This window comes from Kosmotoga olearia TBF 19.5.1, assembly GCF_000023325.1.
Lineage (GTDB): Bacteria > Thermotogota > Thermotogae > Petrotogales > Kosmotogaceae > Kosmotoga > Kosmotoga olearia.
Window position 1 is genome coordinate 1,845,488 of record NC_012785.1, and the last position, 57,671, is coordinate 1,903,158.

At 42.9% G+C, this 57,671-nt stretch carries 55 protein-coding genes, 3 tRNA genes and 1 other RNA gene (2 of these 59 running past the window's edge); 21 read left to right on the top strand and 38 right to left on the bottom strand.

Annotated elements, in window-relative coordinates:
- The 8 genes in view from KOLE_RS08670 to KOLE_RS08705 are tightly spaced (at most 52 nt apart) and all read right to left on the bottom strand, a layout consistent with a single transcriptional unit that may run on beyond the window.
- Nucleotides 1-128, bottom strand: the beginning of a protein-coding gene (locus KOLE_RS08670; RefSeq protein WP_015869045.1) for an NUDIX hydrolase. Its footprint begins 400 nt before the window's first position; the window shows 128 of its 528 coding nt (coding positions 1-128); it begins with the start codon at nucleotides 126-128; its stop codon lies beyond the left edge, outside the window.
- A gap of 5 nt (nucleotides 129-133) precedes the next feature.
- A complete protein-coding gene (locus KOLE_RS08675) occupies nucleotides 134-532 on the bottom strand; it encodes a cytidine deaminase (protein ID WP_015869046.1) in 399 nt (132 codons plus the stop codon).
- A complete protein-coding gene (locus tag KOLE_RS08680; protein ID WP_015869047.1) occupies nucleotides 480-1,859 on the bottom strand; it encodes a hemolysin family protein in 1,380 nt (459 codons plus the stop codon). The genes KOLE_RS08675 and KOLE_RS08680 overlap by 53 nt, the downstream gene beginning before the upstream one ends.
- Nucleotides 1,860-1,894: 35 nt before the next feature.
- On the bottom strand, nucleotides 1,895-2,362 hold the full coding sequence (locus KOLE_RS08685) for a 23S rRNA (pseudouridine(1915)-N(3))-methyltransferase RlmH (protein WP_015869048.1): 468 nt from the start codon (nucleotides 2,360-2,362) through the stop codon (nucleotides 1,895-1,897).
- Nucleotides 2,352-3,572 (bottom strand): imidazolonepropionase, encoded by a 1,221-nt coding sequence (hutI, locus tag KOLE_RS08690; RefSeq protein WP_015869049.1) that lies wholly within the window; start codon nucleotides 3,570-3,572, stop codon nucleotides 2,352-2,354. The genes KOLE_RS08685 and hutI overlap by 11 nt, the downstream gene beginning before the upstream one ends.
- Nucleotides 3,573-3,574: 2 nt before the next feature.
- Nucleotides 3,575-4,486, bottom strand: coding sequence for a glutamate formimidoyltransferase (ftcD, locus tag KOLE_RS08695; RefSeq protein ID WP_015869050.1), 912 nt, complete (start codon nucleotides 4,484-4,486; stop codon nucleotides 3,575-3,577).
- A gap of 52 nt (nucleotides 4,487-4,538) precedes the next feature.
- Nucleotides 4,539-5,600: an FtsW/RodA/SpoVE family cell cycle protein gene (locus KOLE_RS08700; protein WP_015869051.1), complete on the bottom strand. Its 1,062-nt coding sequence runs from the start codon at nucleotides 5,598-5,600 to the stop codon at nucleotides 4,539-4,541.
- Nucleotides 5,584-6,507: a TIGR00269 family protein gene (locus tag KOLE_RS08705; RefSeq protein WP_015869052.1), complete on the bottom strand. Its 924-nt coding sequence runs from the start codon at nucleotides 6,505-6,507 to the stop codon at nucleotides 5,584-5,586. Before KOLE_RS08705 ends, KOLE_RS08700 begins: the two co-directional genes overlap by 17 nt.
- A gap of 151 nt (nucleotides 6,508-6,658) precedes the next feature.
- Here KOLE_RS08705 and KOLE_RS08710 point away from each other — a divergent pair, with 151 nt between their 5' ends.
- From KOLE_RS08710 to KOLE_RS08725, 4 genes are read left to right on the top strand one after another with little or no spacing between them, the layout of a single operon-like run.
- The gene (locus KOLE_RS08710; RefSeq protein WP_015869053.1) at nucleotides 6,659-7,495 is read left to right on the top strand and encodes a Rossmann-like and DUF2520 domain-containing protein; all 837 of its coding nucleotides are present in this window, start codon (nucleotides 6,659-6,661) and stop codon (nucleotides 7,493-7,495) included.
- Nucleotides 7,473-8,276: a 3-methyl-2-oxobutanoate hydroxymethyltransferase gene (panB, locus tag KOLE_RS08715; protein ID WP_015869054.1), complete on the top strand. Its 804-nt coding sequence runs from the start codon at nucleotides 7,473-7,475 to the stop codon at nucleotides 8,274-8,276. The genes KOLE_RS08710 and panB overlap by 23 nt, the downstream gene beginning before the upstream one ends.
- Complete coding sequence (locus KOLE_RS08720) at nucleotides 8,269-9,075, top strand: mechanosensitive ion channel family protein (protein WP_015869055.1); 807 nt, start codon at nucleotides 8,269-8,271, stop codon at nucleotides 9,073-9,075. Before panB ends, KOLE_RS08720 begins: the two co-directional genes overlap by 8 nt.
- Before the next feature lie 4 nt (nucleotides 9,076-9,079).
- A complete protein-coding gene (locus KOLE_RS08725; protein WP_015869056.1) occupies nucleotides 9,080-9,805 on the top strand; it encodes a biotin--[acetyl-CoA-carboxylase] ligase in 726 nt (241 codons plus the stop codon).
- Here the strand turns inward: KOLE_RS08725 and KOLE_RS08730 are convergent.
- The 17 genes from KOLE_RS08730 to ppdK form a co-directional block, all read right to left on the bottom strand.
- Nucleotides 9,795-10,019 carry a S4 domain-containing protein gene (locus KOLE_RS08730; protein WP_015869057.1) on the bottom strand — a complete coding sequence of 75 codons (225 nt, stop codon included), beginning with the start codon at nucleotides 10,017-10,019 and terminating at the stop codon, nucleotides 9,795-9,797. The genes KOLE_RS08725 and KOLE_RS08730 overlap by 11 nt on opposite strands.
- Before the next feature lie 112 nt (nucleotides 10,020-10,131).
- Nucleotides 10,132-11,463 (bottom strand): hypothetical protein, encoded by a 1,332-nt coding sequence (locus KOLE_RS08735; RefSeq protein WP_015869058.1) that lies wholly within the window; start codon nucleotides 11,461-11,463, stop codon nucleotides 10,132-10,134.
- Between the two features lie 86 nt (nucleotides 11,464-11,549).
- Nucleotides 11,550-11,993 (bottom strand): SsrA-binding protein SmpB, encoded by a 444-nt coding sequence (gene smpB, locus KOLE_RS08740; RefSeq protein WP_015869059.1) that lies wholly within the window; start codon nucleotides 11,991-11,993, stop codon nucleotides 11,550-11,552.
- 12 nt (nucleotides 11,994-12,005) lie between these two features.
- A complete protein-coding gene (gene uvrB, locus KOLE_RS08745) occupies nucleotides 12,006-14,009 on the bottom strand; it encodes an excinuclease ABC subunit UvrB (protein WP_015869060.1) in 2,004 nt (667 codons plus the stop codon).
- A gap of 4 nt (nucleotides 14,010-14,013) precedes the next feature.
- Complete coding sequence (pth, locus tag KOLE_RS08750) at nucleotides 14,014-14,583, bottom strand: aminoacyl-tRNA hydrolase (RefSeq protein WP_369816080.1); 570 nt, start codon at nucleotides 14,581-14,583, stop codon at nucleotides 14,014-14,016.
- Nucleotides 14,584-14,586: 3 nt separating this feature from the next.
- Entirely contained in the window at nucleotides 14,587-15,234 is a 648-nt protein-coding gene (locus KOLE_RS08755) for a 50S ribosomal protein L25 (protein WP_015869062.1), read from the bottom strand.
- A 13-nt stretch (nucleotides 15,235-15,247) separates the two neighbouring features.
- Entirely contained in the window at nucleotides 15,248-16,198 is a 951-nt protein-coding gene (locus KOLE_RS08760; protein ID WP_015869063.1) for a ribose-phosphate pyrophosphokinase, read from the bottom strand.
- 2 nt (nucleotides 16,199-16,200) lie between these two features.
- Nucleotides 16,201-17,541, bottom strand: a complete 1,341-nt coding sequence (glmU, locus tag KOLE_RS08765; protein ID WP_015869064.1) for a bifunctional UDP-N-acetylglucosamine diphosphorylase/glucosamine-1-phosphate N-acetyltransferase GlmU — start codon at nucleotides 17,539-17,541, stop codon at nucleotides 16,201-16,203.
- Between the two features lie 58 nt (nucleotides 17,542-17,599).
- Nucleotides 17,600-18,187 carry a Holliday junction branch migration protein RuvA gene (ruvA, locus tag KOLE_RS08770; RefSeq protein ID WP_015869065.1) on the bottom strand — a complete coding sequence of 196 codons (588 nt, stop codon included), beginning with the start codon at nucleotides 18,185-18,187 and terminating at the stop codon, nucleotides 17,600-17,602.
- Nucleotides 18,171-19,493 carry a bifunctional folylpolyglutamate synthase/dihydrofolate synthase gene (locus tag KOLE_RS08775; RefSeq protein WP_041288728.1) on the bottom strand — a complete coding sequence of 441 codons (1,323 nt, stop codon included), beginning with the start codon at nucleotides 19,491-19,493 and terminating at the stop codon, nucleotides 18,171-18,173. The genes ruvA and KOLE_RS08775 overlap by 17 nt, the downstream gene beginning before the upstream one ends.
- A gap of 5 nt (nucleotides 19,494-19,498) precedes the next feature.
- On the bottom strand, nucleotides 19,499-22,102 hold the full coding sequence (locus KOLE_RS08780; RefSeq protein WP_015869067.1) for a valine--tRNA ligase: 2,604 nt from the start codon (nucleotides 22,100-22,102) through the stop codon (nucleotides 19,499-19,501).
- A gap of 127 nt (nucleotides 22,103-22,229) precedes the next feature.
- Nucleotides 22,230-23,081 carry a DUF1385 domain-containing protein gene (locus KOLE_RS08785; protein WP_015869068.1) on the bottom strand — a complete coding sequence of 284 codons (852 nt, stop codon included), beginning with the start codon at nucleotides 23,079-23,081 and terminating at the stop codon, nucleotides 22,230-22,232.
- 237 nt (nucleotides 23,082-23,318) lie between these two features.
- Nucleotides 23,319-23,606 (bottom strand): stage V sporulation protein S, encoded by a 288-nt coding sequence (locus KOLE_RS08790; protein WP_015869069.1) that lies wholly within the window; start codon nucleotides 23,604-23,606, stop codon nucleotides 23,319-23,321.
- Nucleotides 23,607-23,842: 236 nt separating this feature from the next.
- The gene (locus KOLE_RS08795; protein ID WP_015869070.1) at nucleotides 23,843-25,000 is read right to left on the bottom strand and encodes a 2-oxoacid:acceptor oxidoreductase subunit alpha; all 1,158 of its coding nucleotides are present in this window, start codon (nucleotides 24,998-25,000) and stop codon (nucleotides 23,843-23,845) included.
- Nucleotides 24,993-25,217, bottom strand: coding sequence for an ATP-binding protein (locus KOLE_RS08800; protein WP_015869071.1), 225 nt, complete (start codon nucleotides 25,215-25,217; stop codon nucleotides 24,993-24,995). The genes KOLE_RS08795 and KOLE_RS08800 overlap by 8 nt, the downstream gene beginning before the upstream one ends.
- Before the next feature lie 15 nt (nucleotides 25,218-25,232).
- Nucleotides 25,233-26,360 carry a sodium ion-translocating decarboxylase subunit beta gene (locus KOLE_RS08805; RefSeq protein WP_015869072.1) on the bottom strand — a complete coding sequence of 376 codons (1,128 nt, stop codon included), beginning with the start codon at nucleotides 26,358-26,360 and terminating at the stop codon, nucleotides 25,233-25,235.
- 60 nt (nucleotides 26,361-26,420) lie between these two features.
- On the bottom strand, nucleotides 26,421-29,069 hold the full coding sequence (gene ppdK, locus KOLE_RS08810) for a pyruvate, phosphate dikinase (RefSeq protein WP_015869073.1): 2,649 nt from the start codon (nucleotides 29,067-29,069) through the stop codon (nucleotides 26,421-26,423).
- Nucleotides 29,070-29,390: 321 nt separating this feature from the next.
- Here ppdK and glnA point away from each other — a divergent pair, with 321 nt between their 5' ends.
- Complete coding sequence (glnA, locus tag KOLE_RS08815; RefSeq protein WP_015869074.1) at nucleotides 29,391-30,788, top strand: type I glutamate--ammonia ligase; 1,398 nt, start codon at nucleotides 29,391-29,393, stop codon at nucleotides 30,786-30,788.
- Between the two features lie 58 nt (nucleotides 30,789-30,846).
- Here glnA and KOLE_RS08820 read toward each other — a convergent pair whose 3' ends face one another.
- The 6 genes from KOLE_RS08820 to KOLE_RS08845 form a co-directional block, all read right to left on the bottom strand.
- Complete coding sequence (locus KOLE_RS08820; RefSeq protein ID WP_015869075.1) at nucleotides 30,847-31,275, bottom strand: FKBP-type peptidyl-prolyl cis-trans isomerase; 429 nt, start codon at nucleotides 31,273-31,275, stop codon at nucleotides 30,847-30,849.
- A gap of 128 nt (nucleotides 31,276-31,403) precedes the next feature.
- The gene (locus tag KOLE_RS08825; RefSeq protein WP_015869076.1) at nucleotides 31,404-32,435 is read right to left on the bottom strand and encodes an L-Ala-D/L-Glu epimerase; all 1,032 of its coding nucleotides are present in this window, start codon (nucleotides 32,433-32,435) and stop codon (nucleotides 31,404-31,406) included.
- 31 nt (nucleotides 32,436-32,466) lie between these two features.
- Complete coding sequence (locus tag KOLE_RS08830) at nucleotides 32,467-33,819, bottom strand: transglutaminase-like domain-containing protein (protein WP_015869077.1); 1,353 nt, start codon at nucleotides 33,817-33,819, stop codon at nucleotides 32,467-32,469.
- A gap of 134 nt (nucleotides 33,820-33,953) precedes the next feature.
- Nucleotides 33,954-34,028, bottom strand: a tRNA-Gly gene (locus KOLE_RS08835).
- 37 nt (nucleotides 34,029-34,065) lie between these two features.
- A tRNA-Leu gene (locus KOLE_RS08840) sits at nucleotides 34,066-34,154 on the bottom strand.
- Nucleotides 34,155-34,230 (bottom strand) — tRNA-Lys (locus KOLE_RS08845).
- A gap of 222 nt (nucleotides 34,231-34,452) precedes the next feature.
- Here KOLE_RS08845 and KOLE_RS08850 point away from each other — a divergent pair.
- The 7 genes from KOLE_RS08850 to KOLE_RS08875 all read left to right on the top strand — a co-directional run bounded on the left by KOLE_RS08850 (nucleotide 34,453) and on the right by KOLE_RS08875 (nucleotide 40,640).
- Nucleotides 34,453-35,238: a type III pantothenate kinase gene (locus KOLE_RS08850; RefSeq protein WP_015869078.1), complete on the top strand. Its 786-nt coding sequence runs from the start codon at nucleotides 34,453-34,455 to the stop codon at nucleotides 35,236-35,238.
- Complete coding sequence (locus tag KOLE_RS08855; RefSeq protein WP_015869079.1) at nucleotides 35,216-36,568, top strand: B12-binding domain-containing radical SAM protein; 1,353 nt, start codon at nucleotides 35,216-35,218, stop codon at nucleotides 36,566-36,568. The genes KOLE_RS08850 and KOLE_RS08855 overlap by 23 nt, the downstream gene beginning before the upstream one ends.
- The gene (gene folK / locus KOLE_RS08860; protein WP_015869080.1) at nucleotides 36,561-37,085 is read left to right on the top strand and encodes a 2-amino-4-hydroxy-6-hydroxymethyldihydropteridine diphosphokinase; all 525 of its coding nucleotides are present in this window, start codon (nucleotides 36,561-36,563) and stop codon (nucleotides 37,083-37,085) included. Before KOLE_RS08855 ends, folK begins: the two co-directional genes overlap by 8 nt.
- Nucleotides 37,086-37,119: 34 nt before the next feature.
- Nucleotides 37,120-37,623 (top strand): hypothetical protein, encoded by a 504-nt coding sequence (locus tag KOLE_RS08865; RefSeq protein WP_015869081.1) that lies wholly within the window; start codon nucleotides 37,120-37,122, stop codon nucleotides 37,621-37,623.
- A complete protein-coding gene (gene mnmL / locus KOLE_RS08870; protein ID WP_015869082.1) occupies nucleotides 37,613-38,530 on the top strand; it encodes a tRNA modification radical SAM protein MnmL/YtqA in 918 nt (305 codons plus the stop codon). Before KOLE_RS08865 ends, mnmL begins: the two co-directional genes overlap by 11 nt.
- Nucleotides 38,531-38,555: 25 nt before the next feature.
- Nucleotides 38,556-38,886: RNase P RNA component class A (rnpB, locus tag KOLE_RS11285), an RNA gene on the top strand.
- 92 nt (nucleotides 38,887-38,978) lie between these two features.
- The gene (locus KOLE_RS08875) at nucleotides 38,979-40,640 is read left to right on the top strand and encodes a YgiQ family radical SAM protein (RefSeq protein WP_015869083.1); all 1,662 of its coding nucleotides are present in this window, start codon (nucleotides 38,979-38,981) and stop codon (nucleotides 40,638-40,640) included.
- Nucleotides 40,641-41,998: 1,358 nt separating this feature from the next.
- On the opposite strand, the gene KOLE_RS08885 is transcribed toward KOLE_RS08875, so the two are convergent.
- Entirely contained in the window at nucleotides 41,999-42,442 is a 444-nt protein-coding gene (locus tag KOLE_RS08885) for an OsmC family protein (RefSeq protein WP_015869085.1), read from the bottom strand.
- Nucleotides 42,443-42,585: 143 nt separating this feature from the next.
- On the bottom strand, nucleotides 42,586-43,398 hold the full coding sequence (locus KOLE_RS08890; RefSeq protein ID WP_015869086.1) for an aldo/keto reductase: 813 nt from the start codon (nucleotides 43,396-43,398) through the stop codon (nucleotides 42,586-42,588).
- Nucleotides 43,399-43,539: 141 nt separating this feature from the next.
- Here KOLE_RS08890 and KOLE_RS08895 point away from each other — a divergent pair, with 141 nt between their 5' ends.
- The 4 genes from KOLE_RS08895 (at nucleotide 43,540) to KOLE_RS08910 (ending at nucleotide 48,201) form a co-directional block, all read left to right on the top strand.
- Entirely contained in the window at nucleotides 43,540-44,037 is a 498-nt protein-coding gene (locus KOLE_RS08895) for a zinc ribbon domain-containing protein (RefSeq protein WP_015869087.1), read from the top strand.
- 148 nt (nucleotides 44,038-44,185) lie between these two features.
- Nucleotides 44,186-46,090, top strand: coding sequence for a polysaccharide biosynthesis protein (locus KOLE_RS08900; RefSeq protein ID WP_420170095.1), 1,905 nt, complete (start codon nucleotides 44,186-44,188; stop codon nucleotides 46,088-46,090).
- 42 nt (nucleotides 46,091-46,132) lie between these two features.
- Nucleotides 46,133-47,296, top strand: a complete 1,164-nt coding sequence (locus tag KOLE_RS08905; protein ID WP_015869089.1) for a DegT/DnrJ/EryC1/StrS family aminotransferase — start codon at nucleotides 46,133-46,135, stop codon at nucleotides 47,294-47,296.
- Between the two features lie 5 nt (nucleotides 47,297-47,301).
- Nucleotides 47,302-48,201 carry a glycosyltransferase family 4 protein gene (locus KOLE_RS08910; protein WP_015869090.1) on the top strand — a complete coding sequence of 300 codons (900 nt, stop codon included), beginning with the start codon at nucleotides 47,302-47,304 and terminating at the stop codon, nucleotides 48,199-48,201.
- Here the strand turns inward: KOLE_RS08910 and KOLE_RS08915 are convergent.
- Nucleotides 48,194-49,126: a magnesium transporter CorA family protein gene (locus tag KOLE_RS08915; RefSeq protein WP_015869091.1), complete on the bottom strand. Its 933-nt coding sequence runs from the start codon at nucleotides 49,124-49,126 to the stop codon at nucleotides 48,194-48,196. The genes KOLE_RS08910 and KOLE_RS08915 overlap by 8 nt on opposite strands.
- 178 nt (nucleotides 49,127-49,304) lie before the next feature.
- Entirely contained in the window at nucleotides 49,305-49,967 is a 663-nt protein-coding gene (locus KOLE_RS08920) for an HAD family hydrolase (protein ID WP_015869092.1), read from the bottom strand.
- Between the two features lie 169 nt (nucleotides 49,968-50,136).
- Here KOLE_RS08920 and KOLE_RS08925 point away from each other — a divergent pair, with 169 nt between their 5' ends.
- The 3 genes from KOLE_RS08925 to KOLE_RS08935 all read left to right on the top strand — a co-directional run bounded on the left by KOLE_RS08925 (nucleotide 50,137) and on the right by KOLE_RS08935 (nucleotide 52,898).
- Nucleotides 50,137-51,357, top strand: a complete 1,221-nt coding sequence (locus KOLE_RS08925; RefSeq protein ID WP_235599803.1) for a carboxylate--amine ligase — start codon at nucleotides 50,137-50,139, stop codon at nucleotides 51,355-51,357.
- Nucleotides 51,358-51,565: 208 nt separating this feature from the next.
- Nucleotides 51,566-52,288 (top strand): hypothetical protein, encoded by a 723-nt coding sequence (locus KOLE_RS08930; RefSeq protein WP_015869094.1) that lies wholly within the window; start codon nucleotides 51,566-51,568, stop codon nucleotides 52,286-52,288.
- Entirely contained in the window at nucleotides 52,248-52,898 is a 651-nt protein-coding gene (locus KOLE_RS08935) for a hypothetical protein (protein ID WP_015869095.1), read from the top strand. Before KOLE_RS08930 ends, KOLE_RS08935 begins: the two co-directional genes overlap by 41 nt.
- Here the strand turns inward: KOLE_RS08935 and KOLE_RS08940 are convergent, their stop codons facing one another.
- The 3 genes from KOLE_RS08940 to KOLE_RS08950 are packed head-to-tail and all read right to left on the bottom strand — an operon-like array spanning nucleotide 52,899 to nucleotide 55,948.
- Nucleotides 52,899-53,318 carry an RNase H family protein gene (locus KOLE_RS08940; protein WP_015869096.1) on the bottom strand — a complete coding sequence of 140 codons (420 nt, stop codon included), beginning with the start codon at nucleotides 53,316-53,318 and terminating at the stop codon, nucleotides 52,899-52,901.
- Nucleotides 53,319-53,341: 23 nt separating this feature from the next.
- Nucleotides 53,342-54,589, bottom strand: coding sequence for a glycerate kinase type-2 family protein (locus KOLE_RS08945; RefSeq protein ID WP_015869097.1), 1,248 nt, complete (start codon nucleotides 54,587-54,589; stop codon nucleotides 53,342-53,344).
- A 15-nt stretch (nucleotides 54,590-54,604) separates the two neighbouring features.
- Nucleotides 54,605-55,948, bottom strand: a complete 1,344-nt coding sequence (locus KOLE_RS08950) for a GntP family permease (RefSeq protein WP_015869098.1) — start codon at nucleotides 55,946-55,948, stop codon at nucleotides 54,605-54,607.
- A 151-nt stretch (nucleotides 55,949-56,099) separates the two neighbouring features.
- Between KOLE_RS08950 and KOLE_RS08955 the strand changes: the two genes are divergently transcribed.
- Nucleotides 56,100-57,338: a competence/damage-inducible protein A gene (locus KOLE_RS08955; RefSeq protein WP_015869099.1), complete on the top strand. Its 1,239-nt coding sequence runs from the start codon at nucleotides 56,100-56,102 to the stop codon at nucleotides 57,336-57,338.
- Nucleotides 57,339-57,669: 331 nt separating this feature from the next.
- Nucleotides 57,670-57,671: a 2-nt sliver of a UDP-N-acetylglucosamine 1-carboxyvinyltransferase gene (gene murA, locus KOLE_RS08960; RefSeq protein WP_015869100.1), read on the top strand. The gene runs 1,264 nt beyond the window's last position; just 2 of its 1,266 coding nucleotides fall inside the window; only part of the start codon is in view: it crosses the right edge, with 2 bases visible at nucleotides 57,670-57,671; its stop codon lies off the right edge, out of view.

A 57,671-nucleotide genomic window follows, 5' to 3' on the forward strand; every position in this document is an offset into this window, starting at 1 on the left:
GCAACGGCACCCGGGTGTCTTACCACTTCGCGGAAGCTTTTTGAACCATTCTCTAACTCTACCTCGTGTTTTTCGAGTTTTACCACTTTTCCTTCGAAATATGTTTTAAAACCCAGAGATTTTTCCATAGATATCACTCATCCTCATTCAGTTTGAATTGTAAAGGTAGCAATTCTGAAACAGATGTTCTGATGATTTTCTCTTTTCCCACAAGAATTACATCGAAATCTCCGAACTCTGCCATAACCTGTCTGCAAGCCCCGCAGGGTGGCGTGGGGTCATCCTGTGAACCTATTATCGCGATGGCTTTGAATTTCCGTTTCCCGGAAGAAACAGCCGAGAAGATCGCGGAACGTTCAGCGCAGATCGTCAGGCCGAAAGAAGAATTCTCGATGTTTGTTCCGAGAAATATCTCGCCATCTTCTGTCAGCAGTGCTGCTCCAACGGCAAAGTTGGAATAAGGAGAATAGGACCTTTCTTTAGCCTTTGTTGCCATTTCTATCAGTTTTTTCTCCAGGTCTTTCTGCAACATTTTTCTTCCCCCGATCTACTATTAGTCTGATTTTTTCGATCTTCTTTTTTCCTGCGGCAAGGATTTCAAAAATGAAATCTCCGACCACAATACGTTCGCCAATTTCCGGGAACCTTTCAAGGATCTCAAGCAGGTATCCCCCGATGGTCTCATATTCTGTTTCCGGGAACTTTACGTCGAGTTCCCTTTCAAGGTCGTTGATGGGTGTCATGGCATCAACTATATAAACATTATCACCCACCTTTTTGATGGTAATTTCTTCGGCTTCGATATCGTATTCATCCAGGATTTCACCGGTGAGTTCTTCAAGAATGTCTTCCATTGTAACCAATCCAGCGGTTCCGCCGTATTCATCAACGACAATCGCAAGGTGTATTTTCTGTTCCTTAAATTCTTTCATAAGGTCGTCAACTTTCTTTGTCTCAGGGACGAAATATGGTTGTCGCATCATCTCTTTTACCGGAGTTTTTTCAAGGGTTTCTTTCTCGTCATTGGTATCGATGATGTACCTGAAAAGGTCTTTGGCATAACAAACGCCCACGATCCTGTCAATGTTTTCCCTATAAACAGGTATCCTCGAGTAGCCCTCATCCTCGACAACTTTCATTAGATCCATAAGAGATTCATTCTCTTCCATGCATACCATTTCAACCCTTGGTGTCATGATTTCCCTTACCGAAATATCCTTAAGCTCCAGCGAACGTTTCATCATCTGTCTTTCCTGATCTTGAAGGACACCTTCTTTGTGTCCAACATCAACAGCGGATATGATCTCATCTTCAGTGATAAAAGGCGTCTCTCGCATTGATTTTCCCCCGATTATGACTATGAAGAAATTCGATAGACTCACAAGAAGCCATATCACAGGTTTGAGTACGATCGTAATAAAGGAAATGAGACCTATAACACTATTAAATACTTTTTCTGTATTCTCCCTTGCGTATATCTTCGGTGTAATTTCTCCAAAAACGAGTATCAGGAAGGTCATTATACCTGTGACGACTGCAGCAGCAACACCCTCCGACGTTTCTGGTAACAACTTAAGAGCTAACAGTGTGGCCTCAGCTGAAGCAAGGATATTCACGAGATTGTTCATAACAAGGATTGCTGTCAGCATCTTGTTTGGTTGTTCGATGTACTTGTTTATCATTTCTTTTCTTGAGTCATCTTTTTCGTCTTCTGCGTACTTCCGCAATTTCAACTTGCTGACGGACATGAGGGCAGTCTCAGAACCGGAAAACACCCCAGAAAGAAACAGCAGGAAAATCAAAAAAATGAGATTAATGATAATAGATAAAGGATCACCACTACTGGCAGGTTCTTCCACTCTTGTTCCACCTCCAAAAAAATATCGGTTGTTTTTCAATAATGATAAATCATTCCACGGTTTATAGTTTCAGCTCTGTACAGCTGTTCAAGTAAGACAAGAAGGGCCATTTCGTGGGTGAAGGTCATTCGTGACAGCGATAATTTCTTCCAGTTTTGTGAAAGCACGTTATCACTGAACCCCAGAGGCCCTCCGATTATGAATATGAGCTTCCTCGTACCACTATTTTGCCACTTTTTTATAAAAGTTGCAAATTCCATAGAGCTCAGTTCTTCACCGCGCTCGTGAAGCACAACAACGTTCTTTTCATTTTGCAACGCTTTGAGGTAGCGTTCGCCTTCTTTTTTCTTTATTTGATCCCTGTTGGCCGATGTGCTGCCGGCTAGAGGGAAAGACGTTATTTTAATTTTATGATATGGTCTAATCCATTTTAGATATTGTTCCACACCTTCTAAAATGAATTTGGTTTTCACTTTACCCGTTAGATAGATTTCAAGATTCATGGAAAACCACTCTGCCTGATTTTATTACAGAAACAACAGTAATTCGTGAAAACATGTAAGGGATTTCAGTATAGGAATTTAGTCCCAATAAAACAATGTCAGCATCGTACCCTTCTTCTATCTTTCCTTTCCTGTTAGAAAGGTTCAGAATATGAGCGGCGTTTATGGTGTAAGCAGTGACAGCTTCTTCGATTTCCAAGCCACACCGGGTAACAGCCAGGTGCATGATCAAATAAGGATCGTATATATTGCACGAACCAGGGTTAAAATCAGAAGCCAGAGCAACAGCACTTCCCAGATCTATCATCTTTCTACCTCTGGCGAAACGTTCTTTCAGAAAGAAAGATGTTCCCGGAAGGATAACAGCTGTTGTTGCACTTTTAGAGATAGCCTCGAGGGTTTCGTCATCAGCGGATATGAGATGGTCTGCGGATACCGCTCCGAGTTCAACGGCGAGCTTACCAGCCCCGGAGGGTGCCAATTCATCGGCGTGCAATCTCAAGCGGAAACCCATGGCTTTAGCTCTTTCAAGGAATTCCCTCGATTCCTCGACTTCGAAAACTCCTTTTTCACAGAAAATATCTACCGTGTCAGTATATTCTCTCACATCCTTGAGCATGTTGGAAAGGTAATTTAGATACTCCTTCTTGTCTTCGAATTCTTCTGGTAAAGCATGTGCCCCAAGAAAGGTCGGGATAACGTCAACAAGTTGAACTTTGTTTAATAATTTCAATGCTTTCAATTGCTTTATTTCAGCTGTTTTTTCTAGCCCGTAACCGCTTTTCCCCTCAACGGTGGTAACTCCCAGCTTTAGCATCTCATTCAGTGCATATGCTCCTCTTAAAACAAGTTCTTTGAGTGAGGCCTTTCTTACTGCCTTAACAGTGGATAATATGCCACCTCCCGCCTGCATGATCTCCATGTAGCTTTTTCCGTGAAGCCGCATTATGAACTCATGAGCCCGGTTACCGGTAAATGGAATGTGGGTGTGGGGATCCACAAGTCCCGGAAGGGCGATTGCGCCATTAGCGTTTATTGTTCGCAGAGCCGGGGGGATTTCAGAACCAATATAAACGATTTTTCCATCTTTTATAGCTATATTCTTATTCTTTCGAATTGAGAGCTGCGACATATTTTTGCCGCAGACAGGTGGTTTGCCTTTTGGAGAAACTATTTCTGAAAGGTTTGTTATTGTGAGGTCAACCCTCACACTCATTCCTCCTCTACTATCTTCTGAAGAATCTTGTTTTCCAGTACGGTACTGGAATCAAATTTTTCCAGTCTGAGATAGAAATCAGCAACGGAACTCAGAGCATTCAGCGGGATGAGTCCCACAATTTCTGAACCAACGATGGGAACACCGTATCTTTCAGCTTCCAGTTTTATAACTTCAAAAACGCGGTGAATTGGTGTCTTTTTGAAGTTCGTAAGGTTCATGGACACTTGAACGATCTTTCTTTCCTCGAGTTTGAATCCCAGGGCTTTGACGTATCTGAACCCACCGCTTATATGTCTGACGGCCTTTGCTATTTTCTTCGCGACCTCGATATTGTCTGTTCCAAGATTTACGTTAAAAGCTATCAAGAACTCTCTACAACCGACAGCAACAACACCCGCGGAAGGGTGAACTTTGTCAGGACCAAAATCTGGTTTCCACTCTTTCATTTTTATTTTTTCAGAAAAGCCCTCGAATTCGCCCTTTCTTATGTTAGAAAGGTTTTCACGGGTGGGTGAGGTTGCGGATTGTTCGTATAGATAAACAGGTATATTGAGTTCATTGCCGATTCTCTCGCCGAGGATCCTGGATAAGCTAATACATTCATCTTTCGTGACATTCATTATGGGAACAAGCGGTATGACATCAGTTGCTCCCATTCTTGGGTGTTCGCCTGTGTGCTTTCTCAGGTCAATGAGCTCAGCTGCCTTTTTTGTCATCTTGAAAAGTGCTTCGAGCAATGGTTCAGGTTCTCCCACCAGTGTCACCACTGAACGATTGTGGTCAGGGTCGCTTGAATAATCGAGTATCCATACCCTTCTGATCTTACGGGCTTCGTTCACTATCCCTTCAATAACCTCTTTTCTTCTTCCTTCGCTGAAGTTAGGAACAGATTCTACGAGTTTCATTTCGCTACCTCCCCTCTTTATTCTTTTCAATTATAGCGCAAGTGGAGGAAAACTATGTCTTTGCAGTTTTTTCAGAAGCTCCGTATATCATGCCGAGCTGTGCTGAGAAGAAAAGGGCAGAACTGCCACCGTAGCTGATGAAGGGCAGGGGGATACCGGTGACCGGGAAAAGCCCGAGATTCATTCCGATGTTTTCGATAATGTGGAAGAGAATAATGGTTAAAAAGCCTGTAGATACGAGAGCCATGAATTCAGAATGGGTGTTTTTTGCTGTCTTCCATATTCTCCATATCAGAACGGTATAGAGTGCTATAAGCAAAACGGAACCCAAAAAACCAAATTGTTCCCCGACGGCTGAGAAAATGAAGTCTGTATGATTTTCAGGAACGAACCCGTACCTGCTCATATCACCCTGTAAGAACCCTTTTCCGGAGAATCCGCCGGAACCTATTGCCCTCATTGCCTGGATTGTATTGTAAGCGGCCTCCCTTGAATAAGCTGCTGGATTGAGAAAACTCAGTATTCGCTTCAACTGGTATTCTTTCAAGCCAAAGAATAGCACGAAGGGAGAAACCGCTATTATGATGATGAAAGAAGCGATCAGGAGCCTGTCAAATTTAGCACTAACAAAAGTAATAACGAACCACAACGCGAAAAGCATGAGGGCTGTACCAAAGTCCGGTTCGATAAAAACAAGAAAGGAAGCCGCAATGGTTGTAAAAAATCCGATTATTCCGATTTTCAGAGTCTGGTCCTTTGTATAAAGCCAGGCGAGAAACATAACGATAGATAATTTTGCGAGTTCTGAAGGTTGAAAGCTCGCGATTCCAAGATCCAGCCAGCGGTTTGCACCTGCGACGGGTGGTGTCAATAAAACAACGACGAGTAACCCAAAAGAAAGCAACAAAAGATAAACGGCGTTGTCTTCCCAGAATTTTCTTTTTATTCTGCTGAATAGGAAGAACACGCCGACGGATAGTATATCCCAGGAAAGTTGTCTGTAAAAGAGATAGGAGAATCTCCTCCCCCATGTTACGCTGTATAGAATGGTCAGCCCGAAAACTAAAATAATTATGTAGGACAGAAAGAGAATCACATCATGTTCTTTTTTCATTTAGCTTTTGCTCCAGGCGTTCAGTGAGTTTACAGAATGAACACACTTCTTGTGTTGTTGGATAACCGCACCTTGAACATTCGTTTAGTTTGACAGAATCTTCTTCGGCATTATCGAATATCCCTTTGTTTTTATAATAATCCATGAGGAACCGTTGTTTTGCGCCAGGTTGCGATAACTCGAGATCGTTCAGCAGTCTCTTGTATACGATAGAAGAAGCTCCCCTTGCGGAAGGACACTCCTCGAAGATGTATTCTATTCCTTTCATAATGGCAAAGGTGGCAACCTCCTTCTCCGTGACAAGAATCAATGGCTTTACCTTTGGAGTGAGTTTTTCATGAGTTTTTGGAAGTACAGGATATTGCTTTCCCAAATAACCGGTTTGCCAGTGAAGCAGGTTTCCGAGCAGTGTGGCTGCCTCGTCATCCAGATTATGCCCTGTGGCGATTACTTTATAATCGCCTTCGTGGGAGAATTTATTCATGATATAGCGTTTAACAAGACCGCAGACAGAGCAGGTTTTGCGACGCATCTTCCATGCCGCTTCAGGTGTGGAAAGTCCATGGAGGTATTTCCTGACATCTTCAATATGCAAGGTGAGGTTCCTTGATTTCGCGAAGCTTTTTGCTTTTTCTTTGGACGTTTCGGAATAACTTCCGATACCGAGATCTATATAGAGTCCCTCGGTTTGATATTCAAGTCTGTAAAGAACGTCCCAGAGAACAAGGCTGTCCTTGCCACCGGATACGGCGACAAGAATTTTAGAGGATTTATCGAACATCTTGAACATGTGTATAGCCTTTTTCACTCTTGAGAGAAAGAACTCTTCATAATGTTTCGCACATAGAGCTATATTATGTTGTTTGAGATGTATAATTGCCTGAGCTCCGCATTTCTTACATTTCATACCGTTCACAACCTTTCTGGAAGATGTTCCAGGGTTCTAAAGGGTAGTTTACCTTCTTCCCACGTTGTATAATTCTATCATCAGAAGGGTTATTATATTTTTTTCTCCGGTAAAGTCTTTTGTGAAAGGTCTGAATGTGAGGCGAGGTTTTGTGAGCGAAGAGATATCCTTTGTTGGTGCAGGTCGTTCCGGGTCAATGTTTGCTATTTTTTTCAAAGGACTTGGTTATCCCGTAAAATTCATTATCGATTGCATTCCTGAAAAAGCGGTTGAACTATCAAAAAGAGTACCGGGAGCCATTGCAGGTGGAATGGAATTATTGAAAGAGCTTTCCGGTGCAGTATTCATCTCTGTAAATGATGACGCTATTCGGGACGTTTTCCTCAGAATATGGGAGCAAAATACATCACCCGAATATTTCTTTCATTTCAGCGGTGCACACAGTAGCGCTCTTTTTGAGGAAGCCGCAAAGGCTGGAAAGGGTGTTGGGAGCCTGCATCCTAATATATCGATTTCTGATCCTGAAAAAGCCTTGAGACGTATTAGAAATGTGGACTGTATCATAGAAGGAAATGAAAAAGGCTTGAGATTTTTAACAAATTTTTTGCACAAAGCGAGTCTTTCAGTGTCAATTATTGGGAAGAAAGACAAGGTTCTTTACCATACGGCCGCGGTCTTTTCAGCCAATTTCACGCAGGTGCTGTTTGAAATCTCGAGGCGACTGTATGTTGAAGCGGGACTGCCTGATGAAACAGCGCGTAGAATAGTATCAAACTATGCGTCCGTAATTCTTGAAAGGATCAAAAGCGAGGATCTGATAGGTACTCTAACTGGCCCTGCGATCAGGAATGATGTAGAAACTATAAAAAAAGAAACTGAGGAATTGAAAAAACTATCACAGGATCTTTCGGAACTTTACGAACTTTTGAGCAAAACGATAATCAGTTTCAAGGGGAGGGGAAACCTTGAACATAAGGCAGATAATTAATTCAAAGGGCAAGCGAAAGCTTTCCATGGTGACAGCTTACAGTTACTTTCAGGCTAAGATGGCAGAAGAAGCCGGTATAGATATGATTCTTGTTGGAGATTCTTATGGTAATACTATACTCGGTTATGAAAATACCTTACCGGTGACAATGGAGGAGATGCTTATCGCCGTTTCGGCCGTGAGAAGGGGTGCGCCGAACACCTTTGTTATAGCGGATATGCCCTTTTTGTCTTACCAGGTTTCTGAAGAAAAGGCGATAGAAAACGCCGGGCGTTTTATTAAGGTTGGTGCAAACGCTGTGAAGCTTGAAGGCGGCGCCGAGGTTGCGGGGCTTGTGAAGAAACTGGTGGATTTTGGCATACCAGTGATGGGGCACCTTGGGTTGACACCCCAGCATGTTAACGTAATAGGCGGATATCGTGTGCAGGGAAAGACCGATAAAAGTGTTAAACGATTATTGGAAGGCGTCAAGCTATTGGAAGAAGCGGGAGTGTTTGCCATTGTTCTCGAGCTGGTTGTTGAGGGAATAGCAAAAAAGCTTACGGAAGAGACCAGCGTTCCTACGATAGGTATTGGTGCTGGTAGGTATTGTGACGGGCAGGTGCTTGTATGGCATGATCTGCTGGGAATCAATACGGAATTCTCGCCGAGATTCGTCAAGAGATACGCCAATCTGAGAAAGGACATCGTTGATGCCCTGAAGAAGTACAATGAAGAGGTGAAGAACGGGGAATTCCCGGGACCGGAAAATGTTTTTGAGAGTGGTGGTTTTGATGAATAACTGGGTGAACGTTGTTATAAAGATTGGATTGAGTCTGGCTGTTTTAGGCATATCCTTTTATATCTCAAAAACGATTTTTAAGATTGTCTCCGCAGTTTCGGAAAAGAGAGGGACTCCATTAAAGGCACCCAATACTGTTCGATTGATACTCAATATAGTTTTCTTTCTCATAGCCGCGATGATAATCCTTTCTCTCATCTTTGAAGATCTCGTACCAATAATTACGGGAATAGGTGTTAGCGGGATCATTGTTGGGTTTGCCCTTCAGCAACCGCTGGAAAACCTTGCTTCGGGGCTCTTCCTTCTGGTTGGCCGTACGATAAAGGAAGGCGACGTTGTAAAAGTCGGGGATGATGTTGGCATAGTTGAGCAGGTCAATATAAACCACACCCACATCAGAACATTCGATGGAAAGAAGGTTCTGATACCAAATAAGATCGTCTGGACCAATCCAATCGTTCATTACTGGCCCGGAAATATTCGGCGTATGGAGATGACTGTGGCTCTTCCTTACGAGACGGATATAGGTCTTGCGTTGAAACTCCTGCAGGAGGTCCTCGATGAGGAGGAAATGATAGTGCAAACGGGTGTTTCTAACTTTGTCGTTTTCGATGGATTCAAGTCTTCCAGTATTGATTTCAGGCTTTATTTCTGGTTTGAAAGGAAAAACTACTTTGATGTTCAAAATGCTGTTGCAGAAAGAATTTATAGCAAGTTGAAAGAAAAAGGAATATCCATCCCCTTCCCCCAACTCGATGTGCATGTGAAGGAATTTCCGGAAATGACCCCAAGGGGTTGATGAAATGAAAGTAGGAGAGAAACTGATATCTTTTTCAGTACTTGAATCCACCAACAAATATGCCATTTCGAACATAGATAAGCTGCCGTCCGGAAGTGTTGTTTGGGCTCTGGAACAAACGGGTGGATACGGGAGATTCAAGAGACGATGGATTTCCCCAAAAGGGGGACTGTGGTTCTCGGTAGTGTTCAAACCACGCTTGTTAAGGGATCCAAATCTCTACACCAAAGTCATCTCAGTTGCCGTTGTCGAGACCCTTCAGAGAATCGGCTGCCCGGCAAAAATAAAGTGGCCAAATGATATTGTTGTTTCCGACAGAAAGCTGGCAGGAAGTTTAACAGAAGTGATTTTCAAAGGCACCAGAATTGCCGGTATCGTTGCGGGGATCGGTCTAAACGTGAACAATGATCTGCCCGAAGAATTGAAAGAAACGGGTATTTCCTTGAAAGATGTTATAGGAAAGGAAATGGATGTATCTTTGTTGCTGGCTATTTTGTTGAAAAAAATTGATGCTTTGAGGAGCCGATATGTAATGAAAAAAAAGAGCGGCTATCTAACGAGAAGATGGAAGAAATATCTGGCATATCGCGAAGGTGACGTAGTTGCTGTTAGTCTCAATTCCGGAATGAAGATAAAGGGAACGATATTGAAAATAGCCTCAGACTATATGACAATTATGGACGAGCGTGGAGACGTTCATAAAATAAGGTCAGGAGAATTCATCTCCTGACCTCTTCGATGATTTCTGCACTGAAATCCTCGGTAACTTTCAACGATATAACTCTATTTGAAAAAATAACTTTTAGCTCGTCTCCGGGCTTCAGGGCTACTCCGGGTTTGGTTGTGTGGCCGTTTTTAAGAACGTAGCCTTTTTCAACCGCTTGCTTGGCAAGGGTTCTTCTTTTTATGATTCTGTTCTTTTTAAGAAAAAGATCTACCCTCATAGAGACCACCTCAGTATACGCTTGACTATCTTCGGAGAAGATGGTATAATTTTTTACGAGATGTTCCTTGCCCCCATCCGCTCTCCGCTCAGCCTGTTGGGGGCTTTTTTTACTACTTAATAACCATTAGTCCTTCAATCCGGGTGTTTACATCTGAATACCATGCCGCTGACATTATTCCACTTTGTATTTCCGTACCGAAGAGTGCTGAAAGTATATAGCCTGTATCCATAAAGAAGGTTAAAAACCTATCTTTTGCCATAAGTTTCAAAAAACTTTGATACAGAGAACTTTGTGTGTAAGGCGTTGAATTGTCAAGAGCAGAATAGGCTTCAGACTTATCGAGATTTGAGGTATAAAGCCATCTGTTGTTTTTCCATATGAACACATTTTTATCGGTCTTCAGCACGTCCTCATTGATAGTGACATCCACTTCTTTGGCAGATAGCGCGTTTTTAACTTCTTCGAGAGTTCCCATATATCCGATGCGGCTTATGGTTTTAACGGGGAGAGTAGGGGCGGTGTTAGCGTTTCCATTTGATTGTTGGGCAGCGAAGAGGTTGTTAAATAGTTCTTCCATGGGGAGATCTATATCAACGAGGATTGTGCCGGTTAAATTCCTGGAAATGCTTTTCAGGATATCCTGTGAGATGCCCAATTTTTCGGACATGAGAGAGAAATTCAATTGTGTGGATAAAAGTTCTTCAGCTTCCGGAAGGTCATTTGCACGGAACATGAATCCAGCAAGAGGTAGATGTGGTAGCTCTTCCAGATCGTTTATTGACATTCCTGAGAAGAGCGTCTTGACTTGTTCTTTCGCTTTATCGGATAGAGGTATTGTGTAGCCCTGGCCTAATAGGAGGTTGTCACTGTATCTGAAGGACATTCTTGAAAGGATGTCGGTGTTGCGCATATATAAATAAGAAATGCCGGGTTCGAGATCACCAGTCAATGCATCAACGGAAATGCCTTTTTTCAAATTGGCATATTCGGTAACATTACCAATAAACAGATAGTTCGAGTCGACCAGTATTTCAAATTCAAAGGGTAAAAAGAAATCGAGCACCTTTTTTAGAGCGGAAGCAACACTTTTGGGATTATTTATAGGGCCAAGAATTATTATCATTTTGTATTCATTTTCGGAGGTAGCCCATGAAGCAATTGCCAGGTCACCGGACAACGCTGCATACACCGATGAAGGATCAACACCATTGTTGTAAGCAACCAGTTCTATCTGCTGACTTATTGTCTGTTCCAGAGCCAGCTGGTTGAGCAAGCTGTCGCCAAGAGTCAGCTTTTTGAATTGCGCGTACGAACCTGGTAGGTTTTCTACCACTATTATCATCTGAGAATCTGATGGTAGCATTGGTGCGAGTTCCAAAATGCCAGCAAAAGAAGCAACGATTACAAGCAGGAACGAAACCAGGAAAATAGTTTTCCTCACAAAAACACCCCCAGTCTATTGATCATAACCACTGTTCTCATATTTTCGACAGGTTGATACCTAAAATCGTTCGATGGGTGTTGTTTTCAATAGTCAACACGCCTTTTAAGACGCCTTTCCAGATCACGCTTCGCTATATCTTCACGTTTGTCGTAAAGCCGTTTTCCTTTTGCCAGGGCAATCTCCACTTTCGCGATACCTTTGTCGTTGAAGTATATTTTTGTAGGTATCAGTGTCAATCCACGTTCTTTGACTTTTTGAGCGATTCGAAGCAACTCCCTTTTATGCATAAGAAGTTTCCTTTTCCTTAAAGGATCGTGGTTCCAGTGTGTTCCATGACTATACTGGCTAATGTTTGCGTTTATTAGAAAGAGCTCTCCGTCCTCAAACTTGCAGAAAGCTTCCGATATGGAAGCTGAACCATTTCTTAAGGATTTAACCTCGGTTCCCAGTAGCTGTATACCTGCTTCATAGGTCTCGAGAATATGGTACTGAAAGCGTGCTTTTTTGTTTGTAGCGACGATTTTCATATGATCAGCCCCTTAAATGTTGTCTTTCTTTGTTTCTCGCTTGATTCTGAGCATCTCGTCACGTAACATCGCTGCATCCTCATAACGTAGTTCACTTGAGGCCCTCCACATCTCTTCTTCCAGTAGTGCAAGGTATTCTTCAGCTTCAAGATCCTCTTTCAACGCAAGAATGCCATCAAGGTAGGTGTTTTTGGCGATTTCTATCTTTTCTTCGTTGTCAGCAAACTCTTCAAAAATATTTTCGTACAGGGGTTTAACGATACTCTCAGGTTTTATGTCATGTTCTATATTATACATGAGTTGTTTCATTCTTCTCCGATTAGTCTCTTCGATGGCACGTTTCATGGAATTTGTTATCCTGTCAGCATACAGCAGGACCTTCCCGTTGATATTTCTTGCTGCCCTTCCTATGGTTTGAATTAAGGTCGTTTCTGAGCGCAGAAAACCTTCTTTATCCGCATCCATTATAGCAACAAGGGAGACCTCAGGTAGGTCGAGCCCTTCCCTGAGCAGGTTTACGCCGACAACCACATCAACGCTGCCTTCCCTTAGTTTTTTCAGTACCTCAACCCTTTCAACCGTATCGAGTTCTGAATGCAGGTATTCAGCTCTTATACCGAGTTCGTTGAGGTAAGCACTGAACATCTCGGCAGCCTTTTTTGTCAGTACCGTAACAAGTGCCCGTTCACCTCTTTCTATTACCTTTTGTACTTCTTCTATGAAATCATCTACCTGATTTTGAGTAGGTTTGACAACCACCTCCGGGTCGATCAAACCGGTTGGTCTTATGAGCTGCTCAACAATCTGAGTGGAAACACTCAGTTCGTAATCTCCCGGAGTGGCTGACACAAAAATTATCTGTCCAACACTTTCTAAGAACTCCTCAAATGTGAGAGGTCTGTTATCAAAAGCTGACGGAAGGCGGAATCCGTATTCCACAAGGTTCTTCTTTCGAGAATGGTCACCATGATACATAGCTCTGATTTGTGGAACGGTTATATGTGATTCATCCAGGAATACGATCATTTCGCTCTTATCAAAATAGTCTAAAATTGTGTAGGGTGGTTCACCGGGTTTTCTTCCATCGAAATACCGCGAATAGTTTTCGATGCCAGAGCAGTAACCGAGGGTTGTTAGCATTTCAAGATCGTACAGGGTTCTTTGTTTTAAACGCTGTGCTTCAAGATATTTGCCGTTCTTCTCCAGTTCTTTCGCACGTAATTCCAGATCTCTTTCGATCTCCTTGACCGCATGCTTTATCTTTTCTTCGGTGGTGACGAATTCTTTGGCAGGGTATATGATAATCCTATCAAACTCCTCGAGAGTTTTCCTGTTCATTGGATCGAAGGAAATAATTCGCTCGATTTCATCATCGAAGAAATATATTCTTATACCATAGTCTTCATAAGGAGGGAAGATCTCAACAACATCACCCCGGAGGTGAAAAACACCTCCACTTGAGATGTCTTCAGATCGTGAGTACTGTATACTTGCTAGTTTTAAGGCAAGTTCATTTCTGGGAATCCTCTGACCTATTTCCAGTGATATGTTCAGCTCCTGGAAATCCCTGGGGTCTCCACTGGCGTAAATAGCGGAGACACTGGCAACAACAACGACATCTTTGCGTGTCAGCACGGATTTCAGTGCGGAGATTCTCATTCTTGCCAACAAATCATTTATATCTGCATCTTTTTCGATATAAAGGTCTTTGGTAGGAATATAGGCTTCTGGCTGATAGTAGTCATAGTAACTGATAAAGAGTTCAACCCTGTTCTCAGGGAAAAAGCTCCTGAACTCCCTGTAAAGCTGAGCTACCAGTGCCTTATTGGGGGAGATAACCAAAGCCGGTTGCTGAACCCGTTCTATAATACTGGCCATGGTAAAGGTTTTACCTGAACCCGTGACTCCAAGGAGAGTTTGAAACCTGTCTCCTCGCCTTAAACCTTCCACCAACCTGGTTATCGCCTCGGGTTGATCCCCCCTTGGTTCAAAGGGAGCTTTCAGGTTGAACCTCATAAGTCTACTCCACCCCTATAGAGTTGTAGCGGGACATGACTTTCTTAAAATCCGCAGCGAACATCTCTTGAGCGGCTGATATCGCGAGATCAAGAACTTTCCACAATACCTTTAATTCGGAATCTGTAAATTCCCCGAGAACATAGGAAACCATGTCAATGTCATCAGGCTTGGGACCGATTCCAATCCTGATTCTGGAAAATTCCTGGGTTCCAAGAGAAGATATGATTGATTTTACCCCGTTGTGTCCCCCGTCACTTCCGCGTTCCCTGATCCTCAGGCGGCCGAGTGGTATCCAGACATCATCATAAATTACGATAAGCCTGTCGTTCTGAGACAATCCAAAATCGCGGATTAGATCCCTTACGGCGATCCCGCTGTTGTTCATATAGGTGAGAGGCTTGACAGCGATTGCAGGTGATTGTGACTTTAATTTGAAAGCTTCATAGGTTTCTGCTCTGTAACTACTTCCAATTTGAAATTTCTTCAGTAACTCGTCCACGAAGAGAAAGCCCACGTTATGCCGTGTGAGAACATAACGTGGGCCAGGATTACCCAGTCCAATAAAGACCAGCATTTATTCCTCTTCTTCCTCTTTCTTTCCCTTTTCAATGACTTCAGGTTCCGCTTCCTCTTCCTTCTCGGCAGCGGTTCCCTCTGCCAGCATAGAGCGTGGTACTTCGATAACAACGACAGGCTCTTCAGGATCAGCGAGTACCTTCATACCCTCTGGGAGTGGAATGTCTTTGACCCTTAAAACGTCTCCAAGATCAAGGTGCTCTATATTAACCTCAAGAGCTTCTACTATAGTACTTGGGAGTGTTTCAACGGGCAAATGGGTGATTATGTGCTCAAGAATACCACCCTTTTCGACACCCTTTGCTTTACCGATGAAATGGATAGGTATGTGGATTTCCATTTTGTGCCCTTTTGCGGGGATATAGAAATCCATGTGGATGATTGCATCGCTTACTCTGTCACGCTGCACAGCTTTCAGGAATCCGTGGTATTCTTTTTTTTCACCGTTTTCCTCGATCTCGAAAACGATGGGGGTCGTTTCAACGATGTGGTTGATATGTCTCATAACCTCAACTTTGTCCACAGAAATCGGGAAAGACTCTACATCAGGTCCGTAGACAACAGCAGGAATCTTACCGTTCTTCAAAAGGTCCTTTGCTTTGACAGAAGTATCACGCTTTTCTGCAGGTAACCTTACTTCGTGCATCTGAATCCCTCCTCTATCTGAACAAAATACTTACTGAAAGATTCTTTCTTACTCTCATTAACGCTTCACCAAGCAAACCAGCGATAGAAACCACTTCAAACTTTTCAGGGAGTTCGGGATGGTGAATGGTATCGCTTATAAAAACCTTTTCAATGGGTGAATCTGAGATTAACTGCTTTGCTTTTCCTGATAAAACGGCGTGTGTAGCACACGCATAAACCTTGTTTGCGCCTTTATTTTTTATCATTTTCGCCGCTTCCACCAACGAGCGACCGGTGTCTATTATATCATCAAAGATTACAGCTGTCCTGTTTTCCACCTCACCAATTACGTGAACGATTTCTGCGATGTTGTCCTTTGGTCTTCTTTTGTCCAATATTGCAAGAGGAACACCAAGCCTTTCAGCGAATTTGCTTGCGCGTTTTACTCCACCGATATCAGGAGAAACCACGACTAAGTTATTTTTGGAGATATCCGTTTTTTCTTCGAGGTGTCTTTTGAAGATCGGGAACCCCCATAGATTATCCACGGGAATGTCGAAAAAACCCTGTATTTGCTCGGCGTGCAGATCGATGGTCATTATTCTTGAAGCCCCGGAAATGGTGAGAAGGTTTGCTACAAGCTTCGCTGTTATAGGATCCCGTCCCCTTGCTTTTCTATCCTGGCGCGCATAACCATAATAAGGGATCACAGCTGTAATGCTTTTTGCGGAAGCCCTTCTCAACGCATCCATCATTACGAGGAGTTCCATCAGATTTTCGTTTACCGGAGGGCAGGTTGGCTGGATAATAAAAATGTCGTGACCTCTAACCGTTTCATCTACCCTTATGTTAATTTCCCCGTCAGCAAATCTCTCAACTTCACATTTTCCGAGGTCTATTCCTATATATTTCGCAATTTTCTCCGCAAGCTGCCGGTTTGAGGAACCGGAAAAAACCTTCATTTCATTTGGCTGAAAAGGCATAATTATTCCCCTTTCTCCTTGTTTTTATATCTACCTTCTTTGATTACCTGCCTTCCTCTTCCAAGGGCTAGAGAATATGGTGGAACATCATCGGTAATAACCGAACCAGCACCAACAACTGAACCCTCGCCGATTTTTACCGGGGCGACAAGAGAACAGTTACTTCCTATGAAAGAGTTATTTTCAATGATGGTCTGATGTTTGCGAACACCATCATAGTTGCAGGTTATCGTTCCAGCACCAATATTTACATCTTCTCCGATTGTAGCGTCTCCAAGATATGTGAGGTGCTGTGCTTTACTATTGCGACCTATGGTAGATTTCTTGACTTCAACAAAATTTCCTATCTTCGTGTTTTCCAGAAGCGTTGTTCCGGGTCTCAATCTTGAAAAAGGTCCTACCCGTGCTCCTGATTTTATGATAGCCTGTTCCACCTCAGACCTTATGATTGAGACGCTGTCATCGATGCTTGAATCGATGATCCTGGTCATTGGTCCAATGAGGCAATTATTACCTATTTTTGTTTTCCCGAGTATGAAGGTCATGGGTTCAATAACCGTATCCTGTCCAATCTCAACATCAGGTGAAATATATGTTGTGTCGGGATCCACAATTGTTATGCCGTTTAGCATCAACCTCTCATTTATCTTTTTTTGCGCTATCTTTTGGATCTCAGCGAGTTGTACCCGGTTGTTAACACCAAGGACCTCCGTTGGGTCTTCGATCACATGTGCCGTGGCTTTTTCAGCCAGGGCAACTGTATCAGTTAGATAGTATTCTTTTTGGTTGTTGTTATTGTTAATTTTCTTCAACGCGTCTTTTAAAAAGTCACTTTTGAAAACGTAAATACCGCTGTTTATTTCTTTGATTCTCTTTATTTCCTCAGAAGCGTCTTTTTCTTCTATGATTCTGAGCTTACCATTTTCCCTCACTATTCTTCCGTATCCTGTTGGGTCCTCTTGAAAGGTACTTGCGACGACAACGTCGTAATCTTTTTCGCGCCTTATTTTATATAGGTTTATGAGGGTTTCAGGGGATATTAACGGTGCGTCACCCGTGAGTACTATGACCTCATCATCCATGACAGCATCTTGGGCTACCATGACAGCGTGTCCGGTTCCAAGCTGTTTTACCTGTCTTACGGTCTTAACATCCTCAGGTAACAGTGCTTCGACGATCTCGGCTTTATATCCTGTAACTACTATAATGTTTTCTATTCCTGCTTTTTTGACCGCTCTCAGAACCCAATTTATCATTGGTAAACCGAGAATGGAGTGTACCACCTTCGGGATTTCGGATTTCATCCTTTTTCCAAGTCCTGCCGCTAAAATAATTGCGGTCATCTCACATCCCCCCTATTAACAGTATAATTCAAATGATAAATCAGCGGAAGCAGATGTTTTACCGGGTCTTATTTAGTTTTCTCAGAGCTTTCCTTACCAATTCCTGGGTATTTTCTACCGTTTGCTCTTTCAGGACCTCGTTTACAGCCAATTTGGCGCTTGTCATATCGAATCCCAGAGCGGTCAGCGCGCCGACCGCGTCTTCAGAAACGTCACTCAGTTCTTTCGGGAACTCTACCGCATAGTCTTTTACGAGATCGTAAAGTTCACTAACCAGCCTTTCGGCGGTTTTTTTACCTAATCCTGGCAATCTGGAAAGCCCGGAAATGTCTTTTGACGCTATCATCTTCTGAAGCATTTCCGGAGAAGTTGCAGAGAGAATTTTCAAAGCCATTTTTGGGCCTATCTTATTCGCTTTTAACAGCATTAAAAAGACGTTATATTCCGCACGGTCTTTGAAGCCGTATATTTCAGGGGCCCTGTCGGCTGAGAAAGAAAGGTACGTCAAAAGATGAACCTTTGCCGACAGTGAAAGTTCCTTTATTGTATTGGTCGAACACAGAATGTTCAGATAGAACTGTCCTGCCTTCAGTGTGACCTCGTTTCCGGATATCTCTGTTATTTCTCCTTCAACGCCTTTTATCAATATCTCCAACTCCCTCAACGATTAGATTTCTAAGATAACTCACCAGATACAGAGAACCCGTGATGAGTAAAGTATTTTGTGTGCTGTTGAAAAATTTTTCAAAGGCTCTATCCGGTTCCGTTATAAACTCAACATTACCGTGGTACACTTTCCATATTTCCCGCACCCGCTCGGGATTTATGCTTCTGTGACTCGGAACCTTTGTTACGACAACTTTCCCGGAGATAGGTGCAAGAATTGAAATCACGCTTTCGTAGTCTTTGTCATCGAGACTTCCGAAAATTATATCGAGCTTTTGACCGGGGAAGTAAATCTCAAGACTGTTCCGTAGAGCATAAGCACCGTCGATATTATGAGCACCATCAAGGATTATTTTCCTGTTTTTATGGGTTAAAACCTCAAACCTTCCGGGCCAGCTTGTTTTTTTGAGGCTGTCTCGCAGTTTGGCATTATCGATCTTCTTTTTCAATCCATTAAAAGCGATCTCTAAGGTTTTCATAGCTACCGCCAGGTTTCTTGCCTGATGGGTACCGTTCAAAGAGAGGACCAGGTTGGGGTACGTTTCCTCTCCAGAATAATTGTACACGTTTTCATTGATTTTTAATTCCTTCGTCTCAACCTGAAAATCTTTCCATAGAAAGTATGAAGGAGCGTTCTTTTCACCGGCTTTTTCTTCGATTGTATATCGAATGGAAGGACGTGTTACACCTGAAACAACCGGAACACCTTCTTTGATGATCCCGGCTTTTTCAATAGCAATTTTTTCTTCGTTCTTCCCCAGTATGTTTTTGTGATCCAGAGAAACAGTTGTTATGACTGAAACAAGAGGTTTCTTAATGATATTGGTTGCATCGTATCTACCGCCTAAGCCAACTTCGATGACGGCAACATCCACCTTTTTCTTTCTGAAAAAGTGGAAGGCCATGGCGGTTACAACCTCAAAGAAACTCGGGGCATATTCTGGCCCTTTTTTATCCATCGTTTCAATTGCTGGCAGAATTTCTTTCAGGGTTTCACATACCTCTTCTTCTGTTATGTACCTGTTGTCTAATTGAATTCGCTCCCTGAAGGAAACGATATGCGGTGATATATTCATACCAACGTGTAATCCATGGGCTTCGAGAACCCCTTTGAGTATCGTTGCTACACTTCCTTTCCCGTTTGTACCTGTTATGTGTATGGTAGGATAGCTTTCTTGAGGGTTCCCCAGGCGTTCCATCAATTCTTCAATACGAAAGAGACCGTACTTGATTTTTCCGTACGGTCTCGAAGAATAAAGGTACTCCAGAGCTTCTCTGTATTCCATAACAGTCACTTCAAATCATCTATAATTTTTTTGAGCCTATCACAATTGCTTTTGGCAGCTTTCAGTTTTTCTTTTGTTTCCTCAACAACCTCTTCCGGAGCTCTTTCGACGAAATTCCTATTTGCAAGTTTTTTCTCGAGCCTTTCCAATTCTTTCTCTTCTTTTGCCAATTTTGCTTCAAGCCTTTTCAATTCAGCTTCGAGGTCAATCTCAACAAGCTCCACATAGACGTGCAAATTATCATCGCTGTATGCAGTTGCGCTTCCAGCGACCTTTTCTGCTTTATGTTCCAATTCATGGGAATTTGATAGATTGGATATGATGTTACAGGAACGTTTGGAAAGTTCCGTGCCTATGTAATAAATCTTTACCTTCGTGGACGGCGGGATATTCATTTCGGCTTTGACGTTTCTTATTCCTCTGACTATACTCATGATTCTTCCAAACTCTTCCTCGGCGGGGGAATTAATCAAAGAATCATCCACAGCCGGCCAGTCACTGATAATTATGGCTTCGCCGCCAACTGGAAGCTTCTGCCACAATTCTTCTGTGATAAAGGGCATGAATGGATGCAGGAGCCTCAGGGATTGATCCAAAACCTTTACAAGAACATTTTGTGCGACATGCTTTGTCATTCCGTTTTCACGGAGTCTCGGCTTGACAGTTTCGATGTACCAGTCGCAGAACTCATTCCAGAAGAAAGAGTATATAGCTTTAGCGGCTATGTTGAAATCGTAATTCTCCATTGCATCTGTGACCTGTTCAATGGTTCTTTGAAGCCTGGAGAGAATCCAGCGATCTTCGAGTTCAAGGGTTTCCTCTGTAAGTTCTATCGGTACGTAATTATCAAGGTTCATTATTGCGAATCTTGAGGCGTTCCAGATTTTATTGGCAAAGCGCTTATAAGTGTCAAAAAACCTTGGATCGAGTTTGATATCCCTTCCCTGGGCTGCTAACATGGACAAAGTGAATCTCATTGGATCCGCTCCATATTCCTCGATAACATCAAGTGGGTCTATACCATTTCCAAGGGATTTTGACATTTTTCTACCGTGTTTGTCCCTGACTAGTTGATGTATGTAAACGTCGGAGAAAGGCTTTTCTCCGGTGAAGTGGTAGCCTGCCATTATCATTCTGGCTACCCAGAAGAATATGATATCAAACCCCGTGACGAGAACAGATGTTGGGTAAAAGGTTTTGAGATCTTCGGTTTCTCCCGGCCATCCGAGGGTCGTGAAGGGCCATAATTGCGAACTGAACCACGTGTCGAGAACGTCTTCATCCTGTCTTAAGGATTTTGAACCACATTTAGGACAGCTTGTCGGATCATCTTCTTCGACGATTATCTCGCCGCAATCATTACAGTACCAGACAGGTATCCTGTGTCCCCACCACAACTGCCTTGAAATACACCAATCTCTGATTTCGTTCATCCAGTTCAGGTAAACCTTCTTCCAGCGTTCTGGGAAGAAAACGACTTCGCCGTCTTCAACGGCTTTTTTTGCCCTTTCAGCGAGGGGACCGATTTTGACGTACCACTGGTCAGACAGAGAAGGTTCAACAACTGTATGGCAGCGGTAACATTTGCCGACGGCATGAGTCATTGATTCGATCTTTTCAAGATACCCTTGTTCTTCAAGATCTTTTACGATAGCCTTCCTTGCTTCATATCTGTCCATTCCAGCATATTTTCCGCCATTTTCGTTTATCTTAGCGTCTTTATCAATTACCTCAACTATATCGAGTTTGTGTCTCAAACCTATTTGAAAATCGTTGGGGTCATGAGCGGGAGTAACCTTCAAACACCCGGTACCGAAAGAAGGATCCACATAATGATCGGCTATTACCGGTAATTCTCTTCCTACGAGAGGTAAAATCACGGTCTTCCCGACAAGGTCCTTATAGCGTTCATCTGAAGGATGTACCGCAACGGCGGTATCTGCAAGCATCGTTTCAGGTCTTGTGGTTGCAATGATCACGTAACTTTCTTCGTCTTTCAGGGGATATCTGATGTAATAAAATGCACCTTTCTCGTCTTCATGTTCCACTTCTTCATCCGAGAGGACTGTTTTGCAGCGTGGACACCAATTAACGATGTATTTTCCTCTGTAGATGAGCCCTTCTTTATAAAGGGTAACAAAGGCCTTACGAACAGCCTTACTCAAACCTTCGTCCAGGGTGAATCTCTCTCTTGACCAGTCGCACGATGCACCAATCGCCTTTATTTGAGTAACAATTCGTTTTCTGTACGTATTTACCCAGTCCCAGACTTCTTCGAGAAATTTCTCTCTTCCAAGTTCCTCTCTATTGATTCCTTTCGAAGCGAGGGAACGCTCAACAGCATTCTGTGTAGCTATTCCCGCATGGTCTTCACCCGGGACCCATAACGTATTAAAACCTCTCATCCTTTTATACCTGATTAAAATATCTTGCAGGGTGAGATTAAGGGCATGACCCATGTGGATGCTACCAGTTATATTTGGTGGTGGAATAACGATTGTGAATGAGTCACCTTTTCCCTTTGGTTTGAAGTAACCTTTTTCCAGCCAGTAGTTATACCATTTTTTTTCAAGGTCAGAGGGGTTATATCGTGTGCCGAGTTTCTCCATTGTTTCCCTCCTTATGTGGTTTTGCAATGATTATATCATGTGAAAAAGCCTCATACTTGACTTAAAAATAAAACATTTCAAAAAAACAACGGTGCCGTCCAGGCACCGTTGTTTTAATGGAAGAAACTTAATCGTCTTTTAGAGATTCTTTCACAGCGGTTAGAGCTACTTCCAGTTGCTTGTCATCTGGCTCTTTTGTTGTTATTCTTTGGAATAACAAACCAGGAGCTGCAAGAATTTTACCAAAGGGGGTTTTGATTATTTTTGCTGTCAACCTTTGAAATTCATAGGTTAACGAAGCCACAATGGGAATGAAAATAATCCTCGTTATAAATTTTCCGAGAAAATTCAACTCTACAAAAGCTCCAAGAATGGCGAACACAATGATGGCGAAAAAGAGTGTTAAAATCAGAAAACTCGTTCCACACCTTGGATGCAGCGTTGAATACTTGCGCGCGTTTTCGACGGTTAATTCCTCATTGTTTTCGTAGGTGTAAACCGCCTTATGTTCGGCACCATGATATTGAAAGACTCTCTGAACGTCTTTGAACAACGAAATAACCCAGACATAGGCGATGAAAAATGCTCCTCTTATGAGTCCCTCTACCAGGGCAAAAATTCCAGCGTTACTTTTGGGGACAAGCAGTTGAGCCAGCAACAAAGGCCCCAGTGCAAACATACCTATAGCCATGACAAAGGCTATGATGAATGTCACAACGAAATCCTTTTTAGTCAATTCACCTTCTCCACTTATCTCAGCGGATATTCCAAGAGCTTTGGTGCCTATGTACAGGGCTTCGTAAAGAACAATTATTCCTCTGAGAAACCAGATAGAAAAGAGGGACCGGTTCTTAACGGCCCCCTCAATACTTTTTGTAACGATATTTCCATCAGGGTCACGAACAGACACAACCGTTCTCTTACCTTTTATCATCACACCTTCAATAACGGCCTGTCCACCAACGTTAAGTTTTTTCATCTTTCCTCCTTGCTTTGTAAATAGCGAATCATTCCTTATTCGACAAAAGATGTGTTTAGTTTTAACGGCCGTATAATCCTAAACCTTGTAAACACAACGCTCCGCAATTTCCACAACAACCCGGCGGCTTATATGCCGCTAATGATTTAGTCCAAACTACACACACCTTTTTCAATGAACGGAGCTTGTTTTTCCCTCTATGTATTCGGGAACAGTGGCTATCTTTCATCAATATTATTATTCGCCTGTTTTTTCAGCCTCGTCTTTTTTTGCGACCACCCTCAAAGTAATTCCTGTTCTCATTTCGTCACCAATCTGGATTTCTACAAATCCAGGGATCATAAAGACTTCCGTACCCTTCTCACTTAGAAATCTGGAAGCGATTGCCACCGCTTTGACTGCCTGATTAACAGCACCTGCACCGATGGCCTGAAGTTCGACCTGATCGTCTTTCGAAAGAACACCAGCAATAGCACCAGCAACTTTGTTGGGATTTGATTTAGAACTGACTTTCAAAACCTCCATCCAGACTGCCTCCTTTTGCATGAAATCGGTGTAAATTACTTCTCATTGGAGTGAGAAGCTTTTAGGCTAAACGATCGAGAATCCCGATCTCAAATATGCTCAAACTCCCGTGCTTTACACGGTAAGCCTTTACGGATTTACACACAACTCCTAAACCATTTTATCACACAGCGAAACGTTTTTCAAAACTATTAAGAACTGTTTTCAACATCTTTTGTATGTTGCGATCTAACTCATCATAGGTCCAGAATGGAGGACTTAACTTTGGCGATTACATCCAGTATTTCCTGTGGGCTTATCAGCTCACCATTTACTTTGCTGAGCAATTCAATTTGCGTATTGGTTCTTCTGTTCACCCTTGACACTTCGTAGACTATTTGACCGAGATTCATCTCAGCGATTATAACCGCACTGACTTTTTTTAGCAGCTGTCTTAACCTTGTTGTGGGGAACGGCCAGATTGTAATCGGTTTGAATAAACCGACGTTTATTTTATCTTCTCTGGCAATCCGCACTGCTCTGATAGCACTTCTGGCTACGGAACCATAAGCAATAACGAGAATTTCTGCGTCATCAACCATATATTCGTCGTATTTTACGATTTCATCAGCGTGCAACCTGATTTTGTGGTCAAGTCTGCGCAAAAGCCTGTCGGCATCAAGGGGGGCCCCCACAGGGAAACCGGATTCGTCGTGTACAAGCCCGGATACATGGAACTTGGTTTTTCCCATTTCGACAAGTGGGGCAGTGAGCATTAAATCATCACCTTTGAAGGGATGGAAAAGTTCGTCATCTTCTATTTCTTTTTCGCTGACTCTCTTCAATGAGATAAGTTCGGAATCAGGTGGTAGATAGATACTTTCTCTCATATGACCGAGAATCTCGTCCATAAGGAAAATGACTGGAGTTCTGTATTTTTCTGCGTAGTTAAAAGCAGTAACTATGTATCTATAAACTTCTTCAACCGTTGACGGATACAAAGCGATTATCTGGTGATCCCCATGTGTTCCCCATCGAGCCTGCATGATATCTCCCTGAGCGGGTTTTGTTGGCATCCCTGTTGAAGGGCCACCGCGCTGAACATCCACTATGACCACAGGGGTTTCGGTCATAGAAGCGTATCCTATCACTTCCTGCATTAAGCTAAAGCCAGGCCCGCTTGTAGCTGTCATTGATTTTTGACCGGCCAGGGAAGCACCAACGATTGCCGCTGCGCTGGCTATTTCATCTTCCATTTGAATGAAGGTTCCACCAACCTTTGGGAGTTCCCTAGACATGGTTTCCGCTATTTCAGTTGCGGGTGTAATGGGATAACCGGCAAAGAACCTACACCCAGCTTTTATAGCACCCAGTGCACAGGCTTCATCCCCCTGCAGGAGTACAAATTTACCCATTCTCTTTCACCGCCTCACGTTCGACAACGTTTATCGCGAAATCCGGACAGGCATTTTCACATATCAAGCAACCAATACAAGTGTCGGGATCGGGAACGAGTGGTTTTCCCAGTTCTCCACGAGTGATAGTTTTGGTTGGACATATCCAGTAACATATTCCACACATCTTACAATAGGAATGGTTGAAAATAATGTCATATTTCTTTTTCTCCGCCATCAAGCGTACCCTCCATTAGACACCAATTATGGATAGAAAAACACCTGCTGCTATTGCAGAACCTATTACTCCAGCTACATTCGGTCCCATAGCGTGCATTAAGATATAGTTAGTTGGATCGTCCTTTTGTGCCACACGCTGTGCAACCCTTGCTGAATCAGGAACGGCAGATACCCCGGCTGCACCTATCAACGGGTTGACTTTATGTTTACTGAAAAGATTCATCACCTTCGCGAATATAATACCAGAAGCAGTAGCGATGATAAAAGCCGCTGCTCCCAGCCCAACAATCTTTAAGCTGTTCAAAGACAAAAAAACTCTTCCTTCCGCGGTCGCGCCAACTGAGAGACATAAAAGTATTATAACGGTATATTCAATATACTTGGAAGCCGCTTCTACCAGCCATTTTGCCACCCCACATTCGCGCAGGAAATTTCCCAGCATCAACATGCCAATAAGAGGTAATGCCTTTGGAACGAGTAGCGCGATTATTATCGTGCTGGCAATTGGGAAGATCATTCGTTCGAGCTTTGAAACGTGTCTTAACTGCATACCCATCTTTATCTTTCTTTCTTTTTTGGTGGTAAGAAGTTTCATTATCGGTGGTTGTATGACGGGGATAAGGGCGATGTAAGAGTATGCAGCGATGGCGATTATCGAAAGATAGGGAGAGTTGAATTGGGATGCAACGTAGATCGATGTGGGACCATCAGCACCACCGATGATACCTATTGACGCGGCGTCAGCAAAAGAGAAACCCATCAATCTTGCAACTATGAAGGTCACAAAAATTCCCACCTGGGCTGCTGCGCCGAGGAATATAGTCTTTGGATTGGCAAGCATAAAAGAAAAATCTGTGAGGGCACCGATGCCCAGAAAGATAAGAGGGGGATAGAATCCTTTGAAGAGGCCCTGTTGAATGAACCACATGAGTCCCATTCCCGGATCGAAAAGACCGGTTACCTCGTTTGGGATGTTGGCCAGAATCATTCCGAAGGCAATGGGGATAAGAAGAAGAGGTTCGGCCTCTTTTGCAACGGCGATGTACAAAAGTGCGCCGGCGATTCCAAACATAACGAGGTTTTGCCACGAAATATGTGCGAACCCCGTTGAGCTAACGAATTTAAGGATCGCTTCCAGCATCATCAACCCTCCAAAAAAATAAAGCCGCGACCCGCATTGGAGTCGCGGCAATAGTGTTCATTATTTACCATGCTTTATTGCTGCCTGAGCAGCGGCAAGTCTTGCAACGGGTACTCTGTAAGGAGAGCAGCTCACGTAGTCGAGACCGGTTATATGACAGAATTCAATTGAAGAGGGTTCGCCTCCGTGCTCGCCACAGATACCAACTTTCAGGTTTGGTCTTGTTGACCTGCCCTTTTCGGTACCCATCTTAACGAGCTGGCCGACACCAGTTCTGTCGAGTTTCTGGAATGGATCAACCTCGAGAATGCCCTTTTCTATGTATTCTTTTACGAACTTTCCGTAGTCGTCACGGCTGAATCCGAAGGTCATCTGTGTGAGGTCATTTGTTCCGAAACTGAAGAATTCAGCTTCGGTTGCTATTTCGTCTGCAGTGAGAGCAGCTCTTGGAATTTCGATCATTGTTCCCACCTTGTACTGCAGATCCACACCAGCTTCTTCTATCATCTTATCGGCGGTTTCGGTAATTATCTTTTTGAGATACTTCAGTTCGTTAATGTGACCAACAAGAGGAATCATTATTTCAGGAATGACCGTTTTTCCTTCTTCTTTGAGCACCTGAATGGCTGCACCGATAATTGCTTTGGTCTGCATGACAGCGATCTCTGGATATGTAATACTTAAACGGCAGCCTCTGTGTCCCATCATCGGGTTGAACTCGTGGAGTTCTTCAACAGTTGCCTTGAGCTCTTCGTAGGAGAGTCCCATTTCTTCCGCAAGGGCTTTGATGTCCTCGTCTTCCTTCGGTAGGAACTCGTGAAGAGGTGGGTCGAGAAGTCTGATTGTAACAGGATAACCTTCCATTGCCTTGAATAGTCCAACAAAGTCTTCCTGCTGCATTGGGAGAAGTTTTTCAAGAGCTATTTCGCGCTGTTCCTTTGTCTTGGCTACAATCATTTGTCTAACGACGGGGATTCTCTCTTCTTCGAAGAACATATGCTCTGTTCTACACAGACCGATACCTTCAGCGCCGAAGTTTCTGGCAACCGTCGCGTCTCTCGGGGTATCAGCGTTGGTCCTGACACCGAGTTTTCTGATCTCGTCGGCCCATTGCAATATCTTTGCGAGAGGTCCTTCAAGTCCCTGAGGTTTCACGGTGGCAAGCTTGCCGTCGAATACCTCACCCGTCGTTCCGTCTATACTGAGCCAGGAGAACTCCTTAATCTCTTTGCCATCTATTCTTATAACGCCAGCCTTTTCGTCCACCTCGATAGCTTCACAGCCAACAATACAGGGTTTGCCCATACCTCTGGCAACAACAGCGGCGTGAGAGGTTTTACCGCCGGTGGATGTGAGGATACCTTCAGCTGCTGCCATTCCGGCTATATCTTCCGGAGACGTTTCGGGTCTGACAAGGATTACCTGTTTGTTTTCCTCTTTGACCATTCTTTCGGCTTCTGCAGGATCAAAGACAATGATTCCCGTTGCTGCTCCCGGAGAAGCGGCTATACCCTTAGCGAGAAGGGAAGCGTTTTTCTTGGTTTCGGGTTCAAAGTAGGGGTGCAGCAGGGTTTCGATGTGATCTGGGGAGACCCTCATAATGGCTTCTTCTTTGGTTATGAGCCCTTCTTCTGCCATATCGACAGCGATCCTCACAGCGGCGAATGGGGTTCTCTTTCCTGTTCTTGTCTGGAGGAGATAGAGTTTTCCACGTTCAATGGTAAATTCTATATCCTGCATATCCCTGTAGTGCTTTTCAAGTTTCTCGAATATATCGAGGAGCTGTTTATAAACGTCCGGCATCATTTCTTCGAGTTTTGTCAGAGGATATGGGGTTCTTATACCGGCAACAACGTCTTCACCCTGGGCGTTTGGGAGATATTCTCCGTAGTACTTCTTTTCACCGGTGTTTGGATCTCTTGTAAAGGCAACGCCGGTACCACTGTCTTCGCCCATGTTACCGAAAACCATCGCAACAACGTTGACAGCCGTACCTAGGAGAGAACCTTCCTTTATGCCGTTAAGTTCTCTGTACTTAATGGCCCTTTCATTCATCCAGCTTCCAAAGACGGCATCGATAGCCTTCCAGAGCTGATCCCATGGATCCTGCGGGAATTTGTGTCCTGCTTTCTTATAAACCTCTTTGTATCTTTCTACAACCTTTTTGAGGTCATCGGCATCAAGATCGGTATCCAGCTTGACACCTTTTTCGGTCTTGACTTTATTGAGTTCCTCTTCGAAGTACTCATGCTTGATGTTCAGAACAACATCGCCAAACATCTGCATAAACCTGCGGTAGGCATCGTAGCAGAATCTTGGATTATTTGTGGACTTTATCATACCTTCAACGGTTTCGTCGTTCAAGCCAAGGTTGAGGATTGTGTCCATCATACCAGGCATAGAAACTGCGGCACCAGATCTAACGGAAACAAGGAGAGGATTTTCAGGAGAACCAAAGACCTTTCCAGTAGCTTCCTCGAGTTCTTTCATAGCTTTGAGTACCTGATCCTTTAGCTCTTCAGGATACGTTTTTCCATGGTCGTAGTAATATTTACAGACTTCAGTGGAGATTGTAAAACCAGGTGGTACGGGAACTCCAAGGCGCACCATTTCAGCGAGGTTCGCGCCTTTACCACCGAGGAGCTGCTTCATAGAAGCGTCTCCCTCAGCCCTGCCTTTTCCGAAAAAGTATACGTACTTCTTAGACACGGTTTTTCCTCCTTTCGATACGAACATATTCGTGTTGAATTATAACATGACAGGGCGCAATATGCTGTAACTCGAATTTGTACTAAAGACCCTCCAATTAAGTTTTACACTGATTTTCTAAGAAATTGTTTCTTGAATATTTCGCTTTTATACATTGAAAGATAGACGTTCAGGATAGCTGCGTATTAGCACGTGCCAAAGAGTTCTTTCGACCTTGAAAAAGCATATTTTACGCCTATAACGCATATTGGGTTTGAATAAAGGATGCAACAGGAATTAGAATTTTTGATGCAACCAATAAAACTTGACAGGAGGTACGGTATGAAAGACTCGTTGAGGAAATATGTTGGAAACATAGATTTTATTGATTTGAAAGTTATCGATATTATTGGAAGGGTGCGGCACGTAATTCTTCCCGGAGATCGGTTGACCGACGAGCTTTTTGAAGAAGGCGTTGGTTTTGATGCCTCCAACTTTGGTTATTCCTCTATAGAAAACAGCGATATGATAATGCTGCCGGATCCAGATACTGCCTTTGAAGATCCCTTCTTTGAGCGCAAAACCCTTTCTTTTTTCTGCGATGTTCTCAGAACAGAAGATCGCAAGCCCTTTGAACACTATCCCAGAAACGTTCTAAGAGCGACGCTTGAGAAACTGAAATCCATTGGAGCTGCAGATGCGATGCTAGGCCCGGAACTGGAATTTCACATCTTTGAAGGAATGAGTTACAGAGTTTCGGAAAATCAGGCTTATTTTAAGGTCGATGTTGCCGAAGGTTTCTGGAATAGCGGAGAGTTTTCAAATGCGAATGTTGTTGAGCGGAAGATGGGATATCATAGGTGCCCCCCTGCGGATGCCATGGCGAATTTCAGAAACGAAGCCGTTATGATTATGAATTCGATTGGAATTCCAGTTAAATACCATCATCATGAAGTGAGTTCTGCGCAACACGAAATAGAGTTTCGTTTTCAAAATGCCTTGAATAGTGCAGATTCAATAATCCTTGCCAGGTACATTCTTCAAAACCTGGCTTCCCGTTACAACCTAAAGGTTACCTTTATGCCCAAACCGCTTTTCGAGGAAGCCGGAAACGGTATGCACATTCACCAGTACCTTGTAGATGGAACAGGTAAAAACCTGTTCGCCGGTGATATTTATTGTGGACTTGGGGAAATGGCTTTACAGTACACCTCGGGGATTCTGAAACATTCGTTGACTGGAGCGCTTCTGGCCTTTACCAACCCATCGACTAACTCTTACAGAAGGCTCGTTCCAGGATTCGAAGCGCCTATATGTGCTGTTTTTGCTAAGGGGAACAGAAGCGCGGCTGTAAGAATTCCTGGTTACGTTAAAGATAAGCATAAAGCAAGGATAGAATTCAGGACGATAGACGCCAGCTGCAATCCATACTATGGAATAGCGGCCATGCTGCTTGCGGGTGTGGACGGAGTCAAACAGAAACTCGACCATAAAGAGCTTGGATTTGGTCCCATCGAAACCAATATCTACAACATGAACGACGAATATAGAAATAAGATCCGCTTCTTTCCTTCAAGTTTAGAAGAATCATTAAGAGGTCTTAAGGAAGACAATGAGTTTTTGAAACCCGGTTTTCCGGATGAGCTTATCAGGCAATGGATTTTAGTGAAGGAAGAAGAAGCGAGATATGTCAACAGCGTGCCAAGTCCCGCGGAATACCAGCTTTATTTTGACCTTTGACAAATAACAAAGCTCTGCCGGGGGATTCCCGGGCAGAGCTTTGCTGTTGTCGTTCATTTCAAACGATCTCTATGAGGTTGATTTCAAATACGAGATCTTTTCCCGCTAGTGGGTGGTTCGCATCGAGCGTTACCGCTGTTTCGTTGATGTCGGTGATGGTTACTATGAAGGTTCTGCCATCCGGTTGTCTCAACTGAAGTTGTTGACCTAACTGTGGCTCCATATCATCCGGAAAACGTGAACGTTCAACCGTCAAAACGAGTTCATCGTATCGAGGACCATAAGCTTTTTCCGGTGGAATTTTTACTGTCTTCGATTCCCCTGTATTCATTCCTATGATCGCTTCTTCAAATCCGGGAATTACCTCTCCTTTACCGATGGTGAATTCTAACGGCTCTTTTCCAGTGGAGGAATCAAAGATCTCTCCGTCCTCGAATCTTCCGGTATAATGTACTTTTACGGTGTCGCCCTTTTTTGCTTCTGGCATAGTTTTCTCCTTTCGATATCACAATTTAATACCTGACCGCACAGGTACCTTTTCATTATACCAGCAAACTTCATAAAAGACGTAAAATTTCCAACATAAAAAATGGCGGATAAACCACCCTTTTTTATTTAACGAACAATCATCTTCGGCCCATCCTGTTTAAACTTTCCTCTAAATTGCTCTTCTTTAAGCATCAGGTGAGAATCGAGGTCATGGAATACGAAGGCTCCTGTTCCCAGCGCAAATTGAACGCTCTGATTTATTCCAACACTGGATTCACCCATACAACCTATCATCAACTGAATCTTCGCGGTATTCGCCATTTCCACGATGGCAAGGGCGTCGGAGATTCCTGACTTCATCAGCTTTATATTCACAAAATCAACGGCTTCTTCCCGTATGAGTCTCAAAACGTCGTATCTTGTTCTTGCGCTTTCGTCGGCCGCGACTGGGAAAGGTGAATTGAACCTGACCAATTTTAGCCCTTCTATACTTTCAGCCGGTACGGGTTGTTCGAATACGTCTATATCTATGCCTTTGGAATAGAGGGCCTTTGCAAACGCAATGGCTTCCTTGGGGGTATAACCCGTGTTCGCGTCTACAATGTATTTTGCTTCCTTTGTCACTTCAGCGATAGCTTCCAGCGTCTCAATATCCTTCTTCAGATTTTCCCCGACCTTTATCTTTATCACGCGGAATCCTGAATCGTATATTTCCTTCGCGTCTTTGACCATGTTTTCTATGGTATCGATGCTGACGGTTTTATCTGTTTCTATTTCGTCTTTTGCTCCGCCTAACAGTTGATGTACAGGCAACCCGCTTTCAACGCTAATGGCATCCAGAGCAGCGAATTGCACAGCAGCTTTTAAACTGGAAGCGCAGCGCAAGCCATCCATGATGTCAAAGATGCGCTTGTAATTTCTTACATCCATTCCAATAAGTTGTTCTTTAACAAAAGGCTCCAGAGACGGGAAGGTTTCAACTCGTTCTCCGTTCACCCTGTAAGATGGGGCAGCTTCTCCATAACCAACTAGACCATTGTCAAGTACTATCTGCACTTCTACATTTGTGCTGCTGGTTGAGATGTTGTTGGCGATATGAAAGGGTTTTTCATAATCGTATTCCTTTACCAAAAACTTCACATCGACTATCTTTCCCATACTCTTTCCTCCCCGAGAAATATTTTGTTTTTCAAATCTCTTCGAAAGAAAGTACCTTCATTTCATAAGTGAAAGCATCGTTGTAGATATTTTCAAGTTCTGTTTCCAGCTCTCCAACCTGATTGTCATAAGGATCTGAGCGCCAGAAATTCTTCGCAGGCTGAAAATCGGCCATAAATTTTGAATTTGCAACCATTCTGAAAGCATCGAGGTTCCCGAAATAAAACTTTGAAATCTCTTCCGGTTTATCAGTTCTTATTCCACCGAAAGACAGGTCAGCGGGAAGCCATCCGTACGGTTCTACATAGAACATCGTCCAATCGTGCGGGGAGGCGAAAATAGGGTTGGCATACCACCCGGATTGCCATCTTGCAGGGATTCCTGCTATCCTGCACATTGTTATAAAAAGTACGGCCTGAGCGCCACAATCACCTTTTAGATTGGTTGCCACGAACATGGGGATATTCTCGTAGAGAGCGTACGGATGCATGTATGAATAACGAACATTGTGCGTGATCCATTCATATATCTTTTTTGCCCTCAAATACGGATTCAATTCGTCCCCAACTATTTCTTCTGTAAGATTCTTCAGATAAGGGGTAAAAACAATGTGAGGTGGTTCTTCCAGAAGGTATTCAGAAAATTTTGGTACGAAGGACGTTTTTACTTTCTCCGGGTCTATAGAGTTGAATTGCTCTCTTATCACATACTCGAATCTCACTCGGAACTCAAGACCATCCCTGAGTTCATCTTCCATATAAATGGTACGGTGAGGAGCTTCGTTGGGTGCTATAAAATATTCACTGTGGCTTGTTTCAAGCAGCTTTGCTTCAATGACCTGAGCCTCAACTTTTGGGAAAGGCAACCAGCATCTAACTTTCTTCCCCCTTATCTTCTCCAGTTTTGGAGATACCTTTATTTCTGCCGTAACTCTGTATGTTTTCGGCTTATCTCCGGCTAACAGAGCTTCAATGCGCTTGTGTAGAATCTCACGTGCTTTTTTTAATTTTTCATTTTGTTTTACCCTGCTTTTGTATTCTTGCAAGGCGAAAACAAGGTTCTCGAAAAATCTCTCTTCGAATCTCTTTTCACCCTCAATGATGATGTAGTCCAGTATTCCCTTATCCATCAACATCATGTATTCTTCCTCGGAAAAATCCTTAATTGAGTCAAAAAGTTTTTTCTTAGCAGCTTCTTCGGTGAAGGGATAGTTTTTGATTACCCTGTCAATTCTTTCGAGTTCAAATTCAAGGCGTTTTCTGAGTAAAGATGGGAGTGATGAAGAATCCAACCTTTCTGAAATCATGTTTTTTGCTTTCTTGAAGTTTCCCAATGTTTCTTCCCGTTTCAATTCTTCGAAGAGAGGAACGACAAGAAAATTCACCGTATCACCTCCTGAGGCATGGTTCGGATACCTTACTATGTTACCACATACGTTATTGAAACCAAAAGCTTGTTGCAGATATTCAATCTGGAAGGCAAGGTATAAAAAAACAAAAGCGCCCTATTGGGCGCTTTTGGAGCGGAAGACGGGATTCGAACCCGCGACCCCCTGCTTGGCAAGCAGGTGCTCTACCGCTGAGCTACTTCCGCTTGCATAGGTTACTCAGACAAGAGTGACGACTGACGTTGGTGCGAGAGGAGGGACTTGAACCCTCACGAGCTTCTACGCTCACTGGATTCTAAGTCCAGCGCGTCTGCCAGTTCCGCCACTCTCGCTGGTGACCCGCGTGGGATTCGAACCCACGACCCCCTGATTAAAAGTCAGGTGCTCTGCCTGCTGAGCTAGCGGGTCTCCCACAGCCAAAGTCACCAGGCTGCACTGGCGAAAACATTATAGCATTCAGATTCCATATGTTCAAGGGGTGTAAATGATTAAAATAATTTGAATCGCGTATTTTCGCTTTATAACAGCGTTAGCGAGTATCATTTTCTGCAGGTGCTCAAAAATGGATTTTCCTGGAGGTGCGGTGGTAGTAAGGGCGCCGACGTGATAACATTGAACTGGAGGGATTTTATGAAGCTAGTTGCTGATGTTGGAAACACGAATACGGTGTTTGGCATATGGAACAGAGGAAAAATACTGAAAAATTGGAGAATATCTACCGGCAGGCTGGAAACGGAAGATGAGATGTACGTTGTTTTGAAACAGCTTCTTGAAGCCGGGAATGTTGATTTGAAGAGCATCGAAGATATATGCGTTGCGTCTGTTGTTCCAAGACTCAACAGTATTTTTCACTACTTTGGCAGAAAATACCTGGAACTTGATCCGGTGCTCGTTACCGCGATAGATGGAATCGGTGTGAAATGGGATGTCGATTTCCCATCCGAAATAGGCGCGGATAGGGTGGCAAACGTTATAGGGGCCCACGAGTTTTATGGTAAGGACGCCATAGTAATCGATACCGGAACAGCTATAACCGTAGATGTCCTGAAAGATGGCGCCTTCATAGGAGGAGCTATTTTACCCGGCCCTATGATGGCCATGAGAGCTTTGTTTTCAAAGACAGCTAAATTACCTGAGGTTGATTTGTTTTATGTAGAAAACCATATAGGGAAAAATACAGAAGACAATATAAGAATCGGTGTGGTAAACGGCACGTATTACGCTTTGAAGGCTATAATCTCCAAAGTAAAGGAAGAACTTGGCGATAAAATTCCCGTGATCGCAACCGGAGGTAATTCGCCAATGTTCAATATCGGAAATGGTTTTTTTGACATACTTGATTCCGATCTAACGCTAAAGGGAATCGCAGTTTTTTGCGAACGGGTGAGAAAACTTGAAAAAAATTCTGCTGGTTAACCCGTGGATAGAAGATGTTTCAGCTTATGATTACTGGCTAAAACCTGTGGGTTTACTTTATATCTCTTCTATGCTTAGATCTGCGGGGATAGAGCCTGTATTAATTGATTGTTTGTACAGACACGATCCGGATCTGGTGCGTTATTTAGGTGGAAAGATAAAGGATAGATATTACGGTACTGGTAACTTTTATCATGAAGTCATACAACCGCCGGAGTCAATGAAAAATATTCCAAGGTTGTTCAAAAGATACGGGTTACCCGAAGATCTGTTTCGAAAGAAACTGAGAGAATTAAAAGATGTTGATGCTGTTTTTGTGACCTCGATGATGACCTACTGGCATTATGGTGTCAGCGATACTATACGGGTTATAAAAGAAGAGCTTCCAGAAATTCCGGTTGTACTTGGTGGGGTTTACGCTTCTATACTGCCAGAACATGCCAAAAACCATTCCGGTGCGGATTTTGTTTCCCCGGGTACAGGGATCGTCCCCGTGAAAAGAGCCCTGCATTTTATCGGAATCGATGTGGATCTTAACGATAATTGGTTAGACGATTTAAGCCCCGATTATTCTAACTATCCAGAGTTAAACTACGTTGTTCTTATAACGAGTACAGGATGCCCTTTCAGGTGTAGTTACTGCACCAGCTGGAAATTATGGGAACGTTTTAATCAAAAATCACCCGAAAAAACCCTGGAAGAAATCGAGCATTTGAACGCGATGTACGGGCTTTCCGATGTGGTGTTCTTTGACGATGCGATCCTGATAGGGCAAAACTTCAAGACACTACTCAAGATGATAAAGGAACGCGGTTTTAACCTTAGATTTCACCTCCCAAACGGCATACACGCTCGACTCGTTGATGAAGAACTTGCGGTACTGATGAAGGAGACCAACTTCAAAACCATAAAACTCGGTTATGAAACCGCCAATGATGAGCTTCAGTTGAAAACCGGCGGAAAGGTAAGCAATGAAGAATTTATAAAAGCCGTCAATATACTGAAAGCTGCAGGGTTTACAGCAAAGGAACTCAGCGCATACATAATAGCGAATCTACCCGGTCAAACCTTTGAGGATGTGGAAAGAGCGATTAACCATTGCGAAGAACTCGGGGTTATTCCCAATATTAATGAATACACCCCTATTCCCGGTACTCCTGAATGGCGGGAACTGGTGGATTCAAGGAGACTGCCTGCTGAAATAGATCCATTGTTGCTTGATAATTCTTTGCTTCCCTACTGGTGGGAAGAGAGTTTGAGTATCGCACAACTCAAACTGCTGAAAGAAAAAAGCTGGAGAGTAAAGGAGAGACTGTTAAGTCATGTCTGATGTTTATCTTGCATTTGGTAGTAACATTGGAGATAGATTGAGTTACATAGTGAAGAGTATCTGTTTATTGGCAGAGAGAGAAATTGAACTACTTTCCCTGTCGTCTATATATGAAACGGAGCCTTATGGTTATACTGAACAGGAGCCATTTTTGAACTGTGTTGGACTGTTTGATTTTTCCGGGACCCCGGAGGAGCTTTTGAAAAGGACTATGTCTGTCGAGAAACTGCTGGGAAGAAAGCGAGAAATGAGATGGGGACCGAGAACAATAGATATAGACATACTCCTTTTCGATAAAATAGTGTACGAAGACGAGAATTTAAAAATCCCCCACTACGATATGGAGAACCGTATTTTCGTCATCAAGCCATTGTTGGAGATTGATCCATATCTTACGAATCCTGAAACAGGGCAGCCTTATGCGGAACTCCTGGAGAAACTGGAAAAAACAGCGGATGCAAACAGAATCATGAGTGGGAATGACCTTTTCCACAAGGTAAAAGCCTTTTGCGGGTAGGTTGATCTGAGGATTCTCCATCGGAGGTGTTCTGATGAAAATTCGCGATTTAAAAAAAATCTTGTTTCTTACGTTCCTGGTGGTTTTTGTGGGATCTTGTGGAGTTACCTTTCGAGAACTCACACCTTCGAATTATGTTGGTTTCTCTATGGAAGGCTACATGGAACTTACAACAGAGGTCGTTCTTGACGGAACCCTTGATGGTTTTTCTTTGACCGATTCTGTTTTTTTGCATAAGCGGCTTGCAAAAGGGACAAATGTTGTTGAGATATACGTCATACATTTTGAGAAAGTCTCTGATGCTACTAGCTTCTGGTATAGTTGGGGAAGAGAAAATTTCAGCACCTTAAGAACGGCGTTGAGTGCCATTCCCTTAGTCTATGGAGAGCTCAAAGGTGAGGTTTTTAACGAATATATTTACGCGTGGTTTAACGGCAAATGGGTCTATATATTCAGAGGTACCGAAAATTCAGTGAAAGAAACCGCCAGAAAGTTCAAATCCTTTATGAAGGAGTTGAAACGTTCAATTGAATCATAAACCTTACAGGCACCTGAAAGGTTATCTCATAGAACGTTATGGTGAAGTGGTTTATAGAATACCGATAGATGCCGGTTTTACCTGTCCCAACAAAAACGGAACCAAGGGACGGGGCGGTTGTATTTATTGCGATCCAACCGGCAGCGGTTTCAGCGTTGACGGTCAGAAGAGTATAAGGGAGCAGATGTTAGAAAGAATAGAAAAGCTGCGTGCAAAAGGTATAAAAAAATACATGGCATATTTCCAGGCGAACTCCAACACCTACGCACCCGTCAAAAAATTGAAAGAATTATACGATTCAGCCATCTCTGACGACATAGTAATCCTTGACGTATCGACACGTCCCGATCTCGCAAGCGAAGAGACTTTAGAATTACTTGAGAGCTATAAAGAAAAACTCGACGTTATAATAGAATTTGGTTTACAAACAGCGAATTTCTGGACTCTGAAAAAACTGAATCGTGGTCATACCCTCGCAGAATTTATAGATGCCGTAATCAGAGCTAAAAAACATGGTCTTGAAGTGGTAGCCCATGTTATCGTAAACTTGCCATGGGATACCATGACAGACGTAATAGAAACCGCTAAGATTCTGTCGGCGTTGAGCGTTGACGGAGTAAAGATACATTCTCTCTACGTGGTTGAAGGCACTGCACTCGGAAAAATGTACAAAAAAGGGCTCATTCAGATATGCGATTTACATGAATACATAGAAAGGGTTATCACCTTTTTGGAGTTTCTGGATCCGGAGATTGTGATTCACAGGCTTGTTGCGGATCCGCCAAAAGAAGGAACACTCTTTGCAAATTGGGGTCTTCCCAAGATAGAGATAATAAATAGAATCGAGAAGAAGATGAAAGAGGAAAACAGACTTCAGGGAGGAAGATTTAACTACCTTAACAGATAATGGTTATGATTAAAGTGTTGACTGGAGAGTGAGGCGGGTGGTCGCGGCGTTAGCCGAGGAAAGTCCGGACTCCTTGGGCGAGGATGCTGGGTAACACCCAGGGGGAGTGATCCCCGGTAAGGGCCATAGAGAAGAAGACCGCCGTTAAGGCAAGGGTGGAACGGTGGGGTAAGAGCCCACCAGGTCCGGGGTGACCCGGATGCTTGGCAACCCCCATCCGGAGCAAGTCCAAGCAGAGAGGGTTTGAGGTCGCCCACCGAATCCCTCTCGGGTAGGACGCTTGAGGGGTACGGTAACGTACCTCCCAGATAGATGACCACCTAAAACAGAATCCGGCTTACGGCCTCACTCTCCAGTTTTATTTTAGAAACAGCCGAGGTTGCTTCCTGAAATAAGCACTCACCTTTTGCGCTGAGTTCGACGATTGCAGAAGGAGGTAAATCCCGTAATGCAGCATATACCTATGACACGGGAAGAAATGAAGGCACGAGGCTGGGATCAGCTCGATGTCATACTGATAACCGGTGATGCATATGTAGATCATCCTTCCTTTGGTGTAGCAATTATAGCAAGAGTACTTGAAGCTAAAGGGTTTAAAGCCGGAGTCATCTCACAACCCGATTGGAAAAACCCTGAAGAGATAACCAAATTAGGAAAACCGAAGCTTTTCTTTGGCATCACAGCAGGCAATGTGGATTCGCTGGTGGCGAATTACACAGCATCAAGAAAGAAGAGAAAAAGAGATGATTATACACCCGGTGGTTTCGGTGGTAAAAGGCCGGACAGAGCCACAATCGTCTATTCCAACCTTGTCCGCAGCGTGTTCAAAGATGTTCCTATCATTCTTGGTGGAATAGAAGCGAGCTTGAGAAGGTTTGCCCATTACGATTGGTGGTCTAATCGCGTTAGAAAGCCCGTGCTCGTCGATTCCAAAGCTGATCTAATCGCTTATGGAATGGCTGAAAAAAGCATAATAAAAATAGCTGAAAAACTCAGAGATACCGGAGAAATACCTAAAGATATTCCGGGAACCGTTTACTGGAGTTCAAAAAAACCAGAATCGGGAATCGAACTTCCTTCATATGATGAGGTATCCTCTGATCGATACGCCTATCTTCAGGCCTTTAAGATCCTGTATCGCGAAACCGATCCTGTGAATGGAAGAGTGATATATCAAAGGCAGGATACCCGGTACGTTATCCAAAACCCTCCGGTACTTTCCACCACTGAAGAACTTGACTGGGTCTATTCGCTTCCATACACACGCAAGGTTCATCCCCACTGTCTCAAGAAAGGCCACGTGAAAGCGCTGGAAACCGTTAAGTTTTCAATCACCAGCCATCGAGGATGTTACGGAGAATGCAATTTCTGTGCCCTCACGCTGCACCAGGGCAAATACATCGTAAGCAGAAGCGAAAAATCGATAATCAAAGAGACCAGGCGGCTCACAAAAGACCCGGATTTCAAAGGAGTTATAACTGATGTGGGTGGCCCAACCGCAAACATGTATGGTTATGACTGTGAAAAAAAGCATAAACATGGCGCGTGTAAAGACAAACGTTGCCTACTTCCTCATGTGTGTCCTGCATTGAAGGTTGACCATTCCCGGTACTTGAACCTACTCAGAAAACTCAGGAATCTGAAGGGTGTAAAACACGTGTTCGTGTCTTCTGGAATAAGATACGACCTGATCCTTGCGGACAAAAAACACGGCAGAGAATTTTTGAGAGAATTGGTTCTGTATCACGTTTCTGGACAGCTGAAGATTGCTCCGGAACATATCTCCGCGAGGGTTCTCCGACTTATGGGAAAACCGGGAAAAGATGTTTTAGACCGCTTCATAAAAGAGTTTGAAAGAGTGAAGGGAAACAAGAAAATCTATCTAATCGGGTACTTCATCGCGGCGCACCCCGGTTCAACCGTTGAGGATATGAAAAAGCTAAAAAGGTACGCAATAAGGAAAATGGGATATAAACCTCAACAGGTTCAAATCTTCACGCCGACTCCTGCTACCCTATCCACAGCAATGTATTACACGGAACTCGACCCTGAAACCGGTGAAAACATATTCGTTGAAAAAACGAAAAAAGAAGGAAATTGCAGAAGATGATGGTAGTGGGAGTAAAAGATCGATAACCGAGAGTCGAGAACCGGTAGCCGCTGCGCGGCCCTCCGAATCCCTTCGGGATTGTTACGGTGTGCCCGGCATGACATACAACTATAGGGTGAAAGTCCCGAATGCGGGGAGCGGAATAAGCATTAGCTGAGGGCAAGGGTGTCACTGGTAACGGTGAATCTGAAGGAAGCCTAAGGCAAAATCCGGAACTGAACGAAAGTGAACCAGTGTTGGCCGGTAGAGTGGGTAACCTTGCCGAGAATGGGTAAGCCCGAGCTCCAACTCTACAGGTTTGGATGGCAGGATTCGGAAGAAAGCTGTATGTCTTACCCGGGGAAGTCCTCACTCGTCCCAAAATGGGTAAGCCGGAACAAGGGGAGACCCAAGGACTGGTGAAGCGGAGGAGGATGGCAGACGAACCCGTAGTAGTGTTGAACCTCTCTGAAAGGAGAAGGGACTATCGCCTTGAGCGATGGGGGTAACAGGAACCGAAAGGGCCTGTTACTTGCGAAGGGGGGAAGGATTGAGGAAATGGCACAAAGGGAAGCGAGTATAACAGGAGCTCGTAACGGAGGCTGAAATGCCGACGGTGGTCTGAAATGGCTGGGGCAGGCAAGTAATCCATTATAGGGTTGGGCATATTCCTCGAAAGGGGTAGAAAACCGATGCCTGTGTGGAAGAAGAAACCGATTCTGTTATATGCGACTTATTCTGAAGGCCATGCGGAGGTAATATGATGGTACTTAACCACCGTCGGAGAATCCGATACTCAATCCATGAGCCGTGTACGTTGGCCCGTACGCACGGTTCTGTGAGAGGACGGGGGGATTCCCCCCTCCTACTCGATAACCACTGCGTGGTTGAAAAAAGCTGTCATTCTGGAAATGTTTAATCGCAGAATCTGCTGCACAGACTGTCATTTTGGAAATGTCTTATCCAGAATCTTGTTTTCTCTTAAGAACGTTATCCTGAATCGAGTTCAGGATAACGGGTGGGGGTATTCAGAATGACGGGTGGGGGATTCATGATAACGGGTTAGGGTGTTTGGTGAATAATAAAGTAGGGGCACAGCATGCTGTATAAAATCCGTGAGTCCGAGACCCGAGAATCCGAGAAATCAAGAACAGTAGATCCTGAATCGAGTTCAGGATGACATTCATACGGTCAATTTGCCAGCTCTATCAACTGCGTAGCAGTTCGCAACAACCACGAAGTGGTTCGAGACAACTCCGCAGGAGTTCGTAACAACCGCTTGCGGTTCGTGTCGCTCCATCAACTGACAGCGTAGCAAGCCTCGGCTGCGTAGCAGCTACCGGATCTCGGATCTCGATTCTCGTGTTTATCAAGAGCGCTTACCTGCTGGCTTCAACCGTAATATTCACCGGTGTTGGATTCTGGAGGTTGTCTGAGACGGGACAGCGTTGTTCGATGGTTTCAAGCCATTTCTTCAAAGTGTCTTCGTCTGCATCTGTATCAACTTTCATGACAACATCGATCTTTTTGTAGCCGGCTCTTTCTTCGGTTGGTTTTCCCATGAATTTAGCTGGATCAAGAACTCCGGAAATTTCTATGGAAAGATTCCGGATTTCTATTCCCATTTCTTTTGCTACAAGATGTCCTACAACATTCAAACATCCGGCAAGAGCAGCAAGGACGTATTCAACGGGGTTAGCTCCCTGATCTGTCCCTCCGAGCTGAGGTGGTTCATCGACTATCATTGTGAAATTTCTTGCATTAACAGTTACTCGCGCGGGGTTATCCGACACTGCTGAAATCTTGAATTTCATATCAGGCATATTAACACCTCCATGTTTGTGATTTGTTTCACTTAAATTTTAACAAAGACTAATTCCGATTATATTACTCGGAGTTTACATTCCCAATAAAAGAATCCTTTTTCTCGGTCAGGGCTTTTCAACGCATAACCAATTTAGGAAAATTAATCCAGTAATTGGAGATCATCAGGTTCAAGGATAATGTCAGCGGCTTCGAGATTTTCTTTTAGATGTTGAATATTTGTGGAGCGGGGGATTGCAATGACGTTGTCTTTTGAAATTAGCCATGAAAGCATAATCTGGTAGATTGTAGCGTTATGTTTTTTAGCGATTTTTTTAAGCACTTTTTCTGTATGTTTTGAAAGGCTTCCTTTTTTAAGTGGTGTATATGCTGTAAGGGTAATACCGTTTTCCTGACAGAAGGGTAAAAGCTCGTTTTCTGGTTCTCGGTCTTCAAGGTTATAAAGAACCTGGTTACAGACAATCGGGACAGGAGAAATGAGCAGCGATTTCTTTAATAGTGCCACGTCAAAATTTGAAACTCCTATGTATCTTATATATCCGGCTTTTGACAGTTCTGCCATTGTGGTCAGGGTTTCTTTTAGGTCCATATCAGGAACTGGCCAGTGGATCAGATATAAATCGATGTAATCTGTCCCCAATCTTTTTAGAGATCCTTTAAGGGCTTTCGGAAGCTCTTCTTTTGAGAGGTGAGTTGGCCAGACTTTTGATGTTATGAAAAGTTTACTCCTGTCAAAGGTTTTTATTGCTTCTCCTATGAGTTCTTCGGTGTGCCCACCACCATAATACTCTGCCGTGTCGATGTGTGTATATCCCATCTCAATCGCAGCCTGAAGAATTTTAATGTTTTCTTTGTCCCGCGAATAATCTGGGGTTTCCCTGCCGCCTATTTCCCATGTTCCCAATCCTATAGCGGGAATCTCTTCACCCGTACTTCCCAATTGTTTGAAACCCATGAAAGCACCACCTTTCATGGGTTATTTTATCAAATTGCCATTGCAGTAAAAACGCATTAGACAACACTGTGGTTGTGATATGATAAGTGCGGAACATGATGCCAGGCGTAAAGCAGGATATGTTCCTGTGGGGGTGCTGTTATGAGTAGCATTAGTTCACCGGACGACTTTCAGGTTGGAAAGATGATAAAGATAATTGTAAAGATAATTGGGGGAATCTTTACCCTGGTTGGGACTTTGATGCTTGTTATCGCTATGATGAGTTTTTTCGTTCCAACGATGTATTACGCTTTTCCAAATTTCTTTTTGTTGTTTTTTTCAGGCTTTATTCTTGTGAAAATCGGAAGAAGTATTTCCAGATTATTTCCTAAGAAGGAGGTACCCCAAGAAAAAAAGGAAAGTTCTGAGAAGGTTGAAAAAAAGCGTGATAGAGAGCGTTATGAACATCGCCGTTATACCGCGCTGAGGAAATATGTTCGATGCCACGAATGCGACGCTGAGAATCCACCGGATGCCTTCAGATGTGTCAAATGTGGGGCTTCTTTTGAGAATAAAAAGGTTTGCTCTTTGTGCTACAAATTGGTTGATAAAGACGTGCGATTTTGCAAAAACTGCGGTCATGATTTTAATCTTGATTAATCTTTAAAGATTGTTATTGAGAAACTTCGTTTTTTTCGTCTTTCTGGGAAAAGGCTGTAATAAATTTCTTCATTTGAAGAAAGATGTCCCCATGAAAAATACATGAATACATGATAGTTGGAGATGTTAAAATATAACCAGAAAAGGAGTGGAGATTTTGGAGAGGGAAAAAATCAGAAATTTCACAAGGTTTATCATTCTTACCGGCGTTGATTTTTTGCTTATCTACGCCTCTTATGCCCTTGGTATGTATTTTAGATACGGTTTGTTTTCTTTGAACGAACCTCATTTCTTTCAAAATGGTCTTTTTTTCAGCTTCTTTATCTTGCTCTCGATGATATTCAACGGTGTTTATTCCATCGCGTGGAGTTATTCCTCCTTTCGTGATTACTGGGTGATTCTACGGGGAGCTTTTATTGGTTATGCTGCGGGGTTTGCTTTTGGAAGATTAATGCTTCTTGCTGGCATGGATGTGTTCACCGTTCCTTTCACGGTAGCGACGATGACGTTTATTGGGGCAACTTTTTTGATAATCTGGTCCAGAATATTCTGGTTGACGTATCTGTTCCTGAAGATAGAGCGTTCCGGGAAGTCTCTGGATAGAATTCTCATTGTGGGTGCCGGAGATGCTGGAACAACGCTGGTTGATGAAATAACACGGCATCCCGAATACGGGAGAGTCGTAGGATTTGTGGATGATTCACCGAGAAAGCAAAAGAAAAGAATACGTGGAATTCCTGTTCTTGGTACAACGGAAGAGATAATGCAAATAGTCGATAAATACCAGATAAACAGGGTTATAATTGCTATTCCTTCGGCTACATCCGATCAAATGAGAAGGATAATGTACAGAATCGATAGGAATAAAGTTCGGGTTCAAACGCTTCCCGGGCTAACCGAGATCATAGATAGGAAAGCGCGATTGGGGTATCTCAGGGACATAAATATAGAGGATTTACTTGGACGTGAACCTGTTGAAATAGATAAGAAATCTTTGAGAGGCTATATAACCGGAAAACGTGTTCTTGTAACTGGTGCAGGGGGAAGTATAGGCAGCGAGCTTTGCCGCCAAATAGCGTATTTGGAACCGAAAGCTCTCATCATTCTCGGAAAAGGTGAAAACAGCATTCACAATATAGAGGAAGAATTAAAGGAAAAATATCCAGATCTAAAGGTTCATAGAGTAATAGGAGACGTTCAGGATAAAGACAGGATGGAATTTATAATAGCCACCTTTAAGCCCGAGATTATTTTTCATGCCGCTGCTCATAAACATGTACCGATAATGGAGGAAAATCCGACAGAAGCCTTCAGGGTAAATACACTTGGAACTTATATCCTGGCATCCATAGCTGAAAAATATGGATGTGAAAGGTTCGTGATGATTTCCACCGATAAGGCTGTCAGGCCATCTTCAATAATGGGTGTTTCGAAAAGACTTGCCGAGCAGATTTTGAAGTCAATAGCGCGTTATTCGAAGATGCGCATCGGCATTGTACGATTTGGAAATGTCCTTGGAAGCAGGGGGAGCGTTGTTCCGAAGTTCAAAAAGCAAATAGAAAATGGTGGTCCTGTTACGGTAACAGATCCAAGAATGACGCGATATTTCATGACCATCCCCGAAGCAGTCTCTCTCGTTATGCAGGCCGGGGCATACGCAAAAAACGGTGATGTCTTTGTCCTGGATATGGGAAAACCTGTGAAGATATCTGATTTAGCAAGAGATATGATAACCCTTGCTGGTTATGTTCCGGATCAGGAGATAAAAATAGAATATATAGGTGCAAGACCGGGAGAGAAGCTTTTTGAGGAATTATCACTGGATTCTGAAAAATTTGATAAAACACCCCATCCAAAGATCTTCAGGCTCAAAGATGACAGGGAATTCATGGAAGGAGAGGAATTGAAGGCTTTTATAGATAAAATGAGTATAACAATAAAAGAGCACGATATATCTGAAATCAACAAAATAATTCAGCAATATGTACCAGACGCGATAGCCAGGGTGAAAGTTGAAATACCGGAACTCGGTTTGAGAAAAGAGAAAAAGTAGTGAGTAGGTTCTGTAAAAAGTTTTTTGAAAGGAGCAGATTATATGTTTGTTCCCCTTGCCAGACCCGATATAACCCAGAAAGAAATTGATGCTGTAACAGAGGTAATGAAATCTGGGATTTTATCAATAGGAAAAAAGGTAGTTGAGTTTGAAAAACTCGTCGCGAATTACAGCGAAAGGACCTATGGGATAGCTGTAAACAGCGGAACAAGTGCACTCCATCTAGCTTTGAAAGCTCTTGGTGTCAAACCTGGAGATTTCGTTATAACCAGTCCTTTCACTTTTATTTCGTCCGCAAATGTAGCGCTTTTTGAAGGAGCAATCCCTGTTTTTGCCGATATCGACGAAAAAACTTTCAATGTAACGCCAAAAACCTTTAAAGAAGCCATTGAAAGGTACCACAGGAAGGGGTTCAAAACTTCCAAAGTCAAATACTCACCTTTCAAACCAAGGTTTTTCGTTGCTGTTGATATTTTTGGTCATCCTCTCGACTGGGATGGAATAAATGAGGTTGCTGCTAAATGGGGTATACAGATAGTTGAGGATTCATGTGAAGCCCTTGGAAGTGAATACAAAGGGAAAAGGATAGGTAGCTTCGGGGCAGCCGGGACTTTTGCTTTCTATCCCAACAAACAGATAACCACCGGTGAAGGCGGGATAGTTGTAACGGACGATCCCGAAATAGCAAAACTCGTGAAAAGCATGAGAAATCAGGGCAGGGGAGAGAACGAAAACTGGCTTGAACACGTTAGAATTGGTTATAATTACCGGCTTGACGAAGTTTCCGCTGCGATAGGTGTGGAGCAAATGAAGCGTATAGAGGAAATTCTGGAAAAAAGAGAATTGGTAGCAAAAAGGTACAATGAGCTACTGAAGAATGTTGACGGAATCGAAACTCCCTTTGTGGATAGTTACGTCAGCAGGAAGAGCTGGTTTGTTTACGTTGTTAAACTTGCTCCCGAAATCGATAGAAATAAGGTAAGGGAATACCTTCAGAAAAACGGCGTGCAATGTCGTGAATATTTCAAGCCCGTACATTTGCAACCCTTCTATAGAGAGCAGTTTGGATATGAACCCGGTACCTTTGAAATTACTGAAAAAGTATCCAAAAGAACTCTTGCGATTCCTTTTTTCAACGCTTTAACCCTTGAAGAACAAGAATACGTTGTCGAAACGCTAAAAAAAGCAATAGAATTTGCAGGGTGAAGGCCATGGAATTTTTATTAGCTTGTTCACTGTCCATCTTCATGACTTTTGTCTTCAGGCATATTGGAATAAAATTTGGATTTTTAGATAAACCTGCCGGGAAACTCAAACCTCATGAAACAGCTATTCCCTATACCGGGGGTACAGCCATACTTTTGAGCCTTATCCCTTGGCTGATCCATGAACCGGGTTATATGGTTGTTGTTGTTTCACTCTGGGCGATAGGGTTTATAGATGATGTTAAAGGATTGAATCCGTCTTTAAGGTTAATGATTGAACTTTTAGCAGGTTTTTTATTTTCTCTCTATTATCTAAACAACTCTTTTTTTGAATCTCTGTTTCTTGCTTTCCTGTTTGCGGCTGTGGTAAATGCCTTCAACATGATAGATGGGATGGATGGTGTTTGCAGCGGAGTGGTTGTTGTATCTGCGCTGGTTCTTGTTATAGTGTTTCAGTTACATCCACTTTTGCTTGCTTTTGCCGGGACTTTTTTTGGTTTTTTCGTCTGGAACTTTCCTCCAGCGAAGATATTCCTTGGTGATCAGGGTTCTTATATAGCCGGTGCGTTTATGGGAATGATGCTTTTAAACAGTTACGGTACTGAATCATTTATACCGGTTTTAGCGGTGGTATGGTTGCCGTTACTTGATCTATCAGCTGGTTTCTTACGGAGGATTATTGCCGGAAAGTCTCCCTTTGAAGGGGATAGGGATCATTTTTACGATAAGCTCTTCTCACTCACAAAAGAAAACAAAAAAGCCACCACAATACTTTCTATTATGATGGCTTTTTTGTGGTCGGTTTTGGGGCTTCTTCCCAACGCTATCATGAGTGTATCGCTTTTATGCTTGCTTTCAGTGGTTCTAGTGTTCAAGCTTAAACTCTTAAAACAGCAGTCTATTTGAACCACTTTATTTTAAAGAGCGTAAAGCCAAATATCACCGCGGCAACCGCGGAAATTCCCATTGTTATGGCGAAAGCATAATCGTTACCACTGAGCGGTAGTTTTATGTTCATTCCCCACATGGATGCTGTGAGCATTGGTATCTGGAGGACCAGAGTGACTATGGTCAACACCTTCATTACAACATTCAGGTTATTCGATATGACTGAAGCGAAGGCATCCATCATTCCGCTGAGGATGTCGCTATAAATCTTCGCCATTTCTATGGCCTGACGGTTGTCTATGATTATGTCTTCAAAAAGGTCTTCATCATCTTCGTAGAGTGTGAGAATACTCGCCATTTTGAGTTTTTCAAACATGAGCTCGTTGGAACGCAGTGAGGTTGTGAAATATACAAGGGACTTTTCGAGGTTCAACATAGCTACAAGTTCCTTATTTCTTGTAGAACGGTGAAGTTCTTTCTCGATGTCGTTAGATCTCTTTCTAATCTCTTTCAAATATCTGAGGTAGTAGATAACAGCGACCTCAAATATTCTCAACAGGAATCTGTTCCGTTTTTTGGTAGAGAAATCCTTTATTTTGTTCTGGAAGAAATCTTTGAAAATCTCGTTGTCATTCAGACAAATAGTTACAAAAGCGGTAGGCGTGATGGCTACGCCGATCGGAAGTGTTTTGTATGGAACCTCTGGGTCTTTCTCATCGTAATAGGGAACTTTTGCAATAACATATATTATATCTTCGTCCTGTTCGAATCTCGCTCTCTCTTCGGGGTCTAACGCGTCCCAAACAAAATCTTCGTCTATGCCGAATTTTGAGAGCACTTCGATGTCCGAAGAATCAGGTGAAACCACATAAACCCACGATTTTTCACGAAACTCGCTGAGTTCTTTCAATTCTCTTTTTTCGGTTATGAAATATCTAATCATAATTTTCCTCTCCTTTGCCTCGTTTTGTTAGGATTGTTGACTACGATGCGAGGCCTGAGGAGGGTGAGCTCTTGCCCTCACTTCCAGTTCATGGCGGTAAATCACTCTCACTACTGTATAATTCCATATTTTCACCTCCTTTTCTCTTCTCGAAATTATACCATGAGTTTTCGAATTATTAATCCTTAAGTAGGCTTCGTAACTCAAAAAGATTTGACAAACGGAGAGTTTCTGAATGCCTGTCGTGGGGTTCGGCCTTTCTGTCGATAAGGAACGCCTTAATACCAGCATTTAACGCGCCGACGATGTCAACTTCAGGATTATCTCCGACAAACACGACATCCGTTTTCTCCGATCTCATTTTCTTCAGCGCGAACTCAAAAATTTTTCTGGATGGTTTATATGCTTGCGCTGTTTCAGAAGTGATCAAAAAATGGTGTGGAATGGAATTTTTCTCAACGGCCTTGACGGCAAAGACATTGTCCGCGTTTGTCAGTATGCATATGGTGTAACTTTCAAATAACTCTTTGAGCACCTCAACGTCATGATATGCTTTGAACTGTCCAAAAGAAGTGAACATGAAATTCAGATAATATTGTACCTCGCGAGCAAGACGAAATCTCTTTTTTATTTTACTGAGTAACTGCTCATAGTAAGCTGTCTCCGGCTTGAACTCCTTCAGATGGTATCCTGAGAAGAACTCGTGGTAGAACTTTTTAAAAGCATTTTCAATTTCAAGAACATCTAGAGAGGTTTCCTGAGCTATCGTTAATGAGATGGGGTAAAAGAGCCTTTCGCTGTCTATAAGTGTTCCAAAGAGGTCAAATATGATACCTTTCATAAAATCACCTGCAGTCTTTTTTTTAAATCTGTTTGATGTGATATTATTAGCTTAAAACGATGTGAATTTATAACAACAAGCACATTGCAATCGATTTTAACATTATAATCGTTGCGTAGTATGTCAGAATTTGTATAGAATGTTGCTTTAAGAAGGCGAGGTGATTTTTTTGGCAAGGGTTCTCGTTACCTGTGCACGAATGATGTATGCTTTGAATACGATCAGGTTGTTACACAAGGAAGGGCATGAAGTGTACGCGGCTGATAGTGTTAAGAGCGCTGGTGGACTTTATTCCAGGTATGTGAAAAAGTCTTTTATCTATCCTTATGTAAGCAGGCAATCAGAAGAGTTCATCAATTTTATTTTGAAAATTGTAGAAGAACACAAGATAGACGTTTTATTACCAGGATTTGAAGACGCTTTTGTTATTTCCTACTATAAGGATCGGTTTGAGGGAAAGGTGAAATTGCTGGTAGCAGATTTTTCAAAAGTAGCGTTTCTTCATGACAAATACAGTGTTTCCAGACTTGCAGAAAAAATCGAAATCCCTTCTCCTAAAACAGTGTTGTTTAGAGATTTTGAACCCACTGAATGGGATTTTCCTGTAATAATCAAACCAAGAAGAAATAGAGGTGCTCTCGGAATCAGATTTGTAAAGGATTTCAATGAACTCAAGAAGCTTTCAGGTAAATTAAACGCTTCAGAATATCTGGTTCAAGAACCTTTACCTCGTGTTCAGTACTGCACAACGGGGATCGCTTACAACGGTAAGCTCATAGCCAATGTGATATACAAAAATATTAGGGAATACCCGGAGGCTGGGGGATTTGGTACTTATCGTATAAGTTATGACATACCAGAGATTACCGATTATGTTGAGAAAATAGTAGAGGAGATTGATTACACCGGTTTCATCTGTGCAGATTTTCTTTATGACGAAAAAAGAGACACCTACTTCATAACTGATGTGAATCCAAGAATGAGCCCGGGACTTTATGTAGGGTACGCCAGCGGTATAGACTTTCCGAAACTATATGTTGATCTTTTGATGGATCCTGACAGTGTGAAGCCTATTAAGGCGAAAACGGGCACAGGATCATATACGGGATACCTGGAGGTTGGATGGTTTTTTGCTGTGTTGTTCAAAGGAAAATTCAAAAAATTGAAAGGATTTTTTGGTAGCCGAAAGGGCATGATGGACGATGTGTGGGACTCTAAAGATCCGCTTCCGGCTTTCGTTATGTTCTTCTCCATGTTGAGCTCCGCTGTAATTGGGCCATTGTTTGGTGGGCAGGAAGAGTTTTACTACACGGGTTGTTTGTTCGAATCGGAGTATTTCCCTGAAATGCAGGCTGTGGAAGAACTCCAGCGGAAATATGAAGCGGTGTAAAAGCTCGAGAAAAAACAGGAATATTCTCTATTAAAATTGATCAAAGCACCGGGAAGATAATATCTCCCGGTGTTTTTCATTTATCGCTAATAATTTTGATACAGTGTTACTGAGAGCGTTTATCTCATTCAGAGAATTGATTGAAAGTGTGTCAGTAAGGAGTAGTTCGTATGGGTTTAATGTTAATATTAAATCGGGAGGAGTGATAATGCCCGAAAATTCCCGTATTTTATGGTTGCACAGGATGATCAGTGAAGGGAAGTATCCTTCGCTGAAGGATTTTGCAAATAGATTCGGAATTTCTATAAGGCAGGCTGAGCGTGAAGTACACTATTTGAGAAATGTTCTTGGAGCGCCTGTTGTTTACTCGCGGAAAGAAAAGGGATACAGGTATGTTGTTCCCTTTGAACTTCCCGTTTTATTTGCATCTTTAGAAAAGAAATCTTTCCGAGAAATCGATAAATGTATCCTGTTAATAGAACAGGCGATAAACCAGAGAAAGATGTTGAAAGTAAGACTAAAAGATGGATCTCGCGAGCTATTTTGTGCGTATGCCTTCTATAAAAAGAAAGTTTTGGGAATATTCGAGTCTTCAGAGGACGCGGTTATTCTGAATCTTGGCGAGATAAAACAGCTCCAACTTATCGGAAAAAGTTTTGCTAAACCGTTGGTGTTAGATGTGAGGAATATTATTGAAAACAATTGTGTAAAATACGCAATTGTTAAACTCAACGAAGAACGGAATAAGGTCTTTTTTTATGACCTTCTTGAATTTGTGAAATGGGTGATAAATCAGAAAAACATAAAAATAGAAGGGCCTGGGAGTATTTTCAAAGAACTTGAAATGCTTCGTAAAAGGTTAAATAACCTCATGGAAGCAGGTGAAGAAAGTGGGAAATCTCCCACCGAAGAACAAACCAGAAGAGTTTAGGAAAGCGGTTAAGTGGTTTATTAAGAGTGGATACTCCTACGATGAAACCATGAATCTTATTAAAGTAGAGTTTGGAGAATCAGCCGTTAAAATTGCTAAGCAAGAGTGGGTAAGAATAAAAGGAAAAATACTGGAAAAAAGGTTAAGGGTAGTTGATAACAAGTCAGATTCTGGAGTTTCACCCACTTTTAGAGAGGTTGATAACAGTTCCGGAGTTAGAAATTTTTATCTCATTCTTGGTGTGATGGCGGTTTTAGCCGTGGTTTTCTTTATTGTTTTTATTTTGGGTGGAAAAGACACTGTTCTACCGTATAGGATATTGAAGATTGCGGAAACATCTAAAGATCAGCCATATGACTTTTATATTATTGCTGTACTGAATGTTGAAAAAATTCCGATAGATGAACAGATTGTATCTACGCTGAAAGAGATTGTGAGTGAATATAGGAGAAAAAGAAAGGTTGGACGAATCGAACTACTCCTTCCAGGTATGAAAGAAGGTGAGGGGGCTTTTGCCGCTGCGATATTTTCAGGAAGAAATTTGAGGTACCATGTTATAAATCATTCTGTCATAGATCTATGGGAACAGGGTTTCTACAACAAAAAATGATCACACTTCCAGAGCACTTTTTTTCGCAAGTTTGTCTACATAGTCATTCCAATAATTCCCACTGTGGCTCTTAACTTTTTTCCAGTATATTTTTATACCGCTTTTTTTTACATAATCAGCATAAAATCTTGTCAGAGGTTTCTTTGCTTTCCATTCGCCTGTAACCCATGCTTTTATTCCAATATAATCGTAATAGAGAGTTATGGAAGTAATTTTGTTTTCTTTACACCACTCGAGTGCTTTCATTACAGCCATAAGCTCTCCACCGACTTGTCTGGAGCTTATAAAGTCTTCTTCTTTGACGACTCCTTTTATGGTTTTTTGAAGTTCCCCATCTTTCAGGATTACAGCTGCATAACTAACACAATCGTTGAAAAAACTTCCATCAACGTAAACTTCGTATGTTCCTTTATTTTTCAATTCTCTACTCCTTATATCTTGTATTATTTGCAAAGAGCGATTATGAGGTCATTGACATTAGTACCTGTAGGGCCTGTTTTTATTAAGCTGCCAACAGCATCGAGAGCGTGATAGGAGTCATTGTTGGCAAGAGCGCTTTCGATATTTATTCCTTTTTTCTTGAGTTTTTGGGCTGTATTTCCATCAGCGATCCCACCAGCTGCATCCGTTGGTCCATCAGTCCCGTCAGTACCTACCGAGGCGATAACCACTTCTCTTAATCCCTCTATTTTTGTTGCTGCTGCCAGTGCTAACTCTTGGTTTCTTCCACCTTTTCCATTACCGCGGACGTGAACCACCGTTTCTCCACCGAAAATTAATGCACAGGGTTTCTTTAAGGGGCGACTGCTGGTAACGACCTCGCGTATTATCGCCGCTATGAAGCTTCCGGCTTCCCGTGCTTCACAGTCAAGCGTTGTGGTGAAAATCATAGGTTCGTAACCGAGCATTTTTGCCCTTTCTGCAGCTACTTCACATACTCTGGATACGCTGCCTATTATCTCTGTTTCAACATTGTCAAGAGATTTCGGGGTTTCGTTTTTCAATACTTTGAGAAGTTCTGGACGTAGTTGAATACCGTACTTTTGAATGATTCTTATGGCATCTTCCCATGTGGTTGAATCAGGGTATGCCGGACCGGAAGCTATGCTATCCAATCTATCACCTAAAACGTCTGAGAGAACCAGCGCCAAAACTTTTGCCGGCTTGCAAAGGAGGGCAAAGCGCCCCCCTTTAACCGCCGACAATCGTTTTCTTATTGTATTTATTTCAACTATATCTGCACCTGATCTTAAAAGCTGGTTTGTTACGCCTGTCAGATCTTCAAGGGTTACACCTTCCTGAGGAACCTCAAATAATGCGGAACCGCCTCCCGAAACAAGAAATAGGACGGTGTCTTCCGGAGAAAGATTTGAGACCATTTTGAGAGCTTCACTGCTGGCTTTTATAGTATTTTCATCGGGGACAGGGTGCCCTGCTTCAAATATCTTCAAATCTCCGATTTTCCCCTGGCTGTGATGGTATTTTGTGATTACAACGCCAGATTTGATTTTATCGCCAACAATTTCATGAGCGGCTTTTGCCATCCGCCAGGCGGCTTTTCCAATTGCTACAAGAACTATTTTATCCGGGAGTTTTCTCTTTTTTATCGCTTCTTTTACCGCGTTGTCAGGAAGAACAGCCTTAATGGAATAATCAATGATATCTAAAGCGTCATTTCTGAGATCTGACAAGCTTTTCGCCTCCAATTATAAAACTCCAAGGCTTATTATCCATACCAGCACCGCAGCCGTCAACCCTTCAAGCAGGGTGCCCAGGGTTTGCAACCTATAACCAAGTTTAACATCCATACGTGAGAACTGGGTAACAACCCAGAAATAACTATCGTTAGCGTGTGAAACAACCATGGAACCAGCACCGATTGCTACAACGACAAGTGCTTTAGCTACCGTTGAGGTAAATCCAAGAGGTTCCATAAGTGGTGCCATCAGCGATGCCGTTGTGATGATAGAAACCGTAGAAGATCCCTGTGCCGTCTTGATACCGGCAGCGATTATGAAAGGCAGCCATATGCCAAGATTGGCTCTTGCAAGGGTATCTCCTATGACTTTAGCTATTCCAGAATTTTGGAGAACTTTACCAAAGGCACCGCCCGCAGCAGTGATCATGATTATAATAGCGGCATTCACCAGAGCTTCTCCTACCCAACCGGATGTGGAAAGCATTTCTTTATCCAGTTTTTTTGGCAGGGTGAATGCAATGAGTATACCGATCATCAATGCGGTTACTGGATGTCCGATAAAGCCGATTAACTGCCTGAAGGCGCCATCGCCAAAAGGTCTTGTTGGAAAATCGGAAATGGATTTTAGTAGAATGAGAATTATGGGAACAACTATTGGAAGGAAAGCTTTAGAAGCGCTGGGTGCCTCTTTCATTTTTGCAGCTATATTTTCTTCTGTAAGCTCGGGTTCTGGATCGATCTTTATCCTTTTCCCTGCTCTCACGGCAAAAAGCCACCCTACTAGTAGTGCTGGAATTGATACTAAAAGTCCCCAGAGTATTACCACTCCTAAATCCGCTCCAAGTATTCCTGCTGCTGCTATCGGTCCAGGTGTTGGTGGAACCATCGTGTGAGTCGCGTAGAGACCTAGACTGAGCGCAATCGCACTGGCAGCAAGGGATATACCGGCTCGCTTTGTGAGTGCCTTATTCAGCGGACTGAGAATAACAAAGCCAGAGTCGCAGAAGACCGGTATAGAGACTATATAACCTATGATGCCCATAGCAAGCGGGACATTCTTTTTCCCGGTTACTTTCAGGACGCTTTCGGCCATTGTATAAGCACCGCCGGATTTTTCAAGAAAGGTTCCTATAATCGTTCCGGCGACGATGACAATTCCTATTGCTCCTACTGTGCCTCCGAATCCCCCGGTAATGGAAGAAATTATATCAGGTAGCTTCATTCCTGAAAGCAAACCGAATCCAAATGCAGCGAATAGCAGGGCCAGGAAAGGATGTAATTTCCATCTGACTGTCGAAATGATGATGAAGAATATGGAGAGGAACAACAAAATAACCAACCAAATTCCCATAATCTCACCCCCTGATATAGAATCACTCTCATATTCTAGAATAAAATAGTTAGAATTACTGACTATTTTGAGGATGAGAAAACAAAAGCTATGAGTTAAAATCGTAAAAGAAAAGGAGCAATAGCCGGAAAATGAAAGGAGATGGGAAAATATGAAGGCTGAAATCATCTCAGTAGGTACTGAGCTTTTACTTGGAGACATTCTTAACACAAATGCGCAATATCTTTCAAAAAAACTCGCAGAGCTGGGTATTTTCCTTTACAGGCAGACGGTAGTGGGCGACAATATGGATAGGATTCTTCAGGCTTTTGATGAAGCTTTTAAGCGCAGTGAGCTTGTAATAACAACAGGTGGGCTCGGACCTACTCAAGATGATCTCACGAAAGAAGCTGCGGCTAAGTTTTTTTCAAAAAAACTTGTTTTGCATAAACCCACATTGCAGGCGATAAAGGATTATTTCAAAGGTAGAGAGGAATACTTAACAGAGGGAAATCTGAAACAGGCATATATTCCTGAAGGTGCTATCGTCCTCGATAATTTCTATGGTACCGCGCCTGGATGTATTATCGAGGATTCCGGGAAAATACTAATCATTCTCCCGGGACCGCCTAAGGAAATGGAACCGATGTTTGAAACGGCTGTTATGCCATATCTTATGAAACTCCAGAATTGTGTGCTCTATTCTAAGGTCCTGCGAGTCTTTGGAATGGGTGAATGTCTTGTTGTTGAGAAGATCAAGGAGATAATTGAAAATCAGGACAACCCGACCATTGCTCCTTATGCTAAGGAAGGTGAGGTCCTTCTCAGAATAACAGCTCGAGCAGATAACAAAGAACTGGCTGAGGGAATGATAGCCCCTATTGAAAAGCAAATCCGGGAAAAACTTGGAGAATACATCTATGGTGTGGGTGAAGAAAGCCTGGAGGAGATTGTGGTAAATCTTTTAAGAAAAACAGGACTGACTATCTCCACGGCTGAATCATGCACAGGTGGGCTTGTTGCATCGAAGATAGTCAATGTTGCGGGAGTATCAAAGGTTTTCATGGAGGGAATAATTGCATACAGCAATGAGGCTAAAGTCAAAAGACTTGGCGTGAAAAAAGAAACTCTATCTAAATTCGGGGCTGTCAGTGAAGAAACGGCTATTGAAATGGCTTCTGGTATTGCGAAGAGTGCCGGAACAGACATTGGGCTCTCAATTACTGGAATAGCAGGACCAACCGGTGGTACACCTGAAAAGCCTGTTGGCCTTGTTTATCTCGGTCTCTATGTAAACGGTAAAACAGCGGTTAAAAAACTTCAGCTGGGAGGAGACAGGAATAAAATAAGAAACCGTGCGGCGATGTTTGCGCTCGATTTTGTGAGAAGAGCGCTGTTGCCCTTAGTTTGAAAGCATCGTTGAAGATTTTCGATGGTAGACCGCATGCGTTGTTAATTGTTGTTTTACTTCCGATAAACGTTGTGATTCTTAACAAAAATGTGGAGTTAACAATTCGGATTTAGAATGAAATAGAAAGTACGACCCCCCTATCCCCCTTAAGATAGACCCCCCACATTATCCGCCGGATCGTTGATCCGGTTTTTTTTTAAGGAATTTGCGGAAAAGTTATTTACTATAAAATCATGGTATAGGGCAGCTTTTCAGTTTTCCATGTTAGAATGATATTGGATGGAATAGTGGCTTTAATCGTTCTTATCAGCTTTGAATGGAGGGAATTAAGTT

What these genes read in the sequence shown, in the direction of transcription:
- KOLE_RS08795 (WP_015869070.1), bottom strand. Translation starts at nt 25,000, where the DNA reads ATGGGTAAATTTGTACTCCTGCAGGGGGATGAAGCCTGTGCACTGGGT.
- KOLE_RS08685 (WP_015869048.1), bottom strand. Translation starts at nt 2,362, where the DNA reads ATGAATCTTGAAATCTATCTAACGGGTAAAGTGAAAACCAAATTCATT.
- KOLE_RS08790 (WP_015869069.1), bottom strand. Translation starts at nt 23,606, where the DNA reads ATGGAGGTTTTGAAAGTCAGTTCTAAATCAAATCCCAACAAAGTTGCT.
- KOLE_RS08885 (WP_015869085.1), bottom strand. Translation starts at nt 42,442, where the DNA reads ATGCCTGATATGAAATTCAAGATTTCAGCAGTGTCGGATAACCCCGCG.
- KOLE_RS08805 (WP_015869072.1), bottom strand. Translation starts at nt 26,360, where the DNA reads ATGCTGGAAGCGATCCTTAAATTCGTTAGCTCAACGGGGTTCGCACAT.
- KOLE_RS08910 (WP_015869090.1), top strand. Translation starts at nt 47,302, where the DNA reads ATGGAATTTTTATTAGCTTGTTCACTGTCCATCTTCATGACTTTTGTC.
- KOLE_RS08950 (WP_015869098.1), bottom strand. Translation starts at nt 55,948, where the DNA reads ATGGGAATTTGGTTGGTTATTTTGTTGTTCCTCTCCATATTCTTCATC.
- KOLE_RS08955 (WP_015869099.1), top strand. Translation starts at nt 56,100, where the DNA reads ATGAAGGCTGAAATCATCTCAGTAGGTACTGAGCTTTTACTTGGAGAC.
- KOLE_RS08725 (WP_015869056.1), top strand. Translation starts at nt 9,080, where the DNA reads ATGAAAGTAGGAGAGAAACTGATATCTTTTTCAGTACTTGAATCCACC.
- KOLE_RS08890 (WP_015869086.1), bottom strand. Translation starts at nt 43,398, where the DNA reads ATGGGTTTCAAACAATTGGGAAGTACGGGTGAAGAGATTCCCGCTATA.
- KOLE_RS08730 (WP_015869057.1), bottom strand. Translation starts at nt 10,019, where the DNA reads ATGAGGGTAGATCTTTTTCTTAAAAAGAACAGAATCATAAAAAGAAGA.
- KOLE_RS08905 (WP_015869089.1), top strand. Translation starts at nt 46,133, where the DNA reads ATGTTTGTTCCCCTTGCCAGACCCGATATAACCCAGAAAGAAATTGAT.
- KOLE_RS08675 (WP_015869046.1), bottom strand. Translation starts at nt 532, where the DNA reads ATGTTGCAGAAAGACCTGGAGAAAAAACTGATAGAAATGGCAACAAAG.
- KOLE_RS08865 (WP_015869081.1), top strand. Translation starts at nt 37,120, where the DNA reads ATGAAAATTCGCGATTTAAAAAAAATCTTGTTTCTTACGTTCCTGGTG.
- KOLE_RS08780 (WP_015869067.1), bottom strand. Translation starts at nt 22,102, where the DNA reads ATGGAGAAACTCGGCACACGATATAACCCCTCTGACCTTGAAAAAAAA.
- KOLE_RS08720 (WP_015869055.1), top strand. Translation starts at nt 8,269, where the DNA reads ATGAATAACTGGGTGAACGTTGTTATAAAGATTGGATTGAGTCTGGCT.
- KOLE_RS08785 (WP_015869068.1), bottom strand. Translation starts at nt 23,081, where the DNA reads ATGAAAAAACTTAACGTTGGTGGACAGGCCGTTATTGAAGGTGTGATG.
- KOLE_RS08895 (WP_015869087.1), top strand. Translation starts at nt 43,540, where the DNA reads ATGAGTAGCATTAGTTCACCGGACGACTTTCAGGTTGGAAAGATGATA.
- glnA (WP_015869074.1), top strand. Translation starts at nt 29,391, where the DNA reads ATGAAAGACTCGTTGAGGAAATATGTTGGAAACATAGATTTTATTGAT.
- KOLE_RS08705 (WP_015869052.1), bottom strand. Translation starts at nt 6,507, where the DNA reads ATGAAATGTAAGAAATGCGGAGCTCAGGCAATTATACATCTCAAACAA.
- folK (WP_015869080.1), top strand. Translation starts at nt 36,561, where the DNA reads ATGTCTGATGTTTATCTTGCATTTGGTAGTAACATTGGAGATAGATTG.
- KOLE_RS08775 (WP_041288728.1), bottom strand. Translation starts at nt 19,493, where the DNA reads ATGGAATACAGAGAAGCTCTGGAGTACCTTTATTCTTCGAGACCGTAC.
- uvrB (WP_015869060.1), bottom strand. Translation starts at nt 14,009, where the DNA reads ATGAGGTTCAACCTGAAAGCTCCCTTTGAACCAAGGGGGGATCAACCC.
- KOLE_RS08800 (WP_015869071.1), bottom strand. Translation starts at nt 25,217, where the DNA reads ATGGCGGAGAAAAAGAAATATGACATTATTTTCAACCATTCCTATTGT.
- smpB (WP_015869059.1), bottom strand. Translation starts at nt 11,993, where the DNA reads ATGAAAATCGTCGCTACAAACAAAAAAGCACGCTTTCAGTACCATATT.
- KOLE_RS08915 (WP_015869091.1), bottom strand. Translation starts at nt 49,126, where the DNA reads ATGATTAGATATTTCATAACCGAAAAAAGAGAATTGAAAGAACTCAGC.
- KOLE_RS08820 (WP_015869075.1), bottom strand. Translation starts at nt 31,275, where the DNA reads ATGCCAGAAGCAAAAAAGGGCGACACCGTAAAAGTACATTATACCGGA.
- KOLE_RS08930 (WP_015869094.1), top strand. Translation starts at nt 51,566, where the DNA reads ATGCCCGAAAATTCCCGTATTTTATGGTTGCACAGGATGATCAGTGAA.
- KOLE_RS08755 (WP_015869062.1), bottom strand. Translation starts at nt 15,234, where the DNA reads ATGCACGAAGTAAGGTTACCTGCAGAAAAGCGTGATACTTCTGTCAAA.
- KOLE_RS08920 (WP_015869092.1), bottom strand. Translation starts at nt 49,967, where the DNA reads ATGAAAGGTATCATATTTGACCTCTTTGGAACACTTATAGACAGCGAA.
- ftcD (WP_015869050.1), bottom strand. Translation starts at nt 4,486, where the DNA reads ATGAAACTCGTAGAATCTGTTCCTAACTTCAGCGAAGGAAGAAGAAAA.
- KOLE_RS08875 (WP_015869083.1), top strand. Translation starts at nt 38,979, where the DNA reads ATGCAGCATATACCTATGACACGGGAAGAAATGAAGGCACGAGGCTGG.
- glmU (WP_015869064.1), bottom strand. Translation starts at nt 17,541, where the DNA reads ATGACCGCAATTATTTTAGCGGCAGGACTTGGAAAAAGGATGAAATCC.
- KOLE_RS08760 (WP_015869063.1), bottom strand. Translation starts at nt 16,198, where the DNA reads ATGCCTTTTCAGCCAAATGAAATGAAGGTTTTTTCCGGTTCCTCAAAC.
- KOLE_RS08700 (WP_015869051.1), bottom strand. Translation starts at nt 5,600, where the DNA reads ATGAAAAAAGAACATGATGTGATTCTCTTTCTGTCCTACATAATTATT.
- KOLE_RS08850 (WP_015869078.1), top strand. Translation starts at nt 34,453, where the DNA reads ATGAAGCTAGTTGCTGATGTTGGAAACACGAATACGGTGTTTGGCATA.
- KOLE_RS08825 (WP_015869076.1), bottom strand. Translation starts at nt 32,435, where the DNA reads ATGGGAAAGATAGTCGATGTGAAGTTTTTGGTAAAGGAATACGATTAT.